The organism is Meiothermus sp. QL-1, assembly GCF_003351145.1.
GTDB lineage: Bacteria > Deinococcota > Deinococci > Deinococcales > Thermaceae > Meiothermus.
Genome location: NZ_QQSV01000010.1, coordinates 1 through 55733, shown reverse-complemented (window position 1 = coordinate 55733; position 55733 = coordinate 1). Strand labels below are relative to the sequence as shown.

The 55733-nt window shown below is 67.4% G+C and carries 50 protein-coding genes, 4 tRNA genes and 1 other RNA gene (1 of these 55 running past the window's edge); 20 read left to right on the top strand and 35 right to left on the bottom strand.

The features are described from left to right. The 3 genes from DV704_RS12470 to ssrA all read right to left on the bottom strand — a co-directional run. On the bottom strand, window positions 1–1441 hold the 5' portion of the coding sequence (locus DV704_RS12470) for a S8 family serine peptidase (RefSeq protein WP_114799460.1). The gene continues 413 nt to the left of window position 1, outside the view; only the first 1441 of its 1854 coding nucleotides appear in the window; the start codon lies at window positions 1439–1441; the stop codon falls past the left edge of the window. A gap of 31 nt (window positions 1442–1472) precedes the next feature. Further along, window positions 1473–3644 (bottom strand): VWA domain-containing protein, encoded by a 2172-nt coding sequence (locus DV704_RS10120; protein WP_114799459.1) that lies wholly within the window; start codon window positions 3642–3644, stop codon window positions 1473–1475. A gap of 59 nt (window positions 3645–3703) precedes the next feature. Next, window positions 3704–4046: a transfer-messenger RNA gene (gene ssrA / locus DV704_RS10115) on the bottom strand. 55 nt (window positions 4047–4101) lie between these two features. Here ssrA and DV704_RS10110 point away from each other — a divergent pair. The 3 genes from DV704_RS10110 to DV704_RS10100 all read left to right on the top strand — a co-directional run bounded on the left by DV704_RS10110 (window position 4102) and on the right by DV704_RS10100 (window position 6805). Continuing rightward, window positions 4102–4500, top strand: coding sequence for a hotdog fold thioesterase (locus DV704_RS10110; protein ID WP_114799458.1), 399 nt, complete (start codon window positions 4102–4104; stop codon window positions 4498–4500). Window positions 4501–4677: 177 nt separating this feature from the next. Beyond that, window positions 4678–5721, top strand: coding sequence for a 3-deoxy-7-phosphoheptulonate synthase (gene aroF, locus DV704_RS10105; protein WP_114799457.1), 1044 nt, complete (start codon window positions 4678–4680; stop codon window positions 5719–5721). Between the two features lie 4 nt (window positions 5722–5725). Beyond that, the gene (locus DV704_RS10100) at window positions 5726–6805 is read left to right on the top strand and encodes a prephenate dehydrogenase/arogenate dehydrogenase family protein (protein WP_114799456.1); all 1080 of its coding nucleotides are present in this window, start codon (window positions 5726–5728) and stop codon (window positions 6803–6805) included. On the opposite strand, the gene DV704_RS10095 is transcribed toward DV704_RS10100, so the two are convergent. Genes DV704_RS10095 through secA form a run of 3 tightly spaced genes read right to left on the bottom strand, consistent with a single transcriptional unit; the run spans window position 6802 to window position 11456 of the window. Next, a complete protein-coding gene (locus DV704_RS10095; RefSeq protein WP_114799455.1) occupies window positions 6802–7602 on the bottom strand; it encodes a metallophosphoesterase in 801 nt (266 codons plus the stop codon). The two genes, DV704_RS10100 and DV704_RS10095, sit on opposite strands and share 4 nt — an antisense overlap. Before the next feature lie 6 nt (window positions 7603–7608). Next, window positions 7609–8454: a metallophosphoesterase gene (locus DV704_RS10090; protein ID WP_114799454.1), complete on the bottom strand. Its 846-nt coding sequence runs from the start codon at window positions 8452–8454 to the stop codon at window positions 7609–7611. After that, window positions 8454–11456, bottom strand: a complete 3003-nt coding sequence (gene secA, locus DV704_RS10085) for a preprotein translocase subunit SecA (protein ID WP_114799453.1) — start codon at window positions 11454–11456, stop codon at window positions 8454–8456. Before secA ends, DV704_RS10090 begins: the two co-directional genes overlap by 1 nt. An 89-nt stretch (window positions 11457–11545) precedes the next feature. On the opposite strand from secA, the gene DV704_RS10080 reads away from it, so the two are divergent. Continuing rightward, a complete protein-coding gene (locus DV704_RS10080; protein ID WP_114799452.1) occupies window positions 11546–12226 on the top strand; it encodes a hypothetical protein in 681 nt (226 codons plus the stop codon). Here DV704_RS10080 and tsaD read toward each other — a convergent pair. Further along, window positions 12216–13193, bottom strand: coding sequence for a tRNA (adenosine(37)-N6)-threonylcarbamoyltransferase complex transferase subunit TsaD (gene tsaD / locus DV704_RS10075; protein ID WP_114799451.1), 978 nt, complete (start codon window positions 13191–13193; stop codon window positions 12216–12218). The genes DV704_RS10080 and tsaD overlap by 11 nt on opposite strands. Window positions 13194–13247: 54 nt before the next feature. Here tsaD and DV704_RS10070 point away from each other — a divergent pair, with 54 nt between their 5' ends. Continuing rightward, the gene (locus DV704_RS10070; RefSeq protein WP_233498327.1) at window positions 13248–14147 is read left to right on the top strand and encodes a MoxR family ATPase; all 900 of its coding nucleotides are present in this window, start codon (window positions 13248–13250) and stop codon (window positions 14145–14147) included. A gap of 1 nt (window position 14148) precedes the next feature. On the opposite strand, the gene gcvH is transcribed toward DV704_RS10070, so the two are convergent. From gcvH to truD, 5 genes are all read right to left on the bottom strand, one after another. Beyond that, the gene (gene gcvH / locus DV704_RS10065; protein WP_114799450.1) at window positions 14149–14526 is read right to left on the bottom strand and encodes a glycine cleavage system protein GcvH; all 378 of its coding nucleotides are present in this window, start codon (window positions 14524–14526) and stop codon (window positions 14149–14151) included. Window positions 14527–14900: 374 nt separating this feature from the next. Further along, window positions 14901–15956 (bottom strand): glycine cleavage system aminomethyltransferase GcvT, encoded by a 1056-nt coding sequence (gene gcvT, locus DV704_RS10060; RefSeq protein ID WP_114799449.1) that lies wholly within the window; start codon window positions 15954–15956, stop codon window positions 14901–14903. Between the two features lie 69 nt (window positions 15957–16025). Then, entirely contained in the window at window positions 16026–16613 is a 588-nt protein-coding gene (locus DV704_RS10055; protein ID WP_114799448.1) for an ATP/GTP-binding protein, read from the bottom strand. Window positions 16614–16615: 2 nt separating this feature from the next. Next, window positions 16616–17107 (bottom strand): roadblock/LC7 domain-containing protein, encoded by a 492-nt coding sequence (locus DV704_RS10050; protein WP_114799447.1) that lies wholly within the window; start codon window positions 17105–17107, stop codon window positions 16616–16618. 68 nt (window positions 17108–17175) lie between these two features. Continuing rightward, the gene (gene truD, locus DV704_RS10045; RefSeq protein ID WP_114799446.1) at window positions 17176–18228 is read right to left on the bottom strand and encodes a tRNA pseudouridine(13) synthase TruD; all 1053 of its coding nucleotides are present in this window, start codon (window positions 18226–18228) and stop codon (window positions 17176–17178) included. Window positions 18229–18304: 76 nt separating this feature from the next. Here truD and tilS point away from each other — a divergent pair, with 76 nt between their 5' ends. Continuing rightward, the gene (gene tilS / locus DV704_RS10040) at window positions 18305–19810 is read left to right on the top strand and encodes a tRNA lysidine(34) synthetase TilS (RefSeq protein ID WP_114799497.1); all 1506 of its coding nucleotides are present in this window, start codon (window positions 18305–18307) and stop codon (window positions 19808–19810) included. A gap of 39 nt (window positions 19811–19849) precedes the next feature. Further along, window positions 19850–19941, top strand: a tRNA-Ser gene (locus tag DV704_RS10035). 5 nt (window positions 19942–19946) lie between these two features. Here DV704_RS10035 and DV704_RS10030 read toward each other — a convergent pair. Continuing rightward, entirely contained in the window at window positions 19947–20924 is a 978-nt protein-coding gene (locus DV704_RS10030; protein WP_114799445.1) for a YpdA family putative bacillithiol disulfide reductase, read from the bottom strand. A 65-nt stretch (window positions 20925–20989) separates the two neighbouring features. Between DV704_RS10030 and fumC the strand changes: the two genes are divergently transcribed. Then, window positions 20990–22384, top strand: coding sequence for a class II fumarate hydratase (fumC, locus tag DV704_RS10025; RefSeq protein WP_114799444.1), 1395 nt, complete (start codon window positions 20990–20992; stop codon window positions 22382–22384). 31 nt (window positions 22385–22415) lie between these two features. On the opposite strand, the gene DV704_RS10020 is transcribed toward fumC, so the two are convergent. The 18 genes from DV704_RS10020 to DV704_RS09935 all read right to left on the bottom strand — a co-directional run bounded on the left by DV704_RS10020 (window position 22416) and on the right by DV704_RS09935 (window position 37785). Continuing rightward, window positions 22416–22492, bottom strand: a tRNA-Met gene (locus DV704_RS10020). A gap of 24 nt (window positions 22493–22516) precedes the next feature. Continuing rightward, window positions 22517–22593, bottom strand: a tRNA-Met gene (locus DV704_RS10015). Between the two features lie 34 nt (window positions 22594–22627). Beyond that, complete coding sequence (locus DV704_RS10010; protein ID WP_114799443.1) at window positions 22628–23392, bottom strand: aminotransferase class IV; 765 nt, start codon at window positions 23390–23392, stop codon at window positions 22628–22630. Then, a complete protein-coding gene (locus tag DV704_RS10005) occupies window positions 23389–25242 on the bottom strand; it encodes a chorismate-binding protein (RefSeq protein WP_233498326.1) in 1854 nt (617 codons plus the stop codon). Before DV704_RS10005 ends, DV704_RS10010 begins: the two co-directional genes overlap by 4 nt. A 25-nt stretch (window positions 25243–25267) precedes the next feature. Beyond that, window positions 25268–26032, bottom strand: coding sequence for an NAD(P)-dependent oxidoreductase (locus DV704_RS10000; RefSeq protein ID WP_199489977.1), 765 nt, complete (start codon window positions 26030–26032; stop codon window positions 25268–25270). Continuing rightward, window positions 26029–26679 (bottom strand): 4-carboxy-4-hydroxy-2-oxoadipate aldolase/oxaloacetate decarboxylase, encoded by a 651-nt coding sequence (locus DV704_RS09995; protein ID WP_199489976.1) that lies wholly within the window; start codon window positions 26677–26679, stop codon window positions 26029–26031. Before DV704_RS09995 ends, DV704_RS10000 begins: the two co-directional genes overlap by 4 nt. Beyond that, a complete protein-coding gene (locus tag DV704_RS09990) occupies window positions 26676–27386 on the bottom strand; it encodes a PIG-L deacetylase family protein (RefSeq protein ID WP_114799440.1) in 711 nt (236 codons plus the stop codon). Before DV704_RS09990 ends, DV704_RS09995 begins: the two co-directional genes overlap by 4 nt. Then, window positions 27383–28294 carry a DUF6282 family protein gene (locus DV704_RS09985; RefSeq protein WP_114799439.1) on the bottom strand — a complete coding sequence of 304 codons (912 nt, stop codon included), beginning with the start codon at window positions 28292–28294 and terminating at the stop codon, window positions 27383–27385. The genes DV704_RS09990 and DV704_RS09985 overlap by 4 nt, the downstream gene beginning before the upstream one ends. Beyond that, complete coding sequence (locus tag DV704_RS09980; protein WP_114799438.1) at window positions 28291–28947, bottom strand: GntR family transcriptional regulator; 657 nt, start codon at window positions 28945–28947, stop codon at window positions 28291–28293. Before DV704_RS09980 ends, DV704_RS09985 begins: the two co-directional genes overlap by 4 nt. Before the next feature lies 1 nt (window position 28948). Further along, complete coding sequence (locus DV704_RS09975; RefSeq protein WP_114799437.1) at window positions 28949–29932, bottom strand: catechol 2,3-dioxygenase; 984 nt, start codon at window positions 29930–29932, stop codon at window positions 28949–28951. A gap of 87 nt (window positions 29933–30019) precedes the next feature. Next, window positions 30020–31225, bottom strand: coding sequence for a 4-hydroxybenzoate 3-monooxygenase (locus DV704_RS09970; protein WP_114799436.1), 1206 nt, complete (start codon window positions 31223–31225; stop codon window positions 30020–30022). After that, window positions 31218–31472, bottom strand: a complete 255-nt coding sequence (locus tag DV704_RS09965; protein WP_114799435.1) for a dihydrodiol dehydrogenase — start codon at window positions 31470–31472, stop codon at window positions 31218–31220. The genes DV704_RS09970 and DV704_RS09965 overlap by 8 nt, the downstream gene beginning before the upstream one ends. Before the next feature lie 10 nt (window positions 31473–31482). After that, window positions 31483–31995, bottom strand: coding sequence for a 3-phenylpropionate/cinnamic acid dioxygenase subunit beta (locus DV704_RS09960; protein ID WP_114799434.1), 513 nt, complete (start codon window positions 31993–31995; stop codon window positions 31483–31485). An 8-nt stretch (window positions 31996–32003) separates the two neighbouring features. Beyond that, on the bottom strand, window positions 32004–33338 hold the full coding sequence (locus tag DV704_RS09955; protein WP_114799433.1) for a Rieske 2Fe-2S domain-containing protein: 1335 nt from the start codon (window positions 33336–33338) through the stop codon (window positions 32004–32006). A gap of 8 nt (window positions 33339–33346) precedes the next feature. Beyond that, a complete protein-coding gene (locus DV704_RS09950) occupies window positions 33347–34807 on the bottom strand; it encodes an ATP-binding cassette domain-containing protein (protein WP_114799432.1) in 1461 nt (486 codons plus the stop codon). Then, window positions 34788–35738 carry a branched-chain amino acid ABC transporter permease gene (locus tag DV704_RS09945; RefSeq protein WP_114799431.1) on the bottom strand — a complete coding sequence of 317 codons (951 nt, stop codon included), beginning with the start codon at window positions 35736–35738 and terminating at the stop codon, window positions 34788–34790. Before DV704_RS09945 ends, DV704_RS09950 begins: the two co-directional genes overlap by 20 nt. After that, the gene (locus tag DV704_RS09940) at window positions 35735–36595 is read right to left on the bottom strand and encodes a branched-chain amino acid ABC transporter permease (protein WP_114799430.1); all 861 of its coding nucleotides are present in this window, start codon (window positions 36593–36595) and stop codon (window positions 35735–35737) included. Before DV704_RS09940 ends, DV704_RS09945 begins: the two co-directional genes overlap by 4 nt. A gap of 2 nt (window positions 36596–36597) precedes the next feature. Beyond that, entirely contained in the window at window positions 36598–37785 is a 1188-nt protein-coding gene (locus tag DV704_RS09935) for an ABC transporter substrate-binding protein (protein WP_114799429.1), read from the bottom strand. 119 nt (window positions 37786–37904) lie between these two features. Here DV704_RS09935 and DV704_RS09930 point away from each other — a divergent pair, with 119 nt between their 5' ends. From DV704_RS09930 to pdxT, 6 genes are all read left to right on the top strand, one after another. Beyond that, on the top strand, window positions 37905–38309 hold the full coding sequence (locus tag DV704_RS09930) for a diacylglycerol kinase (protein ID WP_114799428.1): 405 nt from the start codon (window positions 37905–37907) through the stop codon (window positions 38307–38309). 102 nt (window positions 38310–38411) lie between these two features. After that, entirely contained in the window at window positions 38412–39785 is a 1374-nt protein-coding gene (locus tag DV704_RS09925) for a hemolysin family protein (protein WP_114799427.1), read from the top strand. Between the two features lie 65 nt (window positions 39786–39850). Continuing rightward, window positions 39851–40987 carry an ADP-forming succinate--CoA ligase subunit beta gene (gene sucC, locus DV704_RS09920; protein WP_114799426.1) on the top strand — a complete coding sequence of 379 codons (1137 nt, stop codon included), beginning with the start codon at window positions 39851–39853 and terminating at the stop codon, window positions 40985–40987. Further along, complete coding sequence (gene sucD / locus DV704_RS09915; RefSeq protein WP_114799425.1) at window positions 40984–41856, top strand: succinate--CoA ligase subunit alpha; 873 nt, start codon at window positions 40984–40986, stop codon at window positions 41854–41856. Before sucC ends, sucD begins: the two co-directional genes overlap by 4 nt. Before the next feature lie 84 nt (window positions 41857–41940). Next, complete coding sequence (locus tag DV704_RS09910) at window positions 41941–42297, top strand: hypothetical protein (RefSeq protein WP_114799424.1); 357 nt, start codon at window positions 41941–41943, stop codon at window positions 42295–42297. 26 nt (window positions 42298–42323) lie between these two features. Further along, window positions 42324–42896, top strand: a complete 573-nt coding sequence (gene pdxT, locus DV704_RS09905; protein WP_114799423.1) for a pyridoxal 5'-phosphate synthase glutaminase subunit PdxT — start codon at window positions 42324–42326, stop codon at window positions 42894–42896. Between the two features lie 631 nt (window positions 42897–43527). Here the strand turns inward: pdxT and DV704_RS09895 are convergent. Beyond that, window positions 43528–46128: a valine--tRNA ligase gene (locus DV704_RS09895; protein WP_114799422.1), complete on the bottom strand. Its 2601-nt coding sequence runs from the start codon at window positions 46126–46128 to the stop codon at window positions 43528–43530. Between the two features lie 327 nt (window positions 46129–46455). Between DV704_RS09895 and DV704_RS09890 the strand changes: the two genes are divergently transcribed. The 6 genes from DV704_RS09890 (at window position 46456) to acnA (ending at window position 54666) form a co-directional block, all read left to right on the top strand. Then, window positions 46456–46546: transfer RNA gene (locus tag DV704_RS09890), tRNA-Ser, on the top strand. A 142-nt stretch (window positions 46547–46688) separates the two neighbouring features. After that, entirely contained in the window at window positions 46689–48656 is a 1968-nt protein-coding gene (locus DV704_RS09885; RefSeq protein WP_114799421.1) for an elongation factor G, read from the top strand. Window positions 48657–48719: 63 nt separating this feature from the next. Then, the gene (locus DV704_RS09880) at window positions 48720–50114 is read left to right on the top strand and encodes a hypothetical protein (RefSeq protein ID WP_233498325.1); all 1395 of its coding nucleotides are present in this window, start codon (window positions 48720–48722) and stop codon (window positions 50112–50114) included. Beyond that, window positions 50115–51521: a VWA domain-containing protein gene (locus DV704_RS09875; protein ID WP_114799419.1), complete on the top strand. Its 1407-nt coding sequence runs from the start codon at window positions 50115–50117 to the stop codon at window positions 51519–51521. After that, the gene (locus DV704_RS09870) at window positions 51518–51727 is read left to right on the top strand and encodes a heavy-metal-associated domain-containing protein (RefSeq protein WP_114799418.1); all 210 of its coding nucleotides are present in this window, start codon (window positions 51518–51520) and stop codon (window positions 51725–51727) included. Before DV704_RS09875 ends, DV704_RS09870 begins: the two co-directional genes overlap by 4 nt. 200 nt (window positions 51728–51927) lie before the next feature. Then, window positions 51928–54666, top strand: coding sequence for an aconitate hydratase AcnA (gene acnA, locus DV704_RS09865; protein WP_114799417.1), 2739 nt, complete (start codon window positions 51928–51930; stop codon window positions 54664–54666). 42 nt (window positions 54667–54708) lie between these two features. Here the strand turns inward: acnA and DV704_RS12415 are convergent, their stop codons facing one another. From DV704_RS12415 to DV704_RS09855, 3 genes are all read right to left on the bottom strand, one after another. Then, a complete protein-coding gene (locus DV704_RS12415; protein ID WP_255419452.1) occupies window positions 54709–54834 on the bottom strand; it encodes a hypothetical protein in 126 nt (41 codons plus the stop codon). A gap of 15 nt (window positions 54835–54849) precedes the next feature. Beyond that, window positions 54850–55503, bottom strand: a complete 654-nt coding sequence (locus DV704_RS09860) for a GGDEF domain-containing protein (RefSeq protein WP_233498324.1) — start codon at window positions 55501–55503, stop codon at window positions 54850–54852. 96 nt (window positions 55504–55599) lie between these two features. Further along, complete coding sequence (locus DV704_RS09855; RefSeq protein ID WP_233498329.1) at window positions 55600–55725, bottom strand: zinc ribbon domain-containing protein; 126 nt, start codon at window positions 55723–55725, stop codon at window positions 55600–55602. Window positions 55726–55733: the final 8 nt, after the last annotated feature.

The following is a 55733-nucleotide window of genomic DNA, read 5'->3' as shown; positions in this document are numbered from 1 at the left end:
AAAAGCTGTAGTTGGGCAGACCGCTGGTGTAGTCCCAGGTGGTGGAGAGAATACCCCCCCCGGTGTTGCCCCCCGGAGCGGCCATACCCACCGCGCTGTTCTGCTGGCTGTAGGGGGCCACCCGGTTATCCCGGTCGGTGGCCGCCACCGCGATGGCCCCGGGGCAGGCCGCCGGGTAGACCGGCCTTCCGGGCTGTTCCCGCTGGAAGTTGCCCGCCGCGGCCACCACCAGCACCCCCCGGTCCACCGCCTCGGCCACCGCTTCGCACATGGCCTGGGAGTAGACCAGCGAGCCCAGCGAGAGGTTGATGACCTGGGCAGGACGGGGGTTAATCAGAAGCCGCCCCCCCTTCTCCACCGGAATGCCCGCCGCATAGCGGATGGCCAGCGCCACGTTCTCGAAAGTGCCGCTCCCCCGGGGACCCAGCACCCGCAGGGGCAGCACCTTGACCGGGGCATTGTAGGCCATACCCACGATGCCCGAGGAGGAGCAGGTGGGGCAGGGCGGAGTAAAGCTGCCGCTGTTGGCCACGATAATACCGGTCACGTGGGTACCGTGGCTGCCCCCGGTCTGGGCAACCTGGTCGCAGGGGTCGGTGGGGTCGGGGTCGCCTGCATCCCCTTGCGGCTCATCGCAGGGCTGGGCGCCATCCCCCACAAAGTCATAAGCCCCCTCACCCGGCCGCCAGAGCCGCCCAGCCAGGTCGGGGTGGTCGTAGCGCACCCCGGTGTCCACCACCGCCACAGTAACCGGGGTGCTGTAGGACTGCAGGTAAGCGAAGCGGGCCCCGGTCGCACGCAGGTACCACTGCTCGGGGTAGTACTGGTCGGTGGGCTCTCCCTGGACCTGGACCTGGCCGTTGGGCTCGGCCCAGGCCACGCCAGGGTCCGAGCGCAGGCGCTCCAGGAGGGCCTGGGGTTCGGCCGCTTTGAGCTTGGTAAGGCGGTTGATGCGGTCGTGGGCCAGCACCTGCACCCCCTGGGGCAGCACCGGTGGGCTGGTGCGGTACTTGACCAGGACCTCGCCGGCGGGGCCGGAAGGCGGCTCGGTCCTGGGGCCGGCCGGGGACCAGGCCTGCGGCGCTGGGCTTCCCTCCTCCACCCGTCCCTCCACCCGTACCAGCGGCAGGCGCACCACAATACGGGCCTGGACATCGCCTGAGAGCAGCAGGGTTCCCCGAATCTCGGGCTGCTCCTCGATTTCTCTAGCAAAGCGGGCGCTCAGGGCCACCGTCCTGGGGCCCAGCCCGCTGGCCGGGCTGGCCGTGAGCCAGTCGTCCAGCGGCGTCAGCCGCCAGGCCACATGGGTGCCCACCCGCAGCACCAGGGCACCCTGGGTGCCCTCCAGCACCACCTCGGCCGGAACGAACGGGGCCACCCCAGGCTCCCAGGCCGGCGACGCGCAACCCGCCAGCAGCAGCAACCAGAGCCAGCGCCACACTGCCCCAACCCTACCCCTTTTGAAGACAAAGTCAAGCCGATTTTGCCAGGGGCACCAGCCGCCGGTGCTCGAGGTAGCGCTCCAGCAGGAAAAGCAAGAGCGCCAGGGCTATGAGCGGAAGCTGCAGGCTCACACCTTTACGCCCGGGCAGGCTGCGCAGTTCGGCAGGGTCGGCGAGGAGGCGCCCCCCGCTGGCCTCGGCCAGCCGCCGCAGGTTTTCCTGCCCGTCCTCCAGGCGCCACTCCGGCAAAGCCGGCAGCTCGAGGCGAAGGCGGGGCTCCCCATCGAGCACCACCGCCTGCCCCACCGCCCCCCGCGGCAGCCGGGCCTCGTAGCGCAAAGGGCCCACCGGCATGAAGGGTTGTTCCCGCCCGAAGGCCCGGAGCACCGGGCGCTCGAACTGGCCCTCGAGCACCACCCGCACCAACCCCTCCTCCCGCAGCGCCTGCACGCGGGGCCGGGCAGGGGTCTGGGCCAGCCAGCGCACCAGCTCGGCTGCCAGCCTCGAAGCCCCGCTCCACTCCTGCCAGGAGCGGGACAGGTCGGTGGCCAGGGCGGCCACCCGGCCCCGCCCGCTCTCCCCCACGGCCAGGATCACCCCCTCCCCGCTGGTCAACACGGCCTGGGCCCAGGGTTTGGCCCTGGCCGGAAGGAGTACCGAGACCGGCGGCGGGGCCGTCCCCCGGCTCACCGGGTGGGGGCGCACCGTCACGGGGAAGCGCCCCTCCAGCACCTCCCGGCGAAAGGCCCGCTGGGCTTCCTCCAGGAAGAAGCGGGGCAGGTCCTGGGGCCGCGGCACATCCCAAAAGCTCCCGCCCCCAGCCTCGGCCAGCTCGCGCAGAAAGCGCCGGTCGGCATCGGCGCCGATGGCCACGGTGCTGGTCTTTATCTCGGGACTGGCCCGGCGGGCCGCCTCGAAAATCTCGGGGGCCGCGTCGGCCACCAGGCCGTCGGTAAGGGCGATGACCTGCTTGGATTTGGTGGGCACGTCCTCCAGGGCCTCCAGGGCCTCGAGGTAGGCCCGGCGGATCATGGTTCCCCCCCCGGCCTCTATGGAGAGCAATAGGCTTTCAGCCTCTCTGCGGCCCTGCTCGGTCATGGGGCGGGGCCGGAACAGCCAGCGGGGCCTGTCGGAAAAGAGCACCACCCCGATGTAGTCCTGGGACCGGGCTGAGCGAACGAGCTCCAGCGCCCCCACCACCGCCAGCCCCAGCTTGTCGGCCTCGAGCATGCTCCCCGAGACATCCAGCACCAGCACGATGCCCATCCCCCCGGGCTCCTCCACCGGCTCCAGGGGCAGGCTGTCGGCCAGGCTGCTCCGCTCCCACCCGCCGAAGAAAAGCCCCCGGGGGGTGGCGGTCCAGAGCAGGCTGCCGCCCTGCTGCAAGAAGCTCTGCAGGGCATCCAGCTCTGCCGCCGAAAGGTCGCGCGCCCCCACCCCCAGCGCCACCACCTCGGCCCTGATGGGCAGCGCAACCTCCTGCCGCTCCTCCACCAAAAACCCCTGCGCCCGCAGGTAGCGGGCCAGCGCGGCATCCCCCAACACCCAGACCCGGGTGGCGTCGGAAGGGCTGAGCTCGAGCCGGGCCTCCCTGTCGCCCAGAGGGCTTTCCAGGCGGGCCCTGACCACCGCGGGCTCCTCCAGGCGGAAACGGTAACCCAGGCTCTGCCGCCCAGGAGCCAGCTCCACCCGGCGCGAAAGCCGCCCCGCCGGGCCCTCTAGGGTGAGCCGGGCCTCGGTGGGGGCGGTAGCCTCCAGCACCGCCCGCACCTCCACCGTCTCCCCCCGCAAGGGCAGGGCCGGACCCACCAGGCTGAGGGCCACGTAGGGGCTGGGCGGCTGGTAGAGCGCGTAAAGGGGGACCTTGGGTGGCAGAGGCTCATCCTGAAAAAGCCCGTCGGAAACGAGCACAATCCGGTCTGGCTTCAGCTCCATAGCCTTTTTCAGGGCCTCCTCCAGCCGGGTGCCCTCTCCCAGGTCGAGCCGCCGGGCCGTGGGGGCTGCTACCTCCACCGCCCCGCTGGCAAAGGCCACGTACTGCGCCCCGGGGAGCTCGAGTCGTGGAGCTAGCTGCCATACCGCCTCCCGCGCCGAGGGGCTCTGGTCCAGAAGTACCACCGTGCGCACTGGGGCCAAAGGCAGGCTGGGGCCCCAGAAGGCCAGGAGCAAAAGGAGAATGACCAGGCCACGCAGGTAGAGCACAGCCCCATTATGGGGCCCAAAGATTAAAGGGAACCAGCGGCTAAAGCGCCCGCTGGCGATGGTGGAGGCGAGGGGAGTCGAACCCCTGTCCAAAGACCCCTCCGGCAGACATCTACGTGCGTAGTTGGCGCTTGCTCGTCGCCCAGGCTTACGCCGCCAACCGCGGGCCTGGGCCCAGCCCCGTGGAATCTCGCCCTTGGCTACGGAGCCTTGCCGCAGGCCAGCCGACTTTGGGTCGCCCCTTCAGCGAGCCATCGGCTGGGCTTCTGAGGGGCGTCGCTTTAAGCAGCGAGAGCGTAGGTCTTGTTGCCAGTTATGGCTTTGCCCATTTTTACGAGGCCATGGGCTACCTCGGCACGCCGCCTTGCCTTTGGGCATCCCTGTCGAAACCAGTACGCCCCCAGGCAAGTTTTTATTGTAACCGTTTTTTTCTCTTTTGAGAAGTATGCTGGGCGTCATGGAAACCAAAAGCCTCCAACTCGACGGGGAAAGCCTCCTGAAGACCCTGGGCATCCGTATCCTGGAAGCCAGCCCGCAAAGGGTGGTGGCCGAGATGGAGGTCACCCCAAAGCTCCACCAGCCTTTCGGCTACCTCCACGGCGGAGCCTCGGTGGCCCTGGCCGAAACCGTGGCCAGCATCGGGGCCTACCTGGGCGCGCCTGAGGGCCACACCAGCTTCGGCATGGAGATCAACGCCAACCACCTGCGCTCGGTGCGCTCAGGCAGGCTGACCGCCACGGGAACGCCCCTGCATTCGGGGCGCACCACCGCGGTCTGGAACGTCGAGATTCGCGACGAGGAGGGCAGGCTCATCTGCATCTCGCGCTGCACCCTGGCCATCACCCCCTTGCGTTGACAAAAACCCAGCAGGCCCCGTAGACTCACGGCATATGCAGACCTACCGGGGATTCAGCTTCGGCTACTTTTACTTCTATTGGCCTTGCGTCCCCGTGAGGCTGGCATAGCGGTTTGGCGCAAAGCGGCTTCCGGGGACCCTCCCCGGAAGTTTTTCTTTGCGCGGAAGGAGAGGTGAATGCTCATCATCCTGAAGCACGGCGCAGGCCCAAAGGAGATCGAGATGGTGGTAGAAGAGGTGCGGCGGGTAGGCTACCGGCCCCATGTTTCCGAAGGGGAACACACCACGCTCGTGGGGGCCATAGGCCGGGGGCCCACCCCGGAGCTTATAGAGCACTTCCGGGCGCTAGAACCGGTGCGGGAAGTGATTCCCATCTCCAAGCCCTACAAGCTGGCCAGCCTCGAGGTCCAGCCCAAGCCCACCGTGCTGCGCTTCCCCACCGGGGCCACCGGGGGGGGCGAGGTGCTGATTGCGGCAGGGCCCTGCGGGGTGGAGAGCTTGGAGCAAACCCTCACCACGGCCCGCTATGTGAAGAAGCACGGCGCCCAGATGCTCCGCGGGGGGGCCTTCAAGCCCCGCACCTCCCCCTACAGCTTCCAGGGGCTGGGGGAGAAGGGACTGGAGATTCTGGCCCAAGCCCGGCAGGAGACCGGGCTGCCCGTGGTAACCGAGGTGATGTCGCCCGAGCAGGTAGAACTGGTGGCGAGCTATGCCGACGTCCTCCAAATCGGGGCCCGCAACGCGCAGAACTTTGCCCTGCTGCAGGCCGCCGGCCAGGCCGGGCGGCCGGTGCTCCTGAAGCGGGGGATGAGCATGACGTTGGAGGAGTTTTTGATGTCGGCCGAGTACATCCTGGCCCAGGGCAACATGCGGGTGATTCTGGTGGAGCGGGGCATCCGCACCTTCGAAAAGTCCACCCGCTTTACCCTGGACGTCTCAGCGGTGCCGGTGCTCAAAAGCCTCACCCACCTGCCAGTCTGGATCGACCCCTCGCACGCCGCTGGAAAGCGCGACTGGGTGACGGCGCTGGCCCTTGCCGGCCTGGCCGCTGGGGCGGACGGGCTCATCGTGGAGACCCATCCTGAGCCAGAAAAAGCCCAGTCCGACGCAGCCCAGCAGCTCACCGAGGCCCAGTTTGCCGAGATGATGGGTAAAATCAAGGCGCTTCTGCCGGCCCTGGGGCGCCGGCTCTCGCAGCCCCTCGAGCCGGTGGTCGACTAGCATGATGAAGCCCCTTTTCACCAAGGTCGGTATCTTTGGCATCGGCCTTTTAGGGGGCAGCGTGGCCCTGGGCCTGCGCGAGCGCTTTTTGGCTGAGGAGGTCCATGCCTACGACCCCGATCCCAAGGCCTTGGAGGATGCCCTGGCCCTGCAGGTGGTGGACCGGGTCCACCCCAGCCCCGGGGCCTGGATAGAGGAGCTCGAGCTCGGGGTGCTGGCGGCGCCGGTGGGGGTCTTGGTGGAGGAGGGGCGGCGGCTGGCCCGCTACTCGAGCCCCTCTACCCTCTGGATGGACGTGGGAAGCGTCAAGGGCCCGGTGGTGGAGGCCCTGACCGGGGTGCTGCCCCGGTTCGTGGGCACCCACCCCATGGCCGGAAGCGAGAAGGCCGGGGTGGAAGCGGCCCACGCTGGCCTCCTGCAAAATGCGGTCTGGGTGCTGACCCCCAACGGCAAGACCGACCCCGAGGCCCTGGCGCAGGTGCGGGGGTTGGTGGAAAGCCTAGGGGCCTACCCGCTGGAAATCTCCCCTGCTTTACACGACCGGCTGGTGGCCCGGGTCTCCCACCTGCCCTACCTGCTGGCGGTGGGGCTCAACCGGCTGGTGGCCCAGGACCCACACCAGGAGCTTCTGATGTTTCTGGCCGCGGGGGGCTTCCGCGACCTGACCCGGGTGGCCTCGGGCTCCCCCCGGATGAGCCGGGACATGGTGGTGGCCAACAAGGCAGCGCTGAAGGAGGCGGTGGAGGACCTGCGGGCGGTGATGCTGGAGCTAGAGCGGCTTCTGGAGGAGCCCGAGGCCCTGCTCGAGGTGGCCCAGGCGGCCAAGCGCACCCGCGATGCCTTGCCCATCGTCAAGCGCAGCCTGCTCCCGATGATGCACGAGCTGGTGGTCCAGGTACCCGACCGGCCGGGCCAGATCGCCAGGGTCTCCACCGCTTTGGGCCAGGCCGGCATCAACATCAAAAACTTCGAGGTGCTGGCCATCCGCGACGAAGGAGGGGCCATCCGCATGGGCTTCGCCACCCCAGAAGAGCGGGAGCAGGCCCGAAAGATCCTGGAAGAAATCGGCTACCGGGTGCGCTAAAGCGGGACGAGGCGGTGCACCGCCAGCTCAGCCGGGCAGGCCACCCGCACGGGCAGGGTGGCCATTCCCAGGCCCCGCGAGATGAAGGCCGGCACCGGCGCTTCCACCCAGCCGGCGGCAAACTGCTGGCCATAGAGGGAGGAGGTGAAGGCCGGGCCGTACCCGGGCAGGACCACCTGGCCCCCGTGGGTGTGGCCGCAGAGGGTGAGGCCCACCGAGGAGGGCACCTGGTACAGGTAGTCTGGGTTGTGGCAAAGGAGCAGGGCAGCCGAGTTCCCCCGCCAGCCCGAAAGGGCCCTCTCCACATCGGGCTCGCCGTGCCAGAGGTCCTCCACCCCAGCCAGGTAGAGGTCGGGGCGCAGCCAAAGCCCCCGATTGTTGAGCACGCCTATACCCAGGTCGGCCAGGCGCCGCTCCAACCCCACGGGCGGCTCTAGGGGCACCTTGGGGGGGTTTAGGCGGTTGACCCGTCTTCCGGGGTGCTTGGGGGCGTAGCCGCTGTAGCGGTAATCGTGGTTGCCCAAAACCGCCCAGACCCCCAAGGAAGCCCGGAGGCGCCCGAGCTCGGCCAGGCCAGCCGCCACCAGGTCCTCGTCTGCGGAATCGGTGATGTCGCCGGTGATCACCACCAGGTCGGGCCCCTCGGCCAAGGCCGCCTCCACCCAGCGCCGCACCGAGCCAGCCCGGATGAAAAAGCCGATGTGCAAATCGGAGAGGTGGGCCACCCGCAAGGGCGCCTGCAGCCCCGGTAGGGCGCGCTGGTAATGGGTTACGCTAAAGGCATAGCCGAAGACCATGGCCAATCACCCTGGCAGAAAGTCGAAGACCACCAGTTCGGCCGGAACGTTCAGCCGCAGGGGCAGGCCCGTTACCCCCAGGCCGCGCGAGACGAAGCCCGGCACCGGGGGTGAGGCGGGGCTCAGGCCCGGGCTGTACCAGCCCCCCAGGTAGGCCTGGCCGTAGTAGGAGGGCGTCCAGGGTGCCCCCACCCCCGGCAGATAGACCTGCCCTCCATGGGTATGGCCGCTCAGCGCCAGCGAGACCGGCAGGCCGAAGTAGAAGTCCCAGTAGTCGGGGTTGTGGGCCAGGGCCAGGCTGGCCTTGCCCTTGCGGTAGCCGGCCAGGGCCGCTTTGGGATCGGCCTCGCCGAGCCAGTAATCGTCCACCCCGCTCAAGTAGAGGTCGTCGCGCACCCACACGCCCCGGTTGGTGAGGGGCTCGATGCCGTGGCGGGGAAGGTGGCGGGCCAGGAAGCGCCTGGCCTGGGGCAGGCCGTGGTCGTGGTTGCCCCAGACCGCCCAGACCCCCAAGGAAGCCCGAAGCCGCCCCAGCTCAGCTAGAAGCCCCTCTAGATCGGGCGGGCCAAGCCGCAGCCAGGGCAGCCGCAGGCCCGACTCGATGAAATCGCCGGTAATCACCACCAGGTCGGGCCCCTCGGCCAAAGCCGCCTCCACCCAGCGCCGCACCGAACCGGCCCGGATAAAGGGGCCGTAGTGCAGGTCGCTGAGCTGCACCACCCGCACGGGGCGCTCGAGCCCGGCCAAAACCCGCCGATGCCGGCTTACCTGGAAGCGGTAGGGGGTGGCCGAGGCCAGAAGCGCCCCTCCTCCCAGCGCCAAGAGGGCCAGAACGCGGCGGCGGGAGAGCATCAGCTCGAGCCCTTGTTCCTCTTCCGCTCCTCCCGCTCCAACCGGCGGCGCTCGGCCCGGCTCAGCCCGGTGTAGGCCGGCCGGGCAGGGCGGCGCACGCTGAAGGGGTCGGACTGGGGCGGGGCGTAGGCCACCCCAGGGTCGGCCGGTGCTGGGGCGGGCTGGCGGTTCACCTCCACCTGGAGGCGGAAAAGGAAGCGGGTGACCTCGCTTTTGATGCTAGCAATCATCTCGTTGAAGAAGCGGGTGCCCTCGAGCTTGTACTCCTGGAAGGGGTCGCGCTGGCCATAGCCCCGCAGGAAGATGCCCTGCTTGAGCACATCCATGCTGTGCAGGTGCTCCTTCCAAGCGTTGTCCACCACCTGCAGGGTCACGAAGCGCTCCACCGCCCGCATAAGCCCCGGCCCCTGGGCGTTGAGCTCGGCCTCGCGGGCCTCGTAGGCGGCCCGGGCCGCCTCGATTAGCCGCTCGATGCCCTCCTCGGCCTTGTGCTGGCGCAGGCTTTCGAAGTCAAAGTCCTTCAGGGCCGGGATGTAGTCCAGAATACTTGTCCGCAAACCCTCCAGGTCCCAGTCCTCGGGGTGCTGCTCGGGGTTGAGGTAGTTCGAGGCCACCGCATCCACGGTATCCTCGATCATGGCCAAGGCCCCCTCCCGCACCACCTCATCGCTGCCCAGAAGCACGTTGCGCCGCTGGGCGTAGATCACCTCGCGCTGGCGGGCCATCACCTCGTCCAGCCGCAAAAGCTGCTTGCGTATGTCGAAGTTGCGGTCCTCCACCCGCTTCTGCGCCCGCTCGATGGAGCGGGTCACCATCTGGTTCTCGATGGGCTCGGAGTCGTCGAAGCCCATCCGGTCCAGCATGGCGATTACCCGCTCGGAGGCGAACAGGCGCATCAGGTCGTCGTCGAAAGAGACATAAAAGCGGCTGCTGCCCGGGTCGCCCTGGCGGCCTGAACGGCCCCTTAGCTGGTTGTCGATGCGGCGCGACTCGTGCCGCTCGGTGCCGATGATGTGCAGCCCGCCCAGCTCCTTGACCCGCACCTCGTCGGCGGCGCAGGTATCGCGCAGGCGGCGGATCTCGTCGATCACCGCCTGGCGCACCCCGATCTCGCCTGCCAGGCGCAAAGCCTCCTCCTCCTCCCCCTGCACCAGCTTTTTGATAAAGAGCTCGATGCGCCACTCCGAGCGGGGATCCAGCCCCTCCTTGCGCAGGAGGTCGGCCGCCAGGTACTCGGCATTGCCCCCCAGCTTGATGTCGGTGCCGCGGCCGGCCATGTTGGTGGCGATGGTCACGGTCCTGCTCCGCCCGGCCTGGGCCACAATCTCGGACTCCTTCTCGTGGTACTTGGCGTTCAGGACCTGGTGGGGAATGCCCTTGCGGATAAGCTCGGCGGTGTGCACCGCCCGCTTGAGGTACTCCCAGTAGGTGCGGATGTTGCCCTTGGGCGGAATAAGGCCCTCAAAGGCCTCCAGGTCCGCGTCGCGCAGGCTGCCCGGGCGGGCCAGCGCCTTCCTCAGCTTCTCCCAGCCCTCGCCCGACTGCTTCTCCGTCGCCTTCAAAAGCAGCTGGGCCCGGGCCTCCAGGCGGGGCAGGAAGTGGCGCACATCCTTGAGCATGCTCGAAAGCCGCTCCGACTTCTCCACCGAGATGGTGCCCACCAGCACCGGCTGGCCCCGCTCGTACTTCTCGGCAATCTCCTCCACCACGGCGAAGAACTTGCCCCGCTCGGTGCGGTAGACCACATCGGGAAAGTCCTTGCGAATGACGGGACGGTGGGTGGGGATGCTCACCACGTCCATGCCGTAAATCTCCTGGAACTCCTTCTCCTCGGTCTTGGCCGTGCCGGTCATGCCGGCGGTCTTCTCGAAGAGGCGGAAGAAGTTCTGGTAGGTGATGGTGGCCAGGGTCTGGTTCTCCCGCTCGATCCGGACCCCCTCCTTGGCCTCGATGGCCTGGTGCAGCCCCTCGCCGAAGCGGCGGCCTGGTTGGAGGCGGCCGGTGAACTCGTCCACAATGATGACCTGCCCGTCCTGAACGATGTACTCGCGGTCCTTGAAGTAGAGCTCCTTTGCCCTTATGGCCTGGATCAGCATGTGGGCGAGCTCCATGTTTTCGGTGTTGAAGAGGCCCTCCACGCCCAAGAGCTTCTCGGCCTTGGCGATGCCCTTCAGGGTCAGGTGGACCGACTTCTGCTTCTCCTCCACAATGTAATCGCCGGTGGGCTCGGCCTTGCTTCCCACCGGGGGTTTTTCGCCGCGCTCGAGCTTCTTGGCGATCTCGGCCATGCGGTAGTAGACGTCGGTGGCCTTTTCCGCCGGCCCCGAGATGATAAGGGGGGTGCGGGCCTCGTCCACCAAAATCGAGTCCACCTCGTCGATGATGGCGTAGTGCAACGGGGTGTCGTGGCGGAGCACGAGCTGCTCGGGGGTGACCGCCATGTTGTCGCGCAGGTAGTCGAAGCCGAGCTCGCTGTTGGTCACATAGGTCACATCGCAGAGGTAGGCCCGGCGGCGCTCCTCTGGGCTGGAATGGTTCTGCACCACCCCCACCGAAAGGCCCAGGCCGCGGTAGATGGGCCCCATCCACTCCGCATCGCGCCGGGCCAGGTAGTCGTTCACCGTGACCAGGTGCACCCCCTTGCCGGTGAGGGCGTTCAGCGCCACCGCCAGGGTGGCCACCAGGGTCTTGCCCTCCCCGGTCTTCATCTCGGCAATCTTGCCCTCGTGCAGCACCGCGCCCCCGATGAGCTGCACATCGTAGTGGCGCAGGCCCAGATACCGCTTGGAGGCCTCGCGGGTGAGAGCGAAGACCCGGGGCAAAAGCTCGTCCAGGCTGGCCCCTTTTTGGTGCATCTCGCGCAGCCGAGCGTACTCAGCGGCGAGGTCTTCGATGCGCGAGATCTCGTCCTCGAGCGCGTTGACCGGCTCCACCACGGTCTTCCAGTAGCGGGCCACCTTGCGCTCGTTGTTGTCCAGCAACCTAGCAATCCAGGCCAGCATAACCAACTGCGATTCTACCCTCTCCGCATGAGATATGGCTGCGGGCACAACCTGACCCTTCCGTCACAGGTCTTCGCTACACTGTATCTATGCGCTTTGCCCTGCTGGCCTTTCTGCTCAGCCCCTCGACAGCCCAGCTCTGCGACCAACCCTTTTCCCCGGCCCGGCCCGGCTGGGAGTGGCAGTACCGGGTCTCGGGCAGCCAGAACTTCACCTACACCCTGCGCAAAACCCAGATTGGCCCCACCAGCTACACCCAGGTGCGCGAGGGCCCCACCGGACGGGAAGAACTGCGCTTCCGCTGCGCACCGGAGGGCATCTACCCCATCGACTTTGGCAGCCCGAGCGGCAACCGTCTGGAGGCCGGGGGCCAGCCGGTGAGCTACAACCTCGAGGTAATCCGGGCCACCGGGGTGGCCATCCCCGACTACGACGCCTGGACGGTGGGGAATAGCTGGAGGCTGGTGCTGGAGGTGCAGGGCAGCGGCCAGCAAGGGCCTCTGCGCTTCAACATAAGCGGCACCCTCGAGACCACCTACAAGGTGGTGGCCCAGGAAACCGTCGTCACGCCGGCCGGGCGCTTCCTGGCCTACAAACTCCAGACCCAGTTCACCACCCGCCTCCGCGCCAGCGCCGGGCCCCTGAGCTTTCCCTTCCAGTTTGAAAGCCAGGGGACGAGCTGGTACGCCGAGAATGTGGGGCTGGTCAAAAGCGTGCAGAAGACCCGGGAGGGCGAGAGCGTCACCGAGCTGGTGGCCCTCAAGAGGTAGCCAGGGGCAGGTAGGGGGCTGCCGGCACCCCCAGCTCGCTTCCCGGGTGGCGCTCCCGGGTGCGCCAGGCGGCCAGGGCCACCATGGCCCCGTTGTCGGTGGCCAGGCCCCTGGGGGGGAAGAAAAGCTCTAGCCCGGCCCCCTGCAGCCGGGCCTGGAGCGCCCGGTTCTGCGCCACCCCGCCGGCCACCAGCAGGGTGGTGTGGCCGGTGCTGCGCGCGGCCCGGAGCACCACCTGGGCTATGTGCTCGACGGCCACCTGCTGGAAGCGGGCGGCCACATCGGCCGGGGCATAGCCCTTTTTGAGGGCCTGCACCACCGCGGTCTTGAGGCCAGAGAAGCTGAAGTCGAAGCCCTCCTGCCCCTGTAAGGGCACGCTCAGGGGCACGCGGGAGGGGTCGCCCTCCGCCGCCAGCCGCTCGATCTCGGGCCCTCCGGGATAGCCCAGCCCCAAAGCCCGCGCCGCCTTGTCGAAGGCTTCTCCGGCAGCGTCGTCCAGGGTGGCCCCTAAAAGCCGGTAGGTGCCCCAGGCGGGCACCTCGAAGAGGTGGGTGTGCCCCCCCGAGGCCACCAGGGCCAAGAAGGGGGGCGCGACCTCGGGGTGATGGGCCAGGGCCGCGTAGATGTGGCCCTCGAGGTGGTGCACCGCCACGAAGGGCCGCCCCAGGGCAAAGGCCAGCCCCTTGGCGTAGGTGAGGCCCACCAGCAAGGCCCCCACCAGGCCGGGACCCCGGGTAGCGGCAATCAGGTCCAGGTGGCGCACCCCAACCCCCGCCTCGGCCAAAGCTGCCCTCACCAGGGGGTCAATCGCCTGCACGTGCTCCCGCGAGGCCAGCTCCGGTACCACCCCGCCGTAGCCCTGGTGCCTCGAGGCCTGCGAGGCCACCAGGTTCACCACCACCTGCCCATCCCGCACCAGGCCCACCCCGGTATCATCGCAGGAGGTGTCGATGCCCAAGACCCACACAAACCCGATTTTGCCCCCTAAGAAGCCTCAGGTCAAACCGGGTATACTTTGCCCGTGCGCGCCCCATTGCAAGCGCTGGAGGCCACCCTGAAGGGGGTGCTCTTCGGCCAGGAACGGGTCATCCGCGAGCTTTTGGCCACCGTGGTGGCCGGGGGCCACGCCCTCCTGGAGGGGCTGCCGGGGCTGGGCAAAACCCTTCTGGCCCGGGCCTTCGCTGAGGCCAGCGGGCTCTCCTACCGCCGCATCCAGTTCACCCCCGACCTCCTGCCGGCCGACATCACCGGCACCGAGATTCTGGAGGATGGGCAGTTCGTCTTCCGGCCTGGCCCGCTTTTCGCCCAGGTGGTGCTGGCCGACGAGGTGAACCGGGCCACCCCCAAGACCCAGTCGGCCCTGCTGGAGGCCATGCAGGAGGGAGGGGTGACGGTGGGGGGGGTGCGCCACGCCCTGCCAGCGCCTTTTTTGGTTCTGGCCACGCAAAACCCGCTGGAGCTCGAGGGCACCTACCCCCTGCCCGAGGCCCAGCTCGACCGCTTCATGGCCAAAATCACGGTGGAGGCCCCACCCCGGGCCGCCTGGCTTCGCATTCTGGCCGAGGAGCCCCAAAGCCCAGAGCCGGTGGAGGGCCTGGACCTGCTCAAAGCCCGCGCCGAGGCCCAGCAGGTGGTGGCGAGCCAGCCGGCTTTAGAAGCCATCGCCAACACCGCCCAGCTCGCCGGTGAGGAGAGACACCTGCGCATGGGCCTCTCCCCCCGGGGGGCCAAGGCCTGGCTGGCGCTGGCTCGAGCCCTGGCATACCTGGACGGGCGGGCCCACCTGGACTGGGAGGACCTGCGGGCCGCAGCCCTGCCCGCCCTCAGCCACCGCCTGCTCCTTACCGAGGAGGCCCAGTTCGAGGGGCTAAGGGTGGAGCAGGTCATAGAGGACCTGCTCCGGCGCACCATGCCCAAGTAGGCTAGGCCTCTGCCACCCCTCGATACTCCTCCGCCGAGAGGAGGCCGTCGGCGTCGGCGGGGTTGACCCGCAGCTTGAAAATCCACCCCTCGCCATAGGGGGACTGGTTGATGAGCTCGGGCTTGTCGCCTAAGGCGCTGTTGACCTCGATGACCTCGCCGCTGATGGGGGCGTAGATGTCCGAGGCAGTCTTGACCGACTCCACCACCGCCACCGCCGCCCCGGCCTCCACACGCTTGCCCACCGGGGGTAGCTCCACATACACCACATCGCCCAGGGCATCCTGGGCAAAGTCGGTGATTCCCACCACCGCCACGTCGCCTTCCAGCCGCACCCATTCGTGGGTCTTGGTGTACCTGAGTTCCGCTGGGTAGTCCATGTGCACCTCGCAGGCTAGTTTATGCCGTGACGACTCCCCGTTCTGAAGAACAGGGCTTCGCGGTTCTCACGGAACGGCCCTTGCCGTATCCATCCCCGCAGGCTCCGTCCGAGCCCAGAAAAAACCTTGACTCCGCATTGGCAGGCGAGCGCAATGCTTCTGGCTCTGCTACGGGTTTTCGTTTGGAGTTTTACCCATCGGACTACCCGATGGAACCCCCTACTCCAAGTTTCAAGGTGCGCGGGGAACGCTGTCCCCAACAAGAAGATTGTACCACGCATCTGCCGCCCACTATGCTATGTGCTCCTTCGAAGCACGTGGGGGACCGGTTTAAAAACCGGGGGATTATAGCTCCCCCACACCCCCTCTTTTTTCTAACGCTTCACAAAGGGGAGCTCCACCACCCTGGCCGCCAGCCGCCGGCCGCGCACCTCCACCTCCAAAGCGGTGCCCACTTGGGCCCGATCCGCCTGCACGTAGGCCATCCCGATGCCCTGCTTGAGCAGGGGGGAGTGGGTGCCCGAGGTAAAGCGGCCCACCTCTTCGTCCCCAGAGAAAACCCGGAAGCCCTCGCGGGGAATCCCCCCCTCGACCCGCAGGCCCACCAGCCTCTGCTCGCAGACCGGGTTCAGCAGGGCCTTTTTGCCGTAGAAATCCTTCTGGGCCTTGACCACCCAGCCGAAGGGGGTACAGAGGGGGTTGGTGGTATCGGTGAGCTCGTGGCCGTAAAGGGGGAAACCGGCCTCGAGCCTGAGGGTGTCCCGCGCCCCCAGGCCGCAGGGCACAGCCCCCCCTGCCAGGAGGGCCTCCCAGACCGCCTGGACCTCGTCTGGGGCCACAAAAACCTCATAGCCGTCTTCCCCGGTGTAGCCGGTGCGGGCCAGGCGCACCCACTTACCCGCCAGCTTGGCCATGAAGGTATCGTTCTTCTTGGGCGAGGCCAGGTCGGCATCGGTGAGCCCCTGCAGGACCTCTACCGCCTTCGGACCCTGCACCGCCAAAAGAGCAAAGAAGTGCGAGGCATCCTCCAGGGCCACCTCGAACCCTCTGGCCAGGGCCTGCAGGTGGTTCCAGTCCTTCTCGATGTTGGCCGCGTTGACCACCATCAGGTACTCCTGCTCGCCGGTGCGGTAGAGGTAGATATCGTCCACCACCCCGCCCTGGGCGTTGGGCAGCATGGAGTACTGGGCCCGGCCCACCCTGAGTCTGGCAACGTCGTTTAGGGTGGCGAACTGCAAAAAATCCAGGGCCCCCGGCCCCCGAATCCAGAACTCCCCCATGTGGCTGACGTCAAAAAGGCCCACCCCCTGCCGCACCGCCAGGTGCTCGGCGGTGATGGAGCTGTACTGCAGGGGCATCTCGTAGCCGGCAAAGGGCACCATACGGGCCCCCAGGGCCAGGTGGGCTTGGTGAAGCGGCGTGGTTTTCATGCCCCCCCAGCTTATCAGGCCGCCCACAAGCGATGCATAACCCGGCCTGCGGGGGCAGTTAAGGCGAGGTTAGCTCGAGGCCACCCGCGAGAGCACCTCCCGGCTCACCGCCTTTAGGGTCTCAAACACTCCCATCCCGGTGGTGGCGACAGCCTCAAAGATGGGGAAGCGCTTCTCGGGGTCGATGACCGCCTGGATCATCTCCACCGGCAACGCGTCCGGTGCATCGCGCTTGTTGGCCTGGAGCACAATGGGAATATCTTCCAGCTTGATGCCGTACTCGGCCAGGTTCTCCCGCAGGTTGCGCATGGACTCGGCGTTGGCCCGGAGGCGGTTGGAGGCCGAGTCGGCCACGAAGACAATCCCGTCCACCCCCCGCAGGATTAGCTTGCGGCTGGCGTTGTAGAAAACCTGGCCGGGCACTGTGTAGAGGTGAAAGCGGGTCTTGAACCCCTTGACCTCGCCTAAGTCGACCGGCAAAAAGTCAAAAAACAGCGTGCGCTCGTCCTCGGTGGCCAGGGAGACCATCTCGCCCTTGCGGTTTTGCGGGATCTGCTGGAAGACCCACTTGAGGTTGGTGGTCTTGCCCGACATGCCAGGACCGTAATAGACGATTTTGAAGTTGATTTCCCGGGCAGCGAAGTTAATCGTGCTCATATCTAGTTTCCAAAGAGTTCGTCCAGAAGGGCGCTGGCCCCTTCCCGGTACTCCCGATCGATGCCCAGCGCACCCGGGCTCACCACCGCGGCCTGGGTAATCTCCTCCAAGGCCTGGGCCGCGCGCTTACCGTACAGCTTAACCCGCCCCACCGGCACCGACTTGTCAAAAATCACCACCAGCAGGGCCAGCTCCCCCACCTCCTCAACAAAGAGGCCATATGTGGCCCCCTGGTGCAACAGCTCGTTGAAACGAGGTTCTCCCAACATCTTGGCCAGGGCCTGGGTGGCTGCGGCGTTGCCGGCAATCAGGGTAGCCAGAGAGTCCAAAGCAGGGGGTTTGGGGGCCCAGAGGGCCTCCTTGTGGGCCAGCACGAACCCCTTGCGGTCCAGCAGGAGGGTGTAGCGGGCCCCGCTCTCGCGCAGAAGCTCGTCGAGGATGCGCGCAGCTTTCTCGTAGGTGCCCCCAAAAAGCGCGATGGCCGGCTCGACCATAACAGGCCCAGTCTAGCACGAAGGCGTTACCCCCCCTGTGATGGATTATGCAGCCGAAACGAGAGGCTTCACACCTCCGCCCAGCCCTCTTCCAGCTCCGGGTTGCGCTTCATCACCTCGCGCAGCACAGCGGTGGCATAGGCCCCCCGGGGCAGAAAGAAGGAGACCCAGACCCCTTCCGGCCCCGCCTCCACCGCCCAGTCCGCCAGGGGTACCCGTATCGGCCGACGATCGCCCCGGCGGGCTACGAAGTGGGCCCGTTCCAGGCCGTAGCGCCTGAGCACCTGGTCCTCCAGCGCGCGGGCCTCTCCCCGGGCCTCGCGGTACTTCCGGCCGTAAAGCGGTCCGGTGGCGCTGATCTCGAAGCGCAGGGCCCGCTGGCTCTCCCGCTCGGGCTCCTCTACCCAAAACTCCCCACCAGTATCGTGTTTCTTGGCCACATCCCCCTCAACCACCCGGTCAAAAAGCCCCAGCCTCAACCTGAGGGCCAGCCAGTCGTTGAAGAGCAGGCTCTGCAGGCTCGAGACCAGGAACTTCCTGAGCCAGGGGGAGAGGTGCAGCTTCTGCCCGGTGACCAGGGCGTAGCCCTTTTCCGGGTTCTGACCGCCCAGGCCAAAGCGCTGGGGCCCGTAGTAGTTGGGCACCCCCCGCTCGGCAAGCTGCCTGAGAACAGCCTCCACCCTACCCGGCTCACGCGCCCCCCGGATGAGGATGCGAAAACGGTTGCCTGCCAGGTGGCCCAGCCGAAGCTTATGGGGGTGCCGGGCCCAGCCCAGGATACGCACCCCGGGAAGGTCCTCCAGGAGCTTTAGGCGGGGCTCAAAGCGAGCCGGCAGGCTGAGGTACTGCTGGGCGAGCGCGTGCTTGTCCTTAAGGCCCGCTACCCCAATTTGGCCCTCCTCCACCCCAAGCCGCTGGGCGATGAGTTCCACCACCCTGCGGGTGGTCAGCCCCTCTTTCTCCACGCGCAAAAACAGGTGCTCCCCCTCGCCGGCAGGGGCGTAGGCAGGCACCTCGAAGACCTGGAAGTCGGCCGGCCGTACCCGGATGCTGCCTTCTATGCCCGGCAGGTCAGCGGTTAGGTAGGGGTAGGCGTCAAAATCGAAGCGCAGCGAGGCCATCCCCACTAGGATAGTAGGCGTGGATGCAAGCGAAATCGGTCAGCTCGAGGCCTGGTTCGCCAACCACCTGACCCGCATGGTGCCTGAAGGAGTATTGGTGGCGGGGGTCTCGGGCGGAGGGGACTCGGTGGCGCTCTTGCTCCTGCTCACCACCACCCCCCGCCAGGTGGTGGTGGCCCATCTGGACCATGCGCTGCGCCCGGACTCGTCGCAGGATGCCCTGTGGGTCAGGGCGCTGGCCGAGCGGCTGGGCTACCCTTTCGAGAGCGAGCGCCTCGAGGTAGCCCGGATTGCCGCCGAGCGGGGGGAGAACCTCGAGGCCACCGCCCGCGAGCTGCGCTACAGCTTCCTGGCCAAGGTGGCCAAAAAGTACGGCGCCCAGGCGGTCCTCGTGGCCCACACCCAGGACGACCAGGCCGAGACCGTGCTCCTACAGCTTTTGCAGGGCACCGGTCGGGGGCTTGGAATGCGGGCCAAGCGGGGCAAGGTGGTGCGACCCTTGCTGGAGGTGAGCCGCAGCACGCTCCGGGAGTACCTGAACCACAAGGGCCAGGCTTGGCTCGAGGACATCAGCAACGCCGATGTATCCTTTGACCGCAATTTTCTGCGCCAGGAGATTCTCCCCCGCCTACAAGCGCGCTTTCCCCAGGCCAAAGCCGCGCTCGCCCGCTTCGCCGGCATCTCCCAGGTGGAGGACGAGGCCCTGGACCCCCTGGCCCAAGGCATCCTGATTCAGGACAAGCGCTGGCCCTGTCCGGCCTACCGGGTGGCCCCCCTGCTCCAGGCCCCAGCAGGGCTGCGGCGGCGGGCGTTGCGGCAGGTGCTGGAGGCCATCCAAATCCGCCCCGAAGCGGCCTGGATTGCCCAGCTCGAGCGGGCCCTGCACGGCGAGGCCTTCACCCTGCCCGAAGGCTGGCAGGTGCGGCGGCGCGACGGCACCCTCTTCCTCATTCCGGCCCTGCCAGGACTTTTCCCCCCCTGGCGAGGGGCCAGGCTGCCCCAGCCGGGCGACTACGTCTTCTTACCCAAGCGCCGGATGCGGCTGGTGGACTTCTTGGGCGAGCATGGGGTGCCCCTCGAGCTCAAGCAGCTTTGGCCGGTGCGCGCGGTGGGCAGCGAGGTGCAGGAGGTCTGGAAGCTCTGGCCCGAGCCGGAAGACCTGCGGTACATGCGCCTAGCGCTGGAGGAGGCCCGCCGGGCAGAGCAGAAGGGCGAGGTGCCCATCGGGGCGGTGGTGGTTCTAGACGATCGGGTCCTGGCCCAGGCCCACAACCAGGTGGAGCATCTGCGCAGCGCCACGGCCCACGCCGAGCTTCTGGCCCTGCACCAGGCTCTGCTGAAGCAGGGAGAGAAGGTGCTGCCCGGGGCCACGGTCTATGTGAGCCTGGAGCCCTGCCCGATGTGCTTTGGGGCCCTGGCCGAGGCCCAGGTGGGGCGGGTGGTCTATGCGGTGGAGAACCTCAAGGCCGGGGCGGTGAGCGTGCACCGGCTGAAGCCCCCCTTTGCCTGGGAAGGGGGCTGGCTCGAGCGCGAGGCAGCCCAGCTTCTCCGAGGCTTCTTCACCCAAAGGCGCACCCCGTGACAGATGCCGCGGGTTGTGCTAAAGTCTGGATTCGGCCCTGGAGGGGTGCCGGAGTGGTTGAACGGGCCGGTCTCGAAAACCGGTATAGGGGCTTCCCCCTATCGAGGGTTCGAATCCCTCCCCCTCCGCCAGGACCCTATACCCCCCCCACCCGCGCAAGGCGGCGGGCCATCTCCTGCACCGCCAGGCGGGCGTGCTCCCGGCCGTTCTCGATGAAAACCGTGCGGGTGTCCGTGCCGTACCCCGCGCTGCCCGCCACAAAAAGGCCCGGCAGGCTGGTCTCGAAGTGGGCCGAAAGCACAGGAGCGTCCCCCGCGTAGGCCACCTTGGCCGCCCGGAGCAGGTCGTCCACCGCCCGGTAGCCGATGTGAATGAGGACGAAGTCGGCCGGAAGCAGCCGCTCTTCCCCCTTCACCTCAATCCGCACCGCCCGCTTCAGGATTTCCCGCACCCGGGCGTTCAGCCAAAGCTGGATGGCCCCCTCCCGCACCCGGTTCTCGAAGTCGGGCTTGAGCCAGTACTTGACCCGAGGGCGTATCTCCGCCTCGTGGTGCACCACCGCAACCCTGGCCCCCCCTCGGTAGAGCTCGAGGGCCGCCTCCACCGCGCTGTTGGAACCGCCCACCACCACCACCTGCTGCTTCCAGTAGGGCAAAACCTCCTCCAGCCCATAGCGCACGTGGGGCAGCTCCTCCCCCGGCACCCCCAGCCGGTTGGGGTTGTCGTAGTAGCCGGTGGCCACCAGCACAAAGCGGGCCTTCTCCACCCCTTCCCCCTCCCGGTCGCGGTATCTCACCTCAAAGCCCGAGGCCGTGGGCTGGATAGCCGTGGCCTCGGTGTAGGTGCGCACCTCCAGCCCTTCGTTCTCCGCCACCCGCCGGTAGTACTGCAAGGCCTCCCGCCGGGTAGGTTTAGCCCCCAGGGAGGGAAAGGGGTGCCCGCCGATCTCGAGGTTCCTGGCCTCGCTGAAAAAAACCGTCTCGCGGGGCCAGCGGTAGATGGTGTTCACCAGGGTGCCCCGCTCCAACACCACCGCCTCTAGCCCCGCCCGCTTGGCCTCAATGGCGGCAGAGAGCCCCACCGGCCCGGCCCCCACGATGAGCAGGTCCCACATGTTCTCAAGCATACCCAACAGAAGCTCGGGCAGTGTTGCCCCACACCCCGTAGAATAGAGCCGCTATGGCAACCCGCATCGAAACCGATACCATGGGGCCCATCGAGGTCGAAGCGAGCCGCTACTGGGGTGCCCAGACCCAGCGTTCCATCCAGAACTTTCCCATCGGCGTCGAGCGCTTCCGAATGCCCCGCTCCATCATCCGGGCCATGGGCATACTCAAGAAAAGCGCGGCCCTGGCCAACGCCGAGCTGGGCGAGCTACCCCGCGAAAAGGCAGAGCTCATCGTACAGGCGGCCGAAGAGGTTATCGCCGGCAAACTCGACGACCACTTCCCCCTGGTGGTCTTCCAAACCGGCTCGGGCACCCAGACCAACATGAACGCCAACGAGGTAATTGCCAACCGCGCCATCGAGCTGGCCGGGGGCGTGCTGGGCTCTAAGAAGCCCATCCACCCCAACGACGACGTGAACCGCGGCCAGTCCTCCAACGACACCTTTCCCACCGCCATGCACATCGCGGTGGTGGAGGAGCTGCACCGCCACCTATACCCCAGTGTAAAGAAGCTGCGCGACACCCTAGCCGCCAAGGCCGAGGCCTTCAAGGACATCGTCAAGGTGGGCCGCACCCACCTGCAGGACGCCACCCCCATCACCCTGGGGCAGGAGATCGGGAGCTGGGTAGCCCAGATCGACTTCGGCCTGGAGCAGGTCCGCCACGCCGAGAAGGGTCTTTATGAGCTGGCCATCGGGGGCACCGCGGTGGGCACCGGCCTCAACGCCCACCCCCAGTTCGGCGAGCGCTGCGCGGCCTACATCGCCCGGGAAACCGGCTTCCCCTTTGTCTCAGCCCCCAACAAGTTCGCCGCCCTGGCCGCCCACGACGCCCTGGTGAGCACCAGCGCCGCCTTGCGCACCCTGGCGGGGGCTCTTTTCAAGATGGCCAACGACGTGCGCTGGCTGGCCTCCGGCCCCCGCAACGGCATCGGGGAGATTCTGATCCCCGAAAACGAGCCCGGGAGCTCCATCATGCCCGGCAAGGTCAACCCCACCCAGGCCGAGGCCCTGACCATGGTGGCTGTGCAGGTCTTCGGCAACGACGCAGCCGTCGCCTTTGCCGGAAGCCAGGGCAACTTCCAGCTCAACGTCTACAAACCGGTGATGGTCTACAACGTGCTCACCAGCATCCAGCTTCTGGGCGATGCTTGCCTCTCCTTCAACGACCACTGCGCGGTGGGCATCGAGCCCAACCTCCCCCGCATCCGGGAAAACCTGGAGAAAAACCTGATGCTGGTCACCGCCCTCAACCGCCACATCGGCTACGACAAGGCCGCCGAAATAGCTAAAAAAGCCCACAAGGAGGGCCTGAGCCTAAAAGAAGCCGCCCTGGCGCTGGGCTACCTCACCGAGGAGGAGTTCGACCGCTGGGTGGTGCCGCTGGAGATGACCCGGCCTTCCTAAAAGATAGCCCCGGGGCTTCCCCGGGGTTTTCTGGTGGCTATGGGCGGATTCGAACCGCCGACACCACGATTATGAGTCGTGTGCTCTAACCAACTGAGCTACATAGCCAGGGGCGCCGCATGCGGCGCCTGCTGGTTGCAGGGACAGGATTTGAACCTGTGACCTTCGGGTTATGAGCCCGACGAGCTACCAGACTGCTCCACCCTGCGCCGACCGTGGGGAACACCCCCAGCACACTCAATCTTAGGCAGGAGGCCTCCGCGCGTCAAGGCATGGCCCGGGGCGAAAGCGCTCCAAGAGGGGCTGGATTTCCTCTGGAGGAGAGCCTACCGGCACAAGCCCTACCCCGCTCCCCGCCAGGAGGAGGGTGCCCGATAGGGCTTCGGGGCGGAGAAAGGCCCGCTCCACCTTGAGGCCCAGCTCCCGGGCCGCCTCCGCCACCTTCTCCCGGGTGATGCCCTCGAGGCCTCCCTCCAGGAGGTACAAAACCCCCTCCCGGTAGAGGAGGGGGCTGGTGCGGCTTCCGTCCACCACGTGGCCCTGGGCGTCCAGCAGAAGCCCCTCAAAGGCCCCTTGCTCCTGGGCGGCCCGCAGGGCCAGGTGGTAGGGCAGGTAGTTCCCCGTCTTGTACCGGGCCAGGTCGGGGTGGACCCGGTAGGGGGTGAGGGCCACCCGGACCCCCTCCCGGTAGAAGGCCTGGGGCGGGGGGGCATAGGGGCGGGCCTCGGAGAGCCACACCCCCTCCCCCACAGTGAGGCGCAGGCGCAGGCAGGGCGCCTCGGGGAAGCCGGCCAGGAGGGCCTTCAGGTCCTCCCAAAAGGCCTCGTCCCCCGGGTAGGGAAGCCCCAGGGCCTCCGCATGGCGGCGCAGGCGGAAGAGGTGCTCCTCGGGCCAAAGGGGCCTTCCCCCTTCGGCCCTTAGGGTGGTGAAGACGCTTTGGCCGTGGTAGAGGAAGCCCTCGGGAAGGGGCTCGGCAAAGGGCTTTCCCCTGAGCAGTACCCGCTTCACGGCCCCACCTCCAAAAACCTGGCCAGAAGCTCCATCCCCCAGGGGGAGAGGATGCTTTCGGGGTGGAACTGCACCCCGTAGGCCACCCGCCCGTCCCAAAGGGCCATGGGCACCCCGTCCGCCGTCCAGGCCAGAAGCCTTAAGGAGGGGGGCAGGCGGCGCAGGGCCAGGGAGTGGTAGCGGGCAAAGGGCAGGGGGTTGGGCAGGCCGGCGAAAAGCCCCTCCCCCGCGTGGAGGATGGGGTGGGCCTCCCCGTGGACGGGGCTTTCCCGGTAGAGCTCCGCCCCCAGGGCCACCCCCAGGGCCTGGTGGCCCATGCAGACCCCCAGGAAGGGCATCCCCGCCCGGAGGGCGGCCCGGGTCCACTCCAGCACCCGGCCCGCGGTGAAGGGGTCCTTGGGGCCGGGGCCCACCACCAGGTGGGTGAAGCCCCGGAAGGCGGGGGCCTCCTCCTGGTCCACCACCGCTACCTCCGCCCCCAGGGCCCGCAGGTAGTCCACCAGGTTGTGGCTGAAGGAGTCGCGGTTTTCCAGGAAGAGGACCCGGGCCGAGGGTCGCCTGGGGGGTGGGGGCGGGCTCCAGGCGGCGGTGGGTTTGGGAGGAAGGGGTTTTTGCCCGGGCCGGCCCCGCTCCAGGGCCAGGAGGAGGCTTTCTGCCTTGTGGAGGGTCTCCTGGTACTCTGCCTCCGGCTGGGAGTTGATGACGATGCCCGCCCCCGCGGAGAAGAGGACCTCCTCCCCCACCCGCTGGAAGGAGCGGATGAGGATGTTGAAGTCCGCCCCCCTTCCCGAAACGTACCCCAGGCTCCCCGTGTAGGCCCCCCGGGGCACGGGCTCCAGGTGGCGGATGGCCTCCATCACCGTGCCCTTGGGGGCCCCGGTGATGGTGCCCCCGGGGAAGAGGCTTTGGAAGACCTGCCCCAGGCCGGCCCGGGTGTACCCCTCCACCTCGGAGACCAGGTGCATCACGTGGGCGTAGCGCTCCACGGTGAAGAGCTCCCGCACCCGCACCGTGCCCGGCAGGGCCACCCGGGCCAGGTCGTTGCGCACCAGGTCCACCAGCATGGCGTGCTCCGCCCGCTCTTTGGGGGAGGCCAGAAGCTCCTCCTCCAGGGCCAGGTCCTCGGCCTCGGTGCGGCCCCGGGGCCGGGTGCCGGCGATGGGCCGGGCCCTGAGGCGGGCCCCCACCTTCTGGAAAAGCCTTTCCGGGCTCCCCGAGACCACCGCCCAGCCCTCCCCCTCCAGAAGGCCCATGAAGGGGGAGGGGTTGAGGGCCCGGAGCCGGGCATAGAGGAGGAGGGGGTCCACCCCTCCCTGGAGGCGGAAGCGGTGGGAAAGGTTCACCTGGTAAACCACCCCGGCCCGGATGCGCTCCTGCACCTCCCGCACCCCCGCCAAAAAGGCCTCCTGGGGAAAGTCGGAGGCCAAAGGGTAGCGGGGAAGGGCCGGAGGCAGGTAGGGAAGGGGCCTCAGGGAAAGGGAGGGGCGCTCCACAAGCCGCCCCTCCAGGAGGGCAAACCCCTCGGGGTAGTAGAAGAAGGCGGCCTCGGGCAGGCCGGGAAGGGGCGGGTGGGTGTCAAGGCCGAAGTGGCGGGCGAACTCGTAGGCGAAAAACCCCATCCAGGCGGGGAAAAACCCCCTGCCCAGTCCCCTTTCCAGGTAGGCGAAGAGGTCCAGGGCCTCTCCCACCCGCCGCCCGTCCAGGTAAAGCCGGCCCTCCCAGACCTCGAGGCGGTGCTGGGGGCGGAGCCCCAGCAGGGAAAGCCGGGCAAAAGGAGCCCTGGGCCCCAAGGACTCCAAAAGGGCAGGCCGCAGGCCCCGGACACGGGCCGCGTGGTAGAAAGCCAGCACGCCCCCAAGTATACGGGGGATCGGCTCAACGCCAGCGCTCCAGCCAGCGGGCCGTAGCCCGGGCCATCACCGGCTCCAGCCCCACCTCCTCCAGCAGCGCAGCCGCCGCCAGCATCTCCTCCTGCCGCCTTTTGGCGTGGCGCAGGCTGCCCTCTACCAGGCGGTCAATGAGGGCCGCGTTGGCCTCCTCCAGGCTCTGGGCAATGTTGGCCCGGATCTCGGCCTCGAGCCCAAGCCTTTGCGCAGCCTCCAGGGCTTCGCCCACCGCTGCCGCAAGCCCCTTGAAGAAGATGCTGCGCAAGAGCTTGCGGGTGGCCGCAGCCCCCGGCTCCTCCCCCACTACCTCCACCACCGCGCCCAAAGGCCCCATCCGCCCGGCGTAGGCCAGGGCCCCCGGCCCCGAGGCCAGGGAGGGGGTCTTGAGGCCCTTGCCCGGCACCGGGCTCATCAGGGCAATGTCGGCCAGAAGGGCTCCGGTGGGGGCTATGACCCCCTGTAGGGCCCGCTTGAGCGCCGGGGCGGCGGTGTTGAGGTCGGCGAAGACCTGCCCTGGCGTAAGCACCGGGGCCACCCGGTGGGCCACCTCGAGGGCCACCCGGGCCCAGTTCACGCTAAGGATTACCTCGGCCCCACAGGCGGCCTCGGCCTCGCTGGAAGCCCGCCGGATGCCCGGCACGGTCTTCTCGGGGATGGGGTCGTAGCCCACCACCTCTACCCCCGCCCGCACCAGGTCGTGGGCTATGGTGCTGCCGGCCTCCCCCAGACCCAGCACCGCCACACGCAGCATCACCGCCCCCCTCGAGCCAGCACCTCTGCCACCTGCCCGCGCAGGCCATAGAGGTCAATTGAGAGTTCCCCGGCCTGAAAGCGCCCGCGCAACCCCTCCTCGCGCGCGGCGCGGGCCTGGGCCGCCTCGAGCACTTCCCGGGCCCGCTCGGCCGCCACCACCACCGCCCCATCGGCATCCATCACCACAATATCGCCGGTGCGAATCAGCACCCCGCCCACCTGCAGGCCCCCCCCAATCTGCCCCAGCGCCTTGCGCTCGGCCCCCCGGGCCCGCACGTAGCGCGCCCAGATTGGCAGGCCCATCTGGGCAAGCTCCTCGGCGTCGCGCACCGCGGCGTCCACCAGCATCCCAGCCGCCCCCTGAACCTTGGCCTGGGTAGCAAGAAGCTCGCCCACCAGCGCCACCGGCGCGGGCTCGGGCATGGCAAAGACCAGCACCTCCCCAGGCCGCACCGCGGCCATGGCCGCGTGCACCATCAGGTTGTCGTTCTGGGCGCACAGCACCGTCAGGGCCGGCCCCGCCACCCGGCTGCCGGGCACAATTTGCAAAAGGGGCAGGTCAACCAGCCCCTCCCGGCCCGAGGCCTCGTAGACCGTGGCCACCCCCAGCCGGGCCAGGGTTTGCAGTTCCTCCGGACTCAGGCTCATAGGCTCCTCACCACCTGGGGCAGCATGCGCTGGAAGGCCTCGGCCCGCTCGATGTCCTTGTAGCCGGCAATGCGGCGGGCGTGGTTGGCCCGGTGGGCGGCCCGCTCGCTGTAGTACTGGCGCAGGTAAACCTGCGAGGCGAAGGCCTCCATGGCTTTTAGCTTCTTCTCCCACACCGGGGTGATGTCCAAAAAAACCGTGGGCACAAAGCCGCACAGCTCGGGCTGGTGGGGCTCAAAGAGCAAAAACTCCGGGGGCCGCACAGTGCGAAAGGCGCTGGCCACCCCCGCCCCGGTAGCGAGCTGGCGGGCCTTCTCCACCGCCTGGTAGGTCAGCGGGTGGTCGGGGTTGAAGGGGTCTTTCTCGGCGTGGGTGAGGAGCAGGTCCGGTGCGGTCTCCACGATAATCTCCACCATGCGCTCCAGAGCCTTATCGTCCACCCGCAAGGGGTAGTCGCCCAGATCCAGGCACTCGAAGCTGGCCCCTAGGGCTTCGGCGGCCTGGGTGGCCTCGGCGTGGCGGATGGCCTTGACCCGTTCCACGGTCTGGCCGGGCTCCTTCCAAAGCTCCCCCGACTCCCCGCGTTCGCCGTAGCTCAGGGCCACCACCCGGGCCTGCCCTCCCTGGGCGCACACGCTGGCGATGGCCCCGCCCGCCCTCCAGACAAAGTCGGCGGCGTGGGCGCTGAAGACCAGCATCCGCTTCATGCCCGCCCTCCTTGGGCCAGTTTTACGGTGTTGGTCACCGCCATCCGGCGCACCTCGTCTTCGCCGAAGCCGGCCTCCAGGAGCTTATCGACAAACAGGGCCAGCCCGTCCTCCACCGGGGGGTTCTTGGGCTGGCCCAGGTCGGTGGAGAGCAGGTTTTGCTCGGGGCCGGTGGCCCGGATTGCCTCGAAGACCCGCTCCCAGGCCACTTTGCCGCTCCAAACCGGCACCAAGCAGCGCTCGAGGTAGGCCCCCTGCTCGGCCAGCCAGCGCTGCTCGGCCAGGGGTAGGGCCTGGGTGGGGTAGTCGGGGTGGGTGATGACGATGTGACGCACCCCCTCCTCCAAGGCCGCCTCCACCACCCTTCCAATCTCGTGGCGGCCCAGGTGCCCGGTGGCTAACACCAAGTTGTGCCGGGCAATAACCCTCAAAACCTGGCGCAGCGCGGGCAGCACCCGGCCGTTGGCGTCCAGTACCTCGATGGGCTCGAGGGGCAGCCCAGCCTGCCGGAACTCCGCTTGCAGCTTGGCCCATAGGGGTTTTTTCTCCGGCGGCAAGGCCTGGGCCTCGCGGGCCTCGTTGGCCGCGTCCACGGTGGGCAGCCAGACGATGCGGGCCCCCTCGCGGGCGGCAATCTCCACCGCCACCGGGTTGAGCCCCCCCACCCCGTGGTTCAGGGTTAGGCTGCCTAACACCTCCACCCCGGGCACCGCCCGCCGGGCCAGAGCGGCCCGCTCGGCGGTGGGGACATAGTGGGACTTGAGCACGAAGCCAGCCAGACCCCGCTCACGGAAGCGCTGGGCCAGCTCGAGGTCATGGGTGCGGCGGGGAATCACATCGGGCTCGATGTGCACGTGCAGGTCATAGGCGCCACGTACCAGTTCCATGGCGCGTTCGCTGGGGTTCATAGGGTACTCCTCCCAATACGCCTGAGGGCTGCGATGACGCCCTCGAGGTGAAGCTTCATCGCCTCGGCAGCCTCCTTGGGTTGGTGGGCCGCCACCGCCTCGATGATGCGGCGGTGCTCTTGCAACGACTGCTGGGGACGGCCCGGCACCAAAATGGTGTGGAACTGGTGCCGCACCCCCTGGGCTCTGAGGCTCTCGATGAGCCGGGCGGCGGTCTGGTGGCCGGAGATTTCCACAATGGTGCGGTGCAGCAGGCTGTTGAGCTCGGACATGCCCAACAGGTCGCCCTGGCGGTGCCGCTCCTCCATCTGGCGGTGGATGGCCCAAAGGGCCTCGATCTGCTCGGCGGTGGCCTTGCAAGCGGCGTGGGAAGCCGCCAGGGCTTCCAGCGCCGCGCGGGCTTCCAGAATCTCCACCGCCTCCGCCTCGCCAATGGTGCGCACCCAGGCCCCCCGGAAGGGCTCGCTTTCTACCAGGCCTTCCTGCTCCAAACGGGCCAGAGCGGTGCGAATGGCGGCGCGCCCCACCTTGAAGCGCTCCGAGAGTTCTTTTTCTACCAGGCGCTGCCCCGGTAAAAGCTCCCCGGCCAGAATAGCCCGGCGCACCAGATGATAGGCACTCTGGGTCTCGGTGGGCCGCTCCGTCACCGCCATCTCAGACCTCCTGGGCCTCTACGGGTGGGGTGCCGTAGGTGTGGAAGGTGGGCACCGTCTGTAGCCCCCAGGCCTGGCCCTTTTTGCGCTCCTCCTCGTTCCACACGATGGGCTTCCAGTCCGGGGCCAGAAGAAGCCGGGCCCCGGGGCAGGCCACCTCGAAGCGGTTGCCCCCAGGCTCGTAGACGTAGAGGAAAAAGGTCTGCTGGATGGCGTGCTTGTGGGGCCCGGTCTCAATCTTGACCCCGTGCTCCAGGCAGATATCGGCTGCCCGCAGCACCTCCTCGCGGCTATCCACCGCGTAGGTGCAATGGTGAAAGCGGCCCTTGGCCCCCAGGTGGTCCTTGGTGATGGCCACATCGTAGGTCTTGTTGTTGCTGGTGAGCCAGACCCCCTGCTCGTCGCCCCCGCTGAAGATAATCTGCTCGGTCACCTTCATACCCAGGTAGCCCTCCATAAAAACCCGCATGGCCCGCACATCCGAGGCCAGCAGGTTGATGTGGTCGAGCCGGCGCAAATTGGCCCCCTTGCCGGGGAAGCGGGCGGCCTGGTTCTTGAGAGCAGGCCGGGTGGCCTCGGTGGGGGTGTACCAGGTGGTCTCGTAGTAAAGCTCCAAAAGGTGCCCGTCCGGGGTGGTGAAGCGGTAGGCCGGGCCGTGGCCGCACTCATCCTCCACCCAGCCCCTCCCCAGCCCGCTTTGCTCCAGCCTTCGCACCCGCCTGGCCAGGGCCTCGGGGCTGCGCACCCGGAAGGCAAAGTGGCCCAGGCCAGGCCTGGGGGCGGCGGTGAGCTTGAGGGTGTGGTGCTCGTAATCGTCCCAACCGCGCAGGTAGACCGAATCGGCGGTGGCCTCGCTCACCATCAGCCCCATCACCTCGGTGAAGAAGTGCAGGCTCTGCTCGAGCCTGGGGGTCAGGAGCTCCACGTGGGCCAGGTGGGCCAGGTCGCAGTAGGGCCAGACCCCCGGATGGACTTCCTCGGACATACCAACCTCCTATCCAGCATGCTAGTCATTGGTCAACCACATTGTCAACAATCCGTGCGGCAAACGCCCAGGGGCCACCCCCTGGGGTTAGGCCGGCACCCCTTCTTCCCAAAACGCGTAGCGCCCGCTGGTGTAAAGGCCCACGTAGTTCTCGGCCAAAAAACGTTGCAGGTGAGGACTTTCGGCCAGGTGGCGAAGCTGGGCCAGACGCAGGCCGTTCTCAAAGGGGTCGTCGGGGGTGTGGAGTAGGGTGGTCATGAAGTAGGAGAACAGCTCGGCCTGCCACACGTGGCGCAGGGCGTCCTGGGTGTAGCGCAGCAGCGGGCCCTCCTCACCCCGCCGGTAGTAGGCCAGCAGGGCCCGGCACAAAAGCACCGCGTCGCATAGGGCCAGGTTCATGCCCTTGGCCCCGGTAGGGGGCACCACGTGGGCCGCGTCGCCCGCCAGGAAAAAGCGCCCGTGCTGCATGGGCTCCACCACCAGCGAGCGCAAAGGGGTCAGGCTCTTCTCCAAAAGGGGCCCCGGCTCCACCCGGGCCACCCCCCCCAGCCGCAGGTTCAGCTCCGCCCAGATGCGCTCCTCGGGCCAGTCCTCCAGTCGCTCTTCCACCCCCACCTGCAGGTAGTTCCTCGAGCGGGTGGGCGAGCGCATGCTAAACAGGGCAAAGCCCCGGGGGTGGCTGGCGTAGATGAGCTCCTCCGCTGCCGGCGGGGCCTCGGCCAGGATGCCCAGCCAGGCGTAGGGGTAGTGCTTCTGGTGCACCCGCACCCCCGGAATCTGGCTTCGCAGCCCGCTGTGCGAGCCATCGGCCCCCACCGCAAAATCACAGATGAGCCGCCCGGTGGCGCCCTCCGCGCTTCGGTAGACCAGGGCAAGCCCCTCCGCGTCGGCTTCCAGGCCCACCACCTCGTGCTCGAAGCGGATCTCCCCCCCCTCTTCCAGGTGCTTGCGGATCATGTCCTGCACCACGAACTGCTGGCCGTAGACCCAGATGCTCCTGCCCTCGGTAAGGGTGGGAAAATCCAGGCGGTGCAGGGCCCCATCGAAGGCCAGATAGACCCCTCGGTGCTCCAGGCCTTGGGCCAGCATCCGCTCACCGAGCCCCGCCTGGCGCAGAATCTCTTTGCTACCCCACTCCAGCACCCCGGCGCGGATGCGGTGGGGGCTTTGCTCCAGGTACGCGCGGCTTCTGGCCTCGAGCACCACCGCCGCCACCCCCGCCCGGCGCAAAAGGTAGGCCAGCAGAAGCCCCGCCGGGCCGGCCCCCACGATGCCCACCTGCACCCTAGTCATGCTCCCCCCCAAAGAGAATCAGGTCGGAAAGGGGCCGGGCCTCCACCCCTTCCTCGTCCGGGCCAAAGGGGGTGGAAAGCAGGCGGGAAAAGGTCTCCACCGGCTGCCAGGTCAAAGCCTCCAGCTCCAGGGGGTCGAGCTCCACGCTGTAGCCCATGCGCGGGGCGCTGATGCGCAGGCGTTCGCCGTTGCGGGTCTGGATTTTTTCCACCAAGACGGTGGTAAACTCGTTGGTCAGGGTCAACACAAAGCCTCCCCTAGAAGAAGAACGAGAGGTTGTGGGTGGGCAGGGTGGCGCTGTCCAGAATCACCGTGCGGCGGGCCAGCCGCCAGCCCCCATCCACCTGCCGCCACACGTCGCGGCGCTCGGCGGCCAGCAGGGTGTAGTCGGGCCTGTCCCAGCGGCTTCTGAAGATGAGCAGGTTGGAGCGCACCTCGGCCTCCTCACCCAAAGGGGTGGGCTTGGGCTCGCCGATGCGCACGTTGGTGACGAAGTGGCGCAGGCGGGAGGGGGGGTCTTCGGCCCAGGCAAAGCCGGTCTCGAGCCGGGCCACGCGCATCTCGAGGGATGTGTAGTCCTCGTCCAGGTGGCACATCCCCTCCATCACCCCGCTCACCCCTCCCTCCGGGCCCCGCTCCTTGGTGACCCGCACCGGCACCTGGTAGCGCACATCCTCGGCCAGCAGGCCAAGCCACTCCCGGTAGCGCCCCTCGTCCAAGAGCTCGGCCTCCTGGTACAGGCAGTTGAGTAGGGCCTGGGTTCTCTCCATGGTTCACCTCATGCAAGGAGCATCTCCAGGTAGCGGCGGTGGAAGTTGCGCATGTTGGCGTCGGTGAAGTTGAGCCCGTAGGCCACCCCCGGCCCCGGCCAGTTGGGGTCGGGGGCCAGGTTCAGGCCCATGCGGTAGTTGAAGCGCAGGTGGCGGCCCTGGGTGGAGGCGGCGTTGTGGGCCACGTGGCTCCAGATCTCGGTGTCGTCCTGTTCAAAGGTGCCCGAAGAACCGAAGAAGCGCAGGTAGGAAAGCCGGGTTTTTTCCTTGAACCAGGCCGGGGCGTCTTTTTCAACCAAGGCCCAGGAGAAAATCTCGATGCGGCCCGGCCCCAAGGGGTGCCAGACCCGGAAGGTGAGCATGGGCACGGTGCCCTGGTACTTGTGGTCGGGCTTGCGGATGGGGTTGTGGAAGGAGAAGTTGGGAAAGAGCGTAACCAGCAGGATGCGGGTCTCGCGGGCGGTCTCGAACTGCTCGCGGGTGGGGTAGGAGGTGCGGGCCCGCTCGAGCATCTCCTCAGGGTAGCCCCAGAAGGGGGGCAGCTTGGCCCCAGGCGGGGCCCCCACCACCATGCTGCCGTGGCCTTTACCGGGAATATGCACCTGCTCGCCGTACATGGCGTACTTGGCGTCCTTGGGGGCGATGCCCAGCTCGATGAGCGAGCGGTGGGTCATGAGGGTGTGGTAGCTGTCGCTCAGGAAGGTCTCCAGGGCCAGCTTCCAGTCGGTGTTGACCACCCAACGCTGGGGCGGCCCCAGCACCTCGAGGCCCATGGGGCTGCGCTTGGTCACCAGCTCCAGGTACCAGCGGATATCCCCCAGCCACTCCTCGAGGCTTGGGGCCTCGGGGTCGAGGTTGCCGAAGATCATGCCATCGAAGCTCTCCAGCCGTGGGATGGGCACCAGCCCCCACTGGCCCTTGTCAAAATCGGGGCCAAAGGCCTCGCGCTCGGCCGGCACCCCAATCAGGCGCCCATCGTTGCGGTAGGTCCAGCCGTGGAAGGGGCAGCGGAAGTGGCTGGCGTTGCCCAGCTCGGCGCGGCAGACCCGCATCCCCCGGTGGCGGCACATATCGAGCAGAGCCCGCACCACCCCGTCCTCGCCCCGCACCAGGATGTAGGGGTTGTCGAGCACATAGCGCAGCACGTAGTCCCCGGGGTTGGGAATCTCCGATTCGTGGGCCAGATACACCCACGAACGGCTAAAAATCTTCTCTTTTTCCAGCTCAAACAGCTCGGGGTCGTTGAAGATCCAGGCCGGCACCAGGCCGTCCTCGAGGCCTGCCTGTAGCTCCTCCAGCATCCGGCTAAGCCGGGAAGAAACCCCACCTTTTACCCTGGCCATCCCTCACCTCACACGCCCAAATAACGGTGCAACACCGCCCCGCTGGCCTCCTGCGGCCGGCCTTCCCACACGATGGCCCCGTGCTCCAGAATGTAGACCCGATCGGCCACCGCCAGCGCCATCTGCACGTTCTGCTCGGCCAGCAAAACGGTCTCCCCCTCCGCCTTCAGGGTGCGGATTACCTCCGCCACCTGCCGCACCATGAGGGGCGAGAGCCCCTCGGTAGGCTCGTCCATCAACACCAGCTTGGGGTTGCGCAAAAGGGCCCGGGCGATGGCCACCATCTGTTGCTCGCCGCCGGAAAGCGCTTTGGAGGGGCTTTTGCGCCGCTCGGCCAGCCGCGGAAACACCTCCAGTACCCGCTCCAGGCTCCAGCGCCCCTTCTGCCCCCAGGCCGCCATGCGCAGCTCCTCTTCTACGGAAAGCCCCTCGAACATCCGCCGCCCCTGGGGCACCAGGGCCAGCCCCAAGGCCGCCCGCTGGTGGGCGGGCAGGCGGCCCAGGCTTTGGCCCTGGAAGTAGACCTCGCCCCCTTGCAGGGGCAAAAGGCCCATCAGGGCCGAAAGCAGGGTGGTCTTGCCCATGCCGTTGCGCCCCAGGAGGGCCACCACCTCGCCCTGGGCCACCTGCAGCCCCACCTCCTCCAGCACCCGCATGGGCCCATACCCGGCCGAAAGCCCCTGGCAGCGGAGCACCTCCGGGCCCGGGGGGGCTGGGGCCTCCTCGCCCACCCCCCAGCCCTGGCCCACGTAAATCTCCTGCACCTTGGGGTCTTGCCGGATGGCCTCGGGTTCCCCCTCGGCCACCACCTCGCCGTAGTGGAGCACCGTAACCCGCTGGGCAAACCTGAGCGCGTAGTCCAGGTCGTGCTCCACCAAAAGCACCGTCATGCGGGGGTCCAATCCCAGGATAAGCGAGCCAATCCGCTCCCGCTCGGCCCCGGAAAGGCCGGCCAAAGGCTCGTCCAAAAGCAGAATTTCGGGCCTCTGCACCAGGGCCATAGCAATCTCGAGCTGCCGTTTTTCCCCGTGCGAAAGCTGCCCGGCCCCTGCCTCGGCCCGCTCGCTAAGCCCCACCTGGGCCAAAGCCTCCTCCACCTCCGGCCCCCGGCTCAGCGGGGCGGCCAGGCTCTGGCTTCGCCCCAGGGCCGCCTGGTGGGCCAACGCCACGTTCTCCCAGACCGAAAGCTCGGGAAAGGCGTTGGAGCGCTGGAAAGTGCGGCCCAGCCCCAGCCGGGCCACGCGTTCTTGGGGCACCCCGGTCACCTCCCGCCCGCGCAGGTAGACCCTGCCCCGGGTGGGCCTGAGCTCCCCCGCCACCACCTTGAAGAGGGTGCTCTTGCCGGCCCCATTGGGGCCAATCACCGCCCGCCGCTCCCCCGGGGCCACCGCCAGGCTCACCCCTGCCAGCGCCAGCAGGCCCCCAAAGGCCCGCTGCACGCCCTCGACCCTAAGCGCCTCCACGCTCACCCCCCAGCCGCCGCTCCAGAAGGGGCCAGAGCCCCTCCCGGGCAAAGAGCACCGTGAAGATCAGCAACAGCCCCACAAAAAGCCCCCACAAGTCGGTAAAGGAACTCACCCAGGACTGCACGTAGGTGTAAAGCAGCGCACCAAACGCCGCCCCCCAAAGCCCCCTGCTGCCCCCTAGGAGCACCATCACCATCAGGGTGGCCGAGGTGAGCCAGAAGAGGTCGTGGGGGCTGATAAAGCTGCGGTGCAGCGCCAGCCCTGCCCCGGCCAGGCCGGTGAGGGCCCCGGTGAGCACGTACAAAGAGAGCTTGTAGTAGAAGGTGGGTACCCCCAAGGAACGAATCTTCTCCTCATTCTGCCGGATGGCCTCGAGGGTCTTGCCATAGGGGGTACGCAGCAGGTACCCAAGCCCCAGAACCACCACCAGCAAAAAGGCCAGCACCCCCAGGTGCAAAAGCACCGGGTTGAAGCTAATCCCCGAGAGGCTCAGCCCGTCGTCGCCGCCGGTGAGCGCGGTCCACTTGTGGGCCGCCGAGTAAATCATCTGGCCAAAGGCCAGGGTCAGCATCAGCACAAAAATCCCGTGGGTGCGGAAAACCAGGAGGCCGGTAAGAAGGGCAAACAGCGCCGCTGTCAAGATTGCCAGTACCAAAGCCAGCCCCAGAGGAAGCCCCCCCTTGAGGGCCAGGCCCACCGCGTAGGCCCCCAGGCCCAAAAAGGCTGCCTGGCCCAGCGAGGGCACCCCCCCGTGGCCCAAAAGCAGGCTCAGCGCCACAGCTGCCAAGGCCAGCAACGCGGCCTCGGTGGCCAGGTACAAGGGGTACCCGCCCAGGGCTAAAGGCAACAACCACAACCCAAACAACCCCAGGCGCAAGGCGAGCCGGCGCGGGCTGGCGCCGAACTGGCGGGTGCGGCTTAACTCCGCCATCATGCCAACCTCCTACCCAGCAGCCCCTCGGGCTTCAAGGCCAGCACCAGGGCCATCAGGGCGAAAATCAAAAACATCGCCACCTGGGGCAGAAAAAGCCGGCCAAAGCCATCCACCAGCCCCACCAGAATGGCCCCCCAGAAGGCCCCTTCCACCCGGCCCAGCCCCCCGATCACCACCACAATGAGGGCAAAGAGGGTCATCTGGGCATCGAGCCCCGGGGCCAGGGCAATCATGGGGGCGCCCACCACACCCCCCAGCCCGGCCAGGGCGGTGCCCACGCCAAAGGTGAGTAGGCTCACCTGGGCGGGCCTGATGCCCAAAGCGCTGGCCATGCCGGGGTCGGCGGTTACCGCCCGCACCTGCACGCCAAAGGGGGTGCGGGCCAGCAAAAGCCGCACCAGCACGAAGAGCAGCACCCCCACCCCCAGCACGAACAGGGGGTACTTGGGGTAGATGAACGAGCCCAAAAACAGCGGCCCGGCCAGAACCTCCGGGGGGGGCACCGAGCGGATGGCCGCGCCAAAGGTGGCCCTGAGCAAATCGGCCACTACGAAGCCCAAACCGATGGTCAGGAGCACCTGCTCGAGTTCCCGCCCATGCAACCCCCGCAGCAAAAAGCGCTCCACCACCACCCCCAGTAGACCCACCAAGACCGGCACCACCAGCAAGGCCAACCAGAAGTTCAGGCTGCTGCCCAAAGCCAGGCCCAAGTAGGCCCCCAGCATGTAGAAGGCCCCGTGGGCAAGGTTGACCACCCGGGCCACCCCAAAAATGAGCGAGAGCCCCAGGGCCAGCAAGAAGAGCAGCATGGCAAAGGCCAGGCTGTTGAGGAGTTGGGTCAGAAGAAGCAGGGTCATGGCTACTTGCCGGGGTCGCGGATGATGCCCAAGTCGGCCAGCAGGCGGTTGGTGAGCACCCCGTCGATGCGGGCCACCTCGCGCGCATAGACGTGCTGGGTGGCGTTGTTGGTCTCCGGGTCCATCTCCACGAAGCCGCGGGGGCTAATAATTTTGGCGCTCTCCAGGGCCCGCAAAAGGCGCGGACGGTTGGTTACGTCGCCCTGCACGGTGTTGATGGCATCCACAATAAACTGCATGGCGTCGTAGCCCCGCACCGCGAAGTGGTTGGGCACGCCCCCGTACTTTTGCCGGTAGGCCCGGACGAACTCCCGGTTGGCGCTGTTGCTCAGGGTGTAGACCCAGTGGTCGGCGCTCTTGGCCCCCAAAGCGGCATCGCCAATGGCCTCGAGCACGTTCTCGTCGGTCACCTCTCCGCTTACCGCAAGCTGCACGGTGCGGTTAAGGCCAAACTGGATGAACTGCCGCAGGAAGATGACCGCATCGCTGCCCGAGAGCACCGCGTGCACCGCCTCGGGCCGGGCCGCGGCAATGCGGGAGATGACCGCGCTGTAGTCGGTGCTGCCCAGAGGAGTATAAAGCTCGGCCACCACCTCGCCCCCGGCCTGCAAAAAGCCTTCTTTGAAGGCCGCGGTGGCCTCCTTGCCGAAGGCGTAGTCCAGCGCCAGCAAAAAGACCTTTTTCCCTACGTTGCGGGCCACCCAGGGGCCCATGGGGTAGTGCTGCTGCCAGGCGCTGATGGAGGTGCGGAAGATGTAGGGGCTGCGCCGCTCGCGGGTGATGCCGTTGGCCGCGGCGTTGGCGATGATTAGGGGAATCTGGCGCTCGTGTACGTAGTCGCGGATGCCGTAGGCCGAGGAAGACAGAATAATTCCAGTTAGCAGGTTGACCCGATCCTGCTCCACCAGCTTGCGCACCTTGCGCACCGCCACCGCCGGGTCGGCCTCCTCGTCCTCGCGGATGAGCTGGATGCGCCGCCCCCCCGCCTGGGAGCCCACCCTATCCAGGTAGAGCTCCATGCCCCGGGTAATCTCCTGCCCTAGGCGGGCGTAGGGGCCCGAGTACGAGAGCACCACCCCAATCCGGATGGGGTCCTGCTGGGCCAGGCCAAAAGAAAAACGGCTCTGCGCCGCCGCAGCCGCAAGCCCCAATCCCGCCTTGATCACCTGCCTACGATGAATTTTGCCCATCGCCAACCTCCTTGGCTGTGATTTTGTGGTCCGACTTTACCAAACGGTCGTCCAAATTGTCAACAATCTAATCAACGAAACACACTCTGGCCTCGAGCCTTACAATGGCTAAGGCGGCCATGCCCACCCTACCCCCACCCCCCAAGCCCGGCACCGACCCCCTGCCCCTGCGGGGGCTAAGGGCCTCTTTCAGCTACGCCTGGGCCGGACTCCGCTATGCCTGGAAGAACCAGCGCAACTTCCGCCTGGAGGTCTACATCGCCCTTCTAGCCCTGGGCCTGGCCCTTTGGCTGGGGGTGGGGCTGGTGCCGGTGCTCATCCTGGTGGCCCTGGTCCTGGGTCTGGAGCTCTTGAACACCGCCCTGGAGGCTCTGGTGGACCTGGTCTCCCCCCACTACCACCCCCTGGCCAAGGCGGCCAAGGACGCGGCCGCCGCAGGGGTGCTGGTGGTGAGCGGAATTGCCGCTCTGATCGGGCTTATCCTGTTTTTACCGCCGCTTGTGGAGCGGCTTGGGCTGTGGTAGACTACCCCTGGTAGCGTATGGACTCCCCTCCAAACGTAGCCTTTGCGCGGCCCTGGGCTTCTCCGGGGCGAAAACGTTTTGGATAGGCCGGACGCGAACCCTATGGAAAGCATCCCGGGCAGTTTTGGCATCATCGCCTTGCTCATCCTCGTCAACGCGTTCTTCGTGGCCGCCGAGTTCTCCTTAGTGGCCATCCGGCGCAGCCGGGTTGAACAGCTAGCCGAAAGCGGCTCCTGGCAGGGCCTGCTCCTCAAACAGGCCATAGGCCGCCTTGACACCTACATCGCCACCACCCAGCTCGGCATCACCGCCACCAACCTAATCCTGGGGGCCTTCGGCGAGCCCTACGTAACCCGCCTCATCGTCTCGGGCATCGCCCTGCTGTTTGGCGAGACCGAGGCCAGCCTGGCGGCAAACAACAGCCTTCTATCCAGCTTCAGCTTTGCCCTCTCGGTCACCCTCATCACCTTTGTCACGGTGCTCTTCGGGGAGCTCGTCCCCAAGGGCGTCGCCCTGCAGCGCACCGAGCAGGTGGCCAGCCTGGCCATCCTGCCCCTCAACCTCTTCCAACGGCTCACCAGCCCCCTGGTCTGGCTTTTCAGCCGCAGCGGCAACTTCTTCCTGCGGCTTTTGGGGCTGAAAGAGGCCCCCTCGCACTCCATGGTGGGCTCGGCCGAGGAGCTCAAGCTCATTGTGGAGGCCTCCTCCAAGCAAGGGGTGCTGGACGAGAGCGAGGGCGAGATCATCAGCCAGATCCTGGACCTGGAGGAGACCCAGGTGCGCTCCATCATGGTCCCGCGGGTGGAGATGGTCACCATTGCCGCCGAGGCCACCCTGCGCGAATTCCGCCAGATGGTGCGCGAGCACCGCTACTCCCGGGTGCCGGTCTACCAGGGCACGGTGGACAACATCATCGGGATTGCCTATGCCCGCGACCTGCTCGAGTTCAGCGAGTCTGCCCTGGATAGCACCCTGGTCAAGAGCATCTGCCACCCGGCCTACTTCGTGCCCGAGACCATGGGCGCGCGGGAGCTTTTGCGCGAGATGCGCCGGCGCAAGACCCACATGGCCATCGTGGTGGATGAGTTCAAGGGCACCGCTGGGCTGGTCACGCTAGAGGACATCATCGAGGAAATCATCGGCGAGATTTACGACGAATCCGACGAGGAAGAGGAGGCCCTCATCCAGGAGCTGGGCCCGGGGGTCTTCATCATGGACGCTGCGATTCCCCTGGAGGACGTCTCCGAAAAACTCGGCATCGCCCTGCCCGAGGGGGAGTACGACACCCTATCGGGCTTTTTGATGGATGAGTTCGGGCGGATTCCCGAGGTGGGGGAGCAGCTCGAGTACGCCGGCTTCCTCTTCACCGTGGAAACCGCCGACCCCCGGGGCATCGAGCGGGTGCGGGTGGAGCGAAAAACCCCTGCGGAAAACCCGGCCCCTGCGGGGGAGTCGGTGGTCTCGGAAAACAGCTAGACCAAGCATGGCCCTCGGCCGGGCACTTATAATGGCGGGCGGCAAAACGGCCAGAGGAGGCTAGTGTGAACCTACACGAGTACCAAGCCAAGGAGATCCTCGCCCGCTACGGCATCCCGGTACCCCCCGGCAAGGTGGCCTTCACCGCCGACGAGGCCAAGCAGATCGCGGCCGAGTACGGCGACACGGTGGTCATCAAGGCCCAGGTCCACACCGGTGGACGGGGCAAAGCCGGTGGGGTCAAGTTAGCCCGCACACCTGAGGAGGCCCGCGAAAAGGCCGGCCAGATTCTGGGCCTCAACATCAAGGGCTTCATCACCAAGAAGGTGCTGGTGGCCAAGGCGGTCAACATCGCCAAGGAGTACTACGCCGGACTGGTGCTGGACCGGACCAGCCAGCGGGTGGTGCTGATGCTATCCAAGGAAGGCGGGGTGGACATCGAGGAGGTGGCCGCGGCCCGCCCCGAAGCGGTGATCAAGTACCCCATCCACCCCCAGACCGGGCTGCGGCCCTTTGAGGCCCGCGAGCTGGTCAAGCGGGCCGGCCTCGAGGGCAACCTGAACAAGCTGGCCGACGTGCTGGTCAAGCTGTACCAGGCCTACGTGGGCATAGACGCCTCCATCGCCGAGATCAACCCCCTGGTCATCACCGACACCGGCGAGGTGGTGGCGGCCGACGCCAAGATTGTGCTGGACGACAACGCCCTCTACCGCCACCCCGAGCTCACCCCCTTGCGGGAGTTCGAGGCCGAGCACCCCCTGGAGGTCGAGGCCTCCAACTACGGCTTCAGCTACGTCAAGCTCGACGGCAACATCGGGGTCATCGGCAACGGGGCCGGGCTGGTGATGTACACCCTGGACCTGGTCCAGCGCAGCGGGGGCCGGGCCGCCAACTTCCTGGATATCGGCGGCGGGGCCAAGGCCGAGGTGGTCTACAACGCCCTCAAGGTGGTGCTCAAGGATCCCGATGTGAAAGGGGTTTTCATCAACATCTTCGGCGGCATCACCCGGGCCGACGAGGTGGCCAAGGGGGTCCTCCGGGCCCTGGAGGAAGGGCTTTTGACCAAGCCGGTGGCCATGCGGGTGGCCGGCACCGCGGAAGAAGAGGCCAAGGCGCTGCTACAGGGAAAACCCGTGTACATGTACCCCACCTCGATCGAGGCGGCAAAGGCCATCATCGCCATGGTAGGAGGTGCCCAGTGAGCATCCTAGTCGACAAGAACACCCAGGTCCTGGTTCAAGGCATCACCGGCCGCGAAGGCGCTTTCCACACCGAGGCCATGCTCAAGGCCGGCACCAAGGTGGTGGCCGGGGTCACCCCGGGCAAGGGGGGACAGACCGCGCTGGGCCTACCCGTCTACGACACAGTAAAAGAAGCGGTGGCCCGGCACAGGATAGACGCCTCCATCATTTTCGTCCCCGCCCCCGCTGCAGCCGATGCGGCGCTCGAGGCGGCCCACGCTGGGGTGCCGCTGGTGGTGCTCATCACCGAGGGCATCCCCACTTTGGACATGGTGCGGGCGGTGGCGGAAATAAAGGCGCTGGGGAACGTGCGCCTGATTGGCGGCAACTGCCCCGGCCTCATCACCCCCGGCGAGTGCAAGCTTGGCATCATGCCGGCCAGCGTCTTCCAGCGGGGCAAGGTGGGGCTTATCTCCCGTTCCGGCACCGTGACCTACGAAACCGCCAAGGCCCTTTCAGACGCGGGCTACGGCATCTCGACCTGCATTGGCATCGGCGGGGACCCCATCATCGGCACCACCTTCAAGGACCTGCTGCCCCTCTTCAACGAAGACCCCGAGACCGAGGCCATCGTGCTCTGCGGTGAGATTGGCGGTTCGGACGAGGAGGACGCCGCTGCTTACATCAAGGAGCACGTGAAAAAGCCGGTGGTGGGCTTTATCGGCGGGCGCAGCGCCCCCAAAGGCAAGCGGATGGGCCACGCCGGGGCCATCATCATGGGCAACGTGGGCACCCCCGAGAGCAAGCTCCAGGCCTTTGCTGAAGCCGGCGTGCCGGTGGCCGAGACCATCGACGAGATTGTGGCCCTGGTGCGGGCCCGTCTGGGTTGAGAAGGAAGCCCGGCGCCATCCCCTTTCGGGGATGGTTCTTTTGTTACAAATCCCGTTACGGGTTATGGTTTACTTGTAACGAGTATGACGCCGACCCACCTGGGCCTGCTGCTTTTCGGTGCTGCGCTGATGGCTGTACTGGTGTTTCTCTGGCTGATGCCCACCCTGGAGCGCCGACGGCAGGAACGGGAGCTCCAGGCCCTGCACAGGATGCACCGCTTTGCCTTGAAGCACAACACCTTCGTGCGCAAATTCCAGGGGGTGCGTTTCGTGGTGGTGCTGGGGCAGCGGGGCTTCCATTACATGCTGGGAGGGCAGTTCGTATCCCGAGCCCAGCTCCTGAAGGCCATAGGAGAAGAGAACGAAAAGGTCTTGCTCAAGGCCGAAAGCGAGGAAAGCCAGCACGGCCCGGTCAAAACCCTGGCCACCTCCCCCGCCTGAGGGCATCCTTCCCTATGATATGAGGCATGAAAATCGGGGTGATGGCCCTGCAGGGCGATTTTCGCGAACACAAAGAGGTGCTGGCCTCGCTTGGGGTCGAGGCGCGAGAAGTGCGGCTCCCTGAAGACCTGGCGGGCCTGGAAGGCCTGATTGTCCCCGGAGGGGAGTCCACCACCATTGGGATGCTGGCGCGGGAGTACGGCCTGGAGGAAGCCGTGCGGCAGCGGGTCGCGGAGGGGTCGCTCGCGGTCTGGGGTACCTGTGCCGGGGCCATCTGGCTGGCCAGGGAGCTGCCCCGCTACCCCGAGCAGCCCCGCCTGGGAATGCTGGACATCCGTGTGGAGCGCAACGCCTACGGGCGGCAGGTGGACAGCTTCGAAGAAGACCTGGAAATCAGCGGTCTAGACCGCCCCTTTCACGCCTTCTTCATCCGAGCCCCCCTCATCCTTAGCACCGGTCCGGGGGTGGAGGTGCTGGCCCGGCGTGGCGAGGAAGTCGTGCTGGTGCGCTCGGGCCGGCTGATGGCCTCCACCTTCCACCCCGAGCTTTCGAGCGATTCCCGGGTACACCAGATCTTCTTGCAGATGGCCGCCGGTTAGCAGGCGCTCGATCTGGGCAAGCTCGAGCCCTAGGTTTTCCCGCGCTTGGGGCTCGAGCCCAGCGAAAAGCTCGGTGCAAAAGATGCGGGGGCGAGCCAGAAAGCGCCACAGCACCGCTGCCCGTCCTTTCAAAAACAAAACCTCCGGCATCCAGGCGTATTCCTGGCGGATGGCCCGGGCATAGCGGGCATAGGTCCCGGGCTCGGCCCCCAGAATGGCCAGGTCGGCCTCCACAAACAAAGCCGTAAGCAGGTCCTCGGCCCTGTGGGTGCGGGTGGCCCGGATGAGCCTGGCCACGCTCTGCACCAGCCCGGCCTCCAGCCCTGCCCGGCGCAGGCTGGATAGGGCGAGCCGGGCGCTTCTTTCCTCGTTGTCGCTTCGGGTGGGGTCGTAGACGGCGTCGTGGAACCAGGCAGCCAGCTCCAGCCTGGGATCCTCGGGCAAAAAGGCGAGCATATGTTCCAGGTGGGCCAGGGTATGGTAGCAGCGCTGGGGCTCGCGGTAGCGGGCCAGGAGATCGCGCAGCAGGGGAGCGTGAACCTCCGGCCCCAGCCCCAGGCCCCCCATCAACCGCTCCCAGCGGGCCTCCAGCCGTCGGCGCCCCCCCGGCGAAAGCCTGAAGCGCTCCATGCTAGCCGAGCCGGGCCAGGTTCTCCCGAATGCGCTCTAGCTGGGCCTGGTTTTCCCGAAGCCGCTCCCGCTCTGCCTCCACCACCGCAGGGTCGGCCCGCTCTACAAAACCCGGGTTGGCCAGCTTCCGCTCGCTTGCCGCCACCAGCTTTTCCAGCTCGGCCAGGCGTTTTTTCTGCCGCTCAAGGAAGGCCTGCAGGTCGCCCTGCGGCTCGAGGTAGACCGTGACGCTGGGGGTCACCTGGGCCAGGGCTTTAGCTGGACGGCCCACCCGGGCCTCGGCCCTGGCTAAAAAGCGGAAGAGGGAAAGATTCTCCATCACCAGCCCAGCCCCCTCCCCTTCAAGCTGCACCGCAATCTCCTGCTGCGGGGCCAGGCCCAGCTCGGCCCTCAGGCTGCGGGTGGCGGCAATCACCTGCTGCAGGGTCTCAAAGGCCCGTTCGGCCTCCACGTCGCGCTCGCCCGGGGCGGGCCAGTCCTGCAGGGCCAGCTGCTTGGCATCGCCGGTGAGGGCCTCGTAAAGCTCGGAGGTGATGAAGGGCATGATGGGGTGCAGCAGCTTCAACAGCGTGGCCAGGGTGGACTCCAGGCTGCGCTGGGTGGCCCGGTTGCCTGCTCTGAGCGCCGGCTTGGCCGCCTCCAGGTACCAGTCGCAGAACTCGCTCCAGACCAGCTCGTACACCAGCCGCGCAGCCCGGCCCAGGTCGTAGGCCTCGTAGGCCTCGGTGATCTCGGCAACCCCGCGGCTGAGCCTCGAGGCCATCCAGCGGTCGGCCAGGGTGGGGGCATCGGAGCCCGTGGCGGCCTCCCGGTTCATGAGCACGAAGCGGGCCGCGTTGTAAAGCTTGTTGGCGAAGTTGCGCCCCTGCTCATAGCGCCGCTCGTCGTGGCGGATGTCCTGCCCCCCGGTCGCCAGATAGGCCCAGGCGAAGCGGCAGGCATCGGCCCCATACCTGTCCACGAGCTCCAGCGGGTCGATGCCGTTGTCCTTGCTCTTGGACATCTTCTGGCCCCTGGCATCCAGGTAAAGCCCGTGCAGCACGATGGTGTGGAAGGGGGCCCTGCCGGTGAACTGGTAGCCCGCCATCTGCATCCGCGCCACCCAGAAGAAGATGATGTCGTAGCCCGTCACCAGCACATCGGTGGGGTAGAACTTCCTGTAGTCCTCGGTCTCCTCGGGCCAGCCCAGGGTGGAGAAGGGCCAAAGGGCCGAGGAGAACCAGGTATCGAAGACGTCCGGGTCGCGCCGCAGGTTCAGGTGGGCATAGCGGGGGTCCTTGTCGCAGTCGAGGTCGGGGTTGTCGGGGTCGGGGACGTAGATGTTGCCCGCCTCGTCGTACCAGGCGGGTATCTGGTGGCCCCACCAAAGCTGGCGGGCGATGGCCCAGTCCTTGATGTTTTCGAGCCAGTCGCGGTTCACCTTTTCCCAGCGCTCCGGCACAAAGCGCATCTCACCCCGCTCCAACCCCTGCAGCACCTTCTCGGCCACCGGCTTCATCCGCACGAACCACTGCTCCATCAAAAGGGGCTCCACCGGGGCCTTGGTCCGGTCGGAATAGCCCAGGGCGATGGTGTAGTCCTCTACCCTGCGCACATGCCCGGCGGCTTCCAGGGCCGCCACCACCTGCTTGCGGGCCTCGAAGCGCTCCAGCCCGCGGAAGGCCTCGGGCACCCGCTCGCCGGTAAGCCGGCCGTCCAGGTCAATCACGCTGGGCATCTCGAGGCCGTGGCGCTGGCCGATCTCGAAGTCGGTGGGGTCGTGGGCGGGGGTAATCTTGAGCGCCCCGGTGCCGAAGTCCATGAGCACCGCCTCGTCGGCGATGATGGGAATGTAGCGCTCGGTAAGGGGAATCCGGGCCCTTCGGCCCACCAGGTGCCGGTAGCGCTCGTCGGCGGGGTTCACCGCGATGGCCACATCGGCGAAGATGGTCTCGGGGCGCACGGTGGCAATCTGGATCTCTCCCCCTTCCTCCAGGGGGTAGGCCAGGGTGTAGAGCTTGCCCGGGGTGGGCTCCACGTTGACCTCGAGGTCGGAAAGCACCGTCTTGGCCACCGGGTCCCAGTTCACGATGCGCTGGCCGCGGTAGGCCAGCCCCTGGTGGTAGTACAGCACGAAACTCCGCCGCACCGCACGGGAAAGCCCCTCGTCCAGGGTAAAGCGCTCCCGGCTCCAGTCGCAGCTCGCCCCGATGCGGCGCAGTTGGTGCAGGATGGTCCCCCCGTTCTTCTCCTTGAAGGCCCAGACCCGCTCCAAAAACTTCTCCCGCCCCAGGTCGTGACGGCTGAGGCCCTCCTGGGCCAGCTCCCGCTCCACCAGCACCTGGGTGGTGATGCCGGCGTGGTCGGTGCCGGGCAGGTACAAAGCCTCGTAGCCCTGCATGCGCTTGAAGCGGACTATGATGTCGATGATGGTGTTCTCCAGGGCATGGCCCAGGTGCAGGCTGCCGGTCACGTTGGGGGGTGGGATCACGATGGTGAAAGGCCCCTTGCCCTTTCCCGCGTTCAGCTCGGGCTTTAGAGGATTTCTGGCCCACTCCTCGGCCCAACGCGGCTCCACCTTCTGCGGATCGTAGGCTTTAGGCAGCTCCTGGCTTTTGATCATGGCCTCACCTCAAGAAAAAACGCCCGCACAGCCTTGGCTGCGCGGACGAGGGCATACCCCGCGGTACCACCGCGCTTCCTGGGCGCTACGGCCCAGGCGCTCGTAAGTGCTGTGACGGGCACCCCCGGCAGGCTCTACTCGGCCTTGGCCTTTCCTCCTGCAGGCTCGCGGGCGACCTTCGGACCGCTGGAAGCCCGGGCGCCCTCTCAGCCGCGGAGCGCCCTCTCTGTGGGACAAGCGGGCCTACTCCTCCCGGTCCTCGCCTGAGGACCAGTATACACCAGCTTGACGCTCCCCAGAAGGCCCGTTAGACTCATCTTTGCCCCTGGAGTGGTGCCCGAGTGGTTGAAGGGGCACGCCTGGAGAGCGTGTATACGGGTTCTCCGTATCGAGGGTTCGAATCCCTCCCACTCCGCCAGCCGCCCTGTGGGGGCGGCTTTTTTCAGCGTTTTAGAGGCTCCCCTTCAGGTTATCGAGGCCTTGGTGCAAAGTCTGCACGGCGGCTGGACACCGGCTTTCTCCCCGGGCGTATACTGAAACCCAACCAAAGGAGGTCGGAGATGATTCGCACCGTCGCCCTTGTGGGGCACAGCGGCAGCGGCAAAACTACTCTTGGCGAAGCCCTTCTCTTCTTCACCGGAGGCAAAGACCGGATGGGGCGGGTGGAGGAAGGGAACACCACCTCCGACTACACCCCAGAGGAGAAGGCCCACCGAATCTCGATCCGCACCGCCGTGCTGCCCCTTGTGTACCGGGGGCACCGCATCTACCTGCTGGACGCCCCAGGCTACGCCGACTTCGTGGGGGAGATCCGCGGGGCCCTGGAGGCAGCCGACGCAGCGGTGGTGGCGGTCTCGGCGGAAAACGGGGTGCAGATTGGCACCGAGCGGGCCTGGACAGTGGCCGAGCGGCTGGAGCTACCCAGGATGGTGGTGGTCACCAAGCTGGAAAAGGGGGGCGACTTCTTCGCCCTTCTGGAGGACCTGCGGGCCACCCTAGGCCCCATCCTGCCCGCCCACCTGCCGCTTTGCGAGGGGGGGGCATGGGTGGGCCTGATTGATGTGCTGCATGGCCGGGCCTTCCGCTACGAGAAGGGGCGGCCTGTGCTGACCAGCATCCCCGAAGCAGAGCGGGAGCGGGTGGAGAAGTACCGCCTTGAGGCCCGGGAGGCCATCATCGAGACCGACGAGGGCCTGCTGGAAAAGTACCTGGAAGGGGGGGAGGTGGAGGAGGTCGCGCTATCACGCGCCTTTCACGAGGCCGTGCGCAAGGGGCAGCTTTACCCTGTGGCCATCGGCTCAGCAGGAGCCCTAATCGGGCTGGACATGCTTCTGGACCTCTTCCTGGAAGCCCTGCCTGCCCCTGAGGAGCGCTGGGGCGAGGGCCCTCCGGCGGCCAAGGTCTTCAAGGTGCAGGTGGACCCCTTCATGGGGCAGGTGGCCTTTGCCCGGCTCTACCGGGGCCGGCTCAAGCCCGGCGACAGCCTGCAGTCCGACAACGGCCCGGTGCGGCTGGCCCACCTGTACACTGCCAAGGGAAAGGACCTGCTGGAGCTGGAGGAGGCCGAGGCCGGCACCATCCTGGCCTTGCCCAAGGCCGACCAGCTCCACAAGGGCATGACGCTTTGGCAGGGGGAGCGGCTCCAGTTCCCCTCGGCCCGGCTGCCCGAGCCGGTGGCAATGCGGGCCATTTTCCCCGAAAGCCGCGCCGACGAGGCCAAGCTGGGCGACGCCCTGCGCAAGCTTTTGGAGGAGGACCCCAGCCTGAAATTCGAGCGCAACCCCGAGACCGGCGAGCAGGTCCTTTGGGGCATGGGCGAGCTGCACCTCGAGACCGCCATCGAGCGCCTGGGCAGCTATGGGGTGCGGGTCATCGCCCGGCTACCCAAGGTGCCCTACCGCGAGACCATCCGCAAAAAGGCCGAGGGCCAGGGCAAGCACAAGAAGCAGACCGGCGGCCACGGCCAGTACGGGGACGTCTGGCTCAGGCTGGAGCCGCACGAGGACTACGCCTTTGTTTGGGAGATTACCGGGGGGGTAATCCCCACCAAGTACATGGAGGCGGTGGAAGCCGGCATCAAGGAGGCCGCCAGGAGCGGGCCTTTGGCGGGCTATCCGGTGATGGGCTTCCGGGCGGTGGTCTTCAACGGCTCTTACCACGAGGTGGATAGTTCCGACATGGCCTTCCAGCTCGCGGCCCAGCTCGCCTTCAAGAACGTGGTGGCCCAGGCCAGCCCCACCCTGCTGGAGCCCATCTACCGCCTCAGGGTGTTCGCCCCCCAGGAGCGGGTGGGCGATATCCTCTCCGACCTCCAGGCCCGCCGGGGCCGCATTCTGGGAATGGAGCAGGAGGGCGCTTTGGCGGTGGTGAGCGCCGAGGTGCCCCTGGCCGAGCTTTTGGAGTATGGCCGCGCCCTCTCGGGGCTCACCCAGGGCACGGGGGCCTACAGCCTCGAGTTCTCCCACTACGCCGAGGTGCCGCCCCAGCTGGCCCAGAAAATCATCGCGGAGCGCAAGGCCGAGGCCTGAGGCATTCACCCCTGGAATCGGGCCGGGCTGTACTATGGGGCTATGCTCCGTGGGATTGCTTGGGTGCTTCTCCTGCTTGCCCCAGCCCTGGCCCAGAACCTGGTCTCACTGGCCCCCCCGGGGGCGGTGGCGGGCTTCTACCTGGCCGACCTGCGCGGCAGCCGCTACATCCAGGGGCTGGCCAGCGACTTCAGGCAAAGCGGCCTGGAAGGGCTGCTGAACCGGGAGTTGCGCCAGAAGGAGGGGGAGGTTGTGGACCTGCTGGGCATCGCCGCAGGGGGGCTGGCCGCTGCGGTCTACCCCGATGGTTTCTTCCTGATCGGGCGGCCCAGCCCTGCAGCGCTGAGGGTTTTGCGCAAGGAAGCCCGGGGCCTGCGCACCGTGGGGGGCTGGCAGGTGGGCGGCGACCAGGAGGTGCAGCTAGGGTTTAGCCGCGAGCTCTTCTTTGCGGCCAGCCCCAGGTACGCCCAGCTCTTTCTGCAAAACCGGCGGGGCCTGCGGGCCCCGGCGCAGGGGGAGGTGGTGTTCTGGGCAACCCTACCGCAAAGCCTGCCGCAGGAGCTGGGGCTGCCGCCCCGCACCTCCAGCGCCCTGCGCACCCTGCGCCAGCTCACCTACCGCCTTCAGCTCACCCCTGGCGGTTATACCGAGGAGGTCCGCCTCGAGCTCAACCCCTCAGCCGACCCAGCCCTGGCCCGCCTGCTCCTGCCCCAGGGGCGCCCCTACGACCCCGCCGAACTGCCGCAGGGGTATGCGGTCTTTACGGGGGTCTTCGACCTGGGCCGCTTCGGCGCCTACTTAGGGGGCATCCTGCGCGAGTTTGGCCAGGCTTACCGGCTCGAGCTGGGCGGGTTTGGCAGCCGGTTCGCCCTGGTCACGGCCAAAGGACCCCCGCCTGCCCCCGATGCCCTAGGAGAAAGCCCGCTTGGGCACAACCTCCTCTACGTTGAACTCCGCGACCCCGCCACCGCCGAGGCCAACTTGCTGGCCCTCCTCCAAAGCCTGGCCGCCTTCGCCACCCCCGAGGGGCGGGGGGGCTTCAGGGTGCTGGGGAACGAGGGGGGGTTCAAGGCGGTGGAGGTGGGGCTGATGGGCACCCTCTACTACCGCCTCGAGCCCGACCGCCTGGTGCTGGCCACCAGCAAGGCCGCCCTCGAGGCCCTGCGCAACCCCCCCTGGGGGCGCGACCCGGGTTTTCGGCGCTTCCGCGTGCGGGTGCCGGCCAACGCCGTGGGCTTCAGCTACAGCGACCAGGGGGCCATGCTGCGGGAGCAGGCCGCCCTGACGGCCAGGCTACTGCCCCAGACCCTCGGGCGGGGGGAGTTCGAGCAGAGGCTGGCCAGGGCCCTGGGCAACTTCCTGGAGCGGATTTCCCAACGCTTTGGCCCCGGGCTTTCCTACACGGTGGTGGAGGGCGGCAGCTTGGTGCAGCGCAGCTTCTACGAGGTCCGCTGGTAGATGCAGCTCGCCTTCGCCCTGCCCTGGGCGCTGGTCCTTATCCCGCCCGCCCTGGGCCTCATCTGGTGGTGGTACCGCCGCCGGCGGCCCCCAGAGCGCCGGGTGGCGGGGCTTTGGCTCTGGCAAAGAGCCCTGCGCAAGGGACGGGCCCGGCGGCGGCTTGACCTGCGGCTGCTTTTGCTCCTGCTGGCGGCCTTGCTGGGCTTTCTGGCCCTATCCGGCCCCAGCCTGTCCCTAGAACGCCCCGGCCCGCTGATAGTGGTGCTGGACACAGCGGCCTCCATGGCCGCCACCGACCTTCCCCCAAGCCGCTTCCAACGGGCTCTGGAGCTGGCCCGCGCCCACCTGCAAAAAGCCCCCCAGGCGGTCCTGGTGCTGCCCGGCGACCCCCCGCAGGTCTTCGGCCCGGCCCCAGGCAGCAGCCTGGTTCCGGCGCTGGAGCAGGCGGCCCCCAGGGCCCAGAGCACCGACCTGGCGCAGGCCCTGGCCCAGGGCCAGGCCCGCCTGCCCCAGGCCCCCAGCCTGGTCATCAGCGACAAGCCTCCCCCACCCGGCAGCGACGGCTACCTCAACGTGGCCGGCAACGGGCCCAATGTGGGCATCAGCGCCATAGGCCCCGGCTTCGTGGCCGTGGCCAACGCAGGCCCTGGCCTCTGGCGGGGCGAGGTATGGGTGAACGGACGGCGCTACCCTTTAGAAGTCCCGGCCCGGGGCTTCGCCAGCCTTGAGGTGCCCCAGGCCACCCTTGAAGCCCGGCTTTTGCTCCAGGACAGCCTGGGGCTGGACGACGAGGCCCGCTTTACCCGCCGGGCGGTCCGGGTGGAGGTCTCGGGGGAGGCCCCCGCCTTGGAGCGGGTGCTGCGGCTGCTGGGCACCGCCCGGGGCAGCCCCGGGGAGATGGTTTTCGAGCTGGGCACCCCCCGCCGCGAACCCTCGCGCTTTACCGTCTTCTTCGCCCGGGAGGCCTCGGGCCAGGCCACGGTTTTCGACGTGGAGCGCACCCTGCCCTACCTGCGGGGGGTGGAGCTGGTGGGCTACAGCCTGCGCATCCCCCCCGCCCCCCAGGCCCCAGGATGGCGGCCCCTGGCCCAGAGCGAGACCGGCCAGGCCCTGGCCTGGTACCACCCCAACGGCCTCTACCTGCCCCCGGTGGAAAGCCTGCAGGACCTCCCTGCTTTTCCTGTGCTGCTTTACAACCTGGTGGCCCCCCGAGGCGAGCAAAGGAGCGGCCTTCTGCGCGCCGAGGAGACCCTGCTGCCCCGGCCCATTCCGAGCCAGCCCCTCCCCCCAGGCCTCACCCTTTCCCTAGGTCCCCCCTTGGCCCTGCTGGCCGCGCTGGTGCTGGGGCTGGAGCTGCTGCTCTTCCAGCGGCCAAGGCGGGCCGCTGGGCTAGAATTGGGGACATGAACCGGGTTTTGCTGGGCGTGCGGGGCATGGAGCGCCCCGAGCAGGTAGAGAAGGTGCGCAAAGCCCTGGAGCAGCTCGAGGGCGTGGAAGGGGTGCAGCCCGCCGAGGTGGGGCAGCTCGAGGTAGTCTACGACCCCCACCGGCTTACCGTGATGGACCTCATCCGGGCCGTGCGGGAGCAGGGCTTCCTGGCGGGCATGCTCTAAGCGATAACCACTCGCAGCACCGCCGCCCTTGCGCTAATATAGGGGTGTCTGAGGTAGGGCGCACCCGCCCAGGCAGGAAGAAAGCCCCACAACCCGTAGGCAAACCGCGCCTGCCCTTTTAAACTGGAAGGGCAAGCCGCTGCCTGTAACCCGGTAGCCGCCACGAGCGGCTGGGGCCCCCACCTGTGAAAGGAGCTTCTATGGCATACAGAGACGAGTTCAAAACCCGCAAGAGCCTCTCTACGCGAACAGGAGAGGTCTACTACTACGACATCCTGGAGCTGGAGCGCCAGGGCATTGCCCCGGTCTCCAGGTTGCCCTTCAGCATCCGGGTCATGCTCGAGTCCCTACTGCGCAACCACGACGAGTACAAGGTAACCCGGGAAGATGTGCTCCGTCTGGCCAACTGGCAGCCCGACCCGGGCGAGGTAAACGTACCTTTGATCCTCGCGCGGGTCATCCTACAGGACTTCACCGGGGTGCCAGCGGTGGTCGACCTGGCCGCCATGCGCGACGCGGTGGCCAGGCTGGGCGGTGACCCCGAGATGATCAACCCGGTGGTACCGGTGGACCTGGTCATCGACCACTCGGTGCAGGTGGACTTCTTCGGTACCACCTACGCCTTCGAGAAAAACGTGGAACTCGAGTACCAGCGCAACGCCGAGCGCTACCGGCTCATCAAGTGGGCCCAACAAGCCCTCAAAGGCTTCCGCGCGGTGCCCCCGGGCACCGGCATCGTGCACCAGGTGAACCTGGAGTACCTGGCCCAGGTGGTCATGACCCAGAAGGGCGAGGACGGCCGCGTCTACGCCTTCCCCGACTCCCTGGTGGGCACCGACTCCCACACCACCATGATCAACGGTCTGGGCGTGCTGGGCTGGGGTGTGGGAGGCATCGAGGCCGAGGCGGTGATGCTGGGCCAGCCCTACTACATGCTGGCACCTAGGGTGGTGGGCTTCAAGCTGGTGGGCGAGTTGCCCGAGGGAGCCACCGCCACCGACCTGGTGCTCAGGGTCACCGAGATGCTGCGAAAGCACGGGGTGGTGGGCAAGTTCGTGGAGTTCTACGGCCCCGGGGTCTCCAAGCTCTCTTTGGCCGACCGGGCCACCATCGCCAACATGGCGCCGGAGTACGGCGCCACCATGGGCTACTTCCCCATTGACGAGGAAACCCTGGCCTATCTTCGGCTCACCGGCCGCCCGGAGGAGCTTGTGGACCTGGTGGAGCGCTACGCCAAGGCCAACGGTCTTTGGCGCACCGACGACGCCGCTCCGGTATACAGCGAGTACCTCGAGCTCGACCTCTCCACCGTCACCCCCTCCCTGGCCGGCCCCAAGCGCCCGCAGGACCGGGTCAACCTTTCCGAGGTCAAGCAAAGCTTCCTCGAGCACCTCACCAAAGACCCCAAGGAACGCGGCTTTGGCCTAAAACCAGAACATCTCGATAAGCGGGTCTTGGTCAGGCGAGGCCGCGAGGAGTTCGAACTGCGGCATGGCTCGGTGGTCATCGCGGCCATCACGAGCTGCACCAACACCTCCAACCCCTCGGTAATGCTAGGGGCCGGCCTCCTGGCCAAAAAGGCGATAGAGGCAGGCCTCGACACCCAGCCCTGGGTCAAGAGCAGCCTGGCTCCCGGCTCCAAGGTGGTCACCGAGTACCTGGACGCCGCCGGCCTGACCCCCTTCCTGGAGGCCCTGCGCTTCCACACCGTGGGCTATGGCTGCACCACCTGCATCGGGAACTCAGGGCCCCTGCCCGAGGAGATATCCAGAGCAGTGCGGGAGGGCGACCTGGTGGTGGCGGCAGTGCTCTCGGGCAATCGTAACTTCGAGGGCCGAATCAACCCCGATGTGAAGGCCAACTACCTGGCCAGCCCCATGCTGGTGGTGGCCTATGCGATTGCAGGCCGCATCGACATCGACTTCAACACCGAGCCCCTGGGCTTCGACCCCAACGGCAAACCGGTCTACCTGCGGGACATCTGGCCGAGCCAGGAGGAGATCCGCGAGGCCATCCACAAAACCCTGGACCCCGAGATGTTCCGCCGGCAGTACGCCACGGTCTTCGAGGGCGACGCCCACTGGAAGGCCCTGTCTGCCCCCACCGGCCAGCTTTACCAGTTCGACCCCAACAGCACCTACATCCAAAACCCCCCCTTCTTCGAGAACCTGGATGCCCCGCGCCAGCTTTCCGACATTCAAGGGGCTCGGGTCCTTCTCCTGCTGGGCGACTCCATCACCACCGACCACATCTCCCCCGCGGGCAGCATCGCCAAAGACTCCCCCGCAGCCCGCTACCTGATGGGCCACGGGGTGGAGCCGGCCGACTTCAACTCCTACGGCAGCCGCCGGGGCAACCACGAGGTAATGATGCGGGGCACCTTCGCCAACATTCGCATCCGCAACCTGATGCTGGGAGGTAAAGAGGGCCCCTACACCAAGAAGCTGCCCAAGTCCGACCGGGGCGCCGAGCCGGGCACGGGCGAGGAGATGTTCGTCTACGACGCGGCCATGCAGTACAAGGCCGAGGGCACCCCCCTTCTGGTCATCGGCGGCATCGAGTACGGCAACGGCTCCAGCCGCGACTGGGCGGCCAAGGGCACCTATCTGCTTGGGGTGAAGGCCGTCATCGCCCAAAGCTTTGAGCGCATCCACCGGAGCAACCTGGTGGGCATGGGCGTGCTGCCGCTGGAGTTCCAACCGGGCCAAAGCGCTGCCAGCCTGGGCCTGACCGGCTATGAACTCTACGACATCCTGGGCCTGGAAGACCTAGCCCCCGGCAAGATGCTCACCGTGGTGGCCACCCGCGCCGACGGCAGCCAGGTGCGCTTCCAGGTCAAGGCCCGCATCGACACCCCGGTGGAGCTCGACTACTACAAAAACGGCGGCATCCTGCAGACCGTGCTCAAGAACATACTGGCGGAGAAGGCCCGGGCCTAATCCCGAACCGGGCAACGGCTGTACTTGCGTACAGCCGTTTTATTAGCGCCCTAGAACCAGCTCTACCAGGAGCCAGCCGAGAAAAAACAAAGCCGCCAGTAAGGCCAGGTGGTGGCGGGGCCAGGCAGCGGTTTTCCGCTTGAAAAATTCGAGGATGCGGCCTTGCATGCTTGCTCCTCCCAGTCAGTAATAGAGGCCGGGAAAGGTCTGGTTGCGCCCGGCCTCAATGGCTTCAGCCAGAAAGCGCTGGGCCCGCTCCATCACGTGCTGGGCCGAGGAATCGTCGCCGCGGCTGGCAAAACCCAGGCTCAGGGTGACCCTAAGCTCGGGGTGTAAGGAGGGCCAGGGGTACTTGAGCACCGCCACCCGCAGCCGCTCGCAAACCCCAAAGGCCCGGTCGTTGCTAATGCCGCGCAGGATGAGGGCCAGGTTGGCCTCCCCCACCCGGCCAGCCACATCCGAGGCCCGCAAAACCCTGCGCACAAGCTGCCCTACCCGCCGCAAGACCTCGTCGGCCAGTTGCCCGAAGCGCCCGGCAAGCTGGGCAAAACCGTCTACCTCGACGAATACCAGGCTGAAGGCCTCCCCTTCCTCATAGACCCGCTGAAGCGCCCGCTCAAAGGCCGAGCGGTCCAGCAAGCCGGTGAGGCCGTCCTCTTCTCCAAGCTCTGGATTGCGGGAGCGCAAAAGGGCCTGGTTACGGGCTTCGAGCATGGCTCGAGCGCTCTTCAGGTCGGCGCGCAAGCGCTCTAGGCGGGGGATGGGTTGCTCGAGCTCGGCCTGCATTCTCTCGAGTAGCTCCGCCAGCTTCAAATCCTCGTCCCGAAGTGCTTCCATGACCACCCTAAGCATAGAACGCCGCTGAACCCCGGGTTGTGCTGTATGAACATAGCGTGACGACTCCCCATTCTGAAGAACGGGGCTTCTCGGTTCTCACGGAACGGCCCTTGCCGTATCCATCCCCGCAGGCTCCGTCCGAGCCCTGGCCAGGATGTTCAGCGCTGCGGCCACGTCCCGGTGGAAGAGCGTCCCACACCCAGGGCAGGTGTACGCCCGTATCCAGAGGG

What these genes read in the sequence shown, in the direction of transcription:
- DV704_RS10110 (WP_114799458.1), top strand. Translation starts at nt 4,102, where the DNA reads ATGGAAACCAAAAGCCTCCAACTCGACGGGGAAAGCCTCCTGAAGACC.
- aroF (WP_114799457.1), top strand. Translation starts at nt 4,678, where the DNA reads ATGCTCATCATCCTGAAGCACGGCGCAGGCCCAAAGGAGATCGAGATG.
- DV704_RS10100 (WP_114799456.1), top strand. Translation starts at nt 5,726, where the DNA reads ATGAAGCCCCTTTTCACCAAGGTCGGTATCTTTGGCATCGGCCTTTTA.
- DV704_RS10095 (WP_114799455.1), bottom strand. Translation starts at nt 7,602, where the DNA reads ATGGTCTTCGGCTATGCCTTTAGCGTAACCCATTACCAGCGCGCCCTA.
- DV704_RS10090 (WP_114799454.1), bottom strand. Translation starts at nt 8,454, where the DNA reads ATGCTCTCCCGCCGCCGCGTTCTGGCCCTCTTGGCGCTGGGAGGAGGG.
- secA (WP_114799453.1), bottom strand. Translation starts at nt 11,456, where the DNA reads ATGCTGGCCTGGATTGCTAGGTTGCTGGACAACAACGAGCGCAAGGTG.
- DV704_RS10080 (WP_114799452.1), top strand. Translation starts at nt 11,546, where the DNA reads ATGCGCTTTGCCCTGCTGGCCTTTCTGCTCAGCCCCTCGACAGCCCAG.
- gcvH (WP_114799450.1), bottom strand. Translation starts at nt 14,526, where the DNA reads ATGGACTACCCAGCGGAACTCAGGTACACCAAGACCCACGAATGGGTG.
- gcvT (WP_114799449.1), bottom strand. Translation starts at nt 15,956, where the DNA reads ATGAAAACCACGCCGCTTCACCAAGCCCACCTGGCCCTGGGGGCCCGT.
- DV704_RS10055 (WP_114799448.1), bottom strand. Translation starts at nt 16,613, where the DNA reads ATGAGCACGATTAACTTCGCTGCCCGGGAAATCAACTTCAAAATCGTC.
- DV704_RS10050 (WP_114799447.1), bottom strand. Translation starts at nt 17,107, where the DNA reads ATGGTCGAGCCGGCCATCGCGCTTTTTGGGGGCACCTACGAGAAAGCT.
- truD (WP_114799446.1), bottom strand. Translation starts at nt 18,228, where the DNA reads ATGGCCTCGCTGCGCTTCGATTTTGACGCCTACCCCTACCTAACCGCT.
- tilS (WP_114799497.1), top strand. Translation starts at nt 18,305, where the DNA reads ATGGTGCCTGAAGGAGTATTGGTGGCGGGGGTCTCGGGCGGAGGGGAC.
- DV704_RS10030 (WP_114799445.1), bottom strand. Translation starts at nt 20,924, where the DNA reads ATGTGGGACCTGCTCATCGTGGGGGCCGGGCCGGTGGGGCTCTCTGCC.
- fumC (WP_114799444.1), top strand. Translation starts at nt 20,990, where the DNA reads ATGGCAACCCGCATCGAAACCGATACCATGGGGCCCATCGAGGTCGAA.
- DV704_RS09995 (WP_199489976.1), bottom strand. Translation starts at nt 26,679, where the DNA reads ATGAGCCTGAGTCCGGAGGAACTGCAAACCCTGGCCCGGCTGGGGGTG.
- DV704_RS09990 (WP_114799440.1), bottom strand. Translation starts at nt 27,386, where the DNA reads ATGAAGCGGATGCTGGTCTTCAGCGCCCACGCCGCCGACTTTGTCTGG.
- DV704_RS09985 (WP_114799439.1), bottom strand. Translation starts at nt 28,294, where the DNA reads ATGAACCCCAGCGAACGCGCCATGGAACTGGTACGTGGCGCCTATGAC.
- DV704_RS09980 (WP_114799438.1), bottom strand. Translation starts at nt 28,947, where the DNA reads ATGGCGGTGACGGAGCGGCCCACCGAGACCCAGAGTGCCTATCATCTG.
- DV704_RS09975 (WP_114799437.1), bottom strand. Translation starts at nt 29,932, where the DNA reads ATGTCCGAGGAAGTCCATCCGGGGGTCTGGCCCTACTGCGACCTGGCC.
- DV704_RS09970 (WP_114799436.1), bottom strand. Translation starts at nt 31,225, where the DNA reads ATGACTAGGGTGCAGGTGGGCATCGTGGGGGCCGGCCCGGCGGGGCTT.
- DV704_RS09960 (WP_114799434.1), bottom strand. Translation starts at nt 31,995, where the DNA reads ATGGAGAGAACCCAGGCCCTACTCAACTGCCTGTACCAGGAGGCCGAG.
- DV704_RS09955 (WP_114799433.1), bottom strand. Translation starts at nt 33,338, where the DNA reads ATGGCCAGGGTAAAAGGTGGGGTTTCTTCCCGGCTTAGCCGGATGCTG.
- DV704_RS09945 (WP_114799431.1), bottom strand. Translation starts at nt 35,738, where the DNA reads ATGATGGCGGAGTTAAGCCGCACCCGCCAGTTCGGCGCCAGCCCGCGC.
- DV704_RS09940 (WP_114799430.1), bottom strand. Translation starts at nt 36,595, where the DNA reads ATGACCCTGCTTCTTCTGACCCAACTCCTCAACAGCCTGGCCTTTGCC.
- DV704_RS09935 (WP_114799429.1), bottom strand. Translation starts at nt 37,785, where the DNA reads ATGGGCAAAATTCATCGTAGGCAGGTGATCAAGGCGGGATTGGGGCTT.
- DV704_RS09930 (WP_114799428.1), top strand. Translation starts at nt 37,905, where the DNA reads ATGCCCACCCTACCCCCACCCCCCAAGCCCGGCACCGACCCCCTGCCC.
- DV704_RS09925 (WP_114799427.1), top strand. Translation starts at nt 38,412, where the DNA reads ATGGAAAGCATCCCGGGCAGTTTTGGCATCATCGCCTTGCTCATCCTC.
- DV704_RS09910 (WP_114799424.1), top strand. Translation starts at nt 41,941, where the DNA reads ATGACGCCGACCCACCTGGGCCTGCTGCTTTTCGGTGCTGCGCTGATG.
- pdxT (WP_114799423.1), top strand. Translation starts at nt 42,324, where the DNA reads ATGAAAATCGGGGTGATGGCCCTGCAGGGCGATTTTCGCGAACACAAA.
- DV704_RS09895 (WP_114799422.1), bottom strand. Translation starts at nt 46,128, where the DNA reads ATGATCAAAAGCCAGGAGCTGCCTAAAGCCTACGATCCGCAGAAGGTG.
- DV704_RS09885 (WP_114799421.1), top strand. Translation starts at nt 46,689, where the DNA reads ATGATTCGCACCGTCGCCCTTGTGGGGCACAGCGGCAGCGGCAAAACT.
- DV704_RS09875 (WP_114799419.1), top strand. Translation starts at nt 50,115, where the DNA reads ATGCAGCTCGCCTTCGCCCTGCCCTGGGCGCTGGTCCTTATCCCGCCC.
- DV704_RS09870 (WP_114799418.1), top strand. Translation starts at nt 51,518, where the DNA reads ATGAACCGGGTTTTGCTGGGCGTGCGGGGCATGGAGCGCCCCGAGCAG.
- acnA (WP_114799417.1), top strand. Translation starts at nt 51,928, where the DNA reads ATGGCATACAGAGACGAGTTCAAAACCCGCAAGAGCCTCTCTACGCGA.
- DV704_RS12415 (WP_255419452.1), bottom strand. Translation starts at nt 54,834, where the DNA reads ATGCAAGGCCGCATCCTCGAATTTTTCAAGCGGAAAACCGCTGCCTGG.
- DV704_RS09860 (WP_233498324.1), bottom strand. Translation starts at nt 55,503, where the DNA reads ATGGAAGCACTTCGGGACGAGGATTTGAAGCTGGCGGAGCTACTCGAG.